The 57671-nt window shown below is 35.8% G+C and carries 45 protein-coding genes, 2 pseudogenes and 4 other annotated features (2 of these 51 cut by a window edge); of the genes and pseudogenes, 33 read left to right on the forward strand and 14 right to left on the reverse strand.

From position 1 onward, the window contains the following. A protein-coding gene (locus ACQKNI_RS02500) for an IclR family transcriptional regulator (RefSeq protein WP_088229458.1) crosses the window boundary here: on the forward strand, positions 1 to 436 show its 3' portion. Its footprint begins 314 nt before the window's first position; the window shows 436 of its 750 coding nt (coding positions 315–750); the start codon falls outside the window, past its left edge; it ends in the stop codon at positions 434 to 436. 51 nt (positions 437 to 487) lie between these two features. Then, entirely contained in the window at positions 488 to 2152 is a 1665-nt protein-coding gene (locus ACQKNI_RS02505; RefSeq protein ID WP_098357534.1) for a M20/M25/M40 family metallo-hydrolase, read from the forward strand. A gap of 224 nt (positions 2153 to 2376) precedes the next feature. On the opposite strand, the gene proC is transcribed toward ACQKNI_RS02505, so the two are convergent. Beyond that, a complete protein-coding gene (gene proC, locus ACQKNI_RS02510; protein ID WP_098882910.1) occupies positions 2377 to 3195 on the reverse strand; it encodes a pyrroline-5-carboxylate reductase in 819 nt (272 codons plus the stop codon). A 339-nt stretch (positions 3196 to 3534) separates the two neighbouring features. Continuing rightward, positions 3535 to 3745: a binding site (T-box leader), on the forward strand. Between the two features lie 145 nt (positions 3746 to 3890). On the opposite strand from proC, the gene proB reads away from it, so the two are divergent. Next, entirely contained in the window at positions 3891 to 4994 is a 1104-nt protein-coding gene (proB, locus tag ACQKNI_RS02515; RefSeq protein ID WP_427282168.1) for a glutamate 5-kinase, read from the forward strand. A gap of 40 nt (positions 4995 to 5034) precedes the next feature. Continuing rightward, the gene (locus tag ACQKNI_RS02520) at positions 5035 to 6282 is read left to right on the forward strand and encodes a glutamate-5-semialdehyde dehydrogenase (RefSeq protein ID WP_427282169.1); all 1248 of its coding nucleotides are present in this window, start codon (positions 5035 to 5037) and stop codon (positions 6280 to 6282) included. A gap of 49 nt (positions 6283 to 6331) precedes the next feature. Here the strand turns inward: ACQKNI_RS02520 and ACQKNI_RS02525 are convergent, their stop codons facing one another. Together ACQKNI_RS02525 and ACQKNI_RS02530 are read right to left on the reverse strand one after the other, a co-directional pair. Next, the gene (locus tag ACQKNI_RS02525; protein WP_088229453.1) at positions 6332 to 7525 is read right to left on the reverse strand and encodes a NupC/NupG family nucleoside CNT transporter; all 1194 of its coding nucleotides are present in this window, start codon (positions 7523 to 7525) and stop codon (positions 6332 to 6334) included. Between the two features lie 215 nt (positions 7526 to 7740). Beyond that, positions 7741 to 8976 (reverse strand): helix-turn-helix domain-containing protein, encoded by a 1236-nt coding sequence (locus tag ACQKNI_RS02530; RefSeq protein WP_427282170.1) that lies wholly within the window; start codon positions 8974 to 8976, stop codon positions 7741 to 7743. A gap of 135 nt (positions 8977 to 9111) precedes the next feature. Between ACQKNI_RS02530 and ACQKNI_RS02535 the strand changes: the two genes are divergently transcribed. The 6 genes from ACQKNI_RS02535 to ACQKNI_RS02560 all read left to right on the forward strand — a co-directional run bounded on the left by ACQKNI_RS02535 (position 9112) and on the right by ACQKNI_RS02560 (position 15765). After that, the gene (locus tag ACQKNI_RS02535) at positions 9112 to 11403 is read left to right on the forward strand and encodes a glycoside hydrolase family 3 C-terminal domain-containing protein (RefSeq protein ID WP_088229451.1); all 2292 of its coding nucleotides are present in this window, start codon (positions 9112 to 9114) and stop codon (positions 11401 to 11403) included. 202 nt (positions 11404 to 11605) lie between these two features. Further along, positions 11606 to 12649 carry an ArsR/SmtB family transcription factor gene (locus tag ACQKNI_RS02540; RefSeq protein ID WP_098253474.1) on the forward strand — a complete coding sequence of 348 codons (1044 nt, stop codon included), beginning with the start codon at positions 11606 to 11608 and terminating at the stop codon, positions 12647 to 12649. A 57-nt stretch (positions 12650 to 12706) separates the two neighbouring features. Next, positions 12707 to 13921: an MFS transporter gene (locus tag ACQKNI_RS02545; RefSeq protein ID WP_427282171.1), complete on the forward strand. Its 1215-nt coding sequence runs from the start codon at positions 12707 to 12709 to the stop codon at positions 13919 to 13921. Positions 13922 to 14019: 98 nt separating this feature from the next. Then, complete coding sequence (hmoA, locus tag ACQKNI_RS02550) at positions 14020 to 14346, forward strand: heme-degrading monooxygenase HmoA (RefSeq protein WP_071711829.1); 327 nt, start codon at positions 14020 to 14022, stop codon at positions 14344 to 14346. A 59-nt stretch (positions 14347 to 14405) separates the two neighbouring features. Continuing rightward, complete coding sequence (locus ACQKNI_RS02555; protein WP_098253476.1) at positions 14406 to 15110, forward strand: nucleotidyltransferase domain-containing protein; 705 nt, start codon at positions 14406 to 14408, stop codon at positions 15108 to 15110. A gap of 235 nt (positions 15111 to 15345) precedes the next feature. Next, positions 15346 to 15765: a VOC family protein gene (locus ACQKNI_RS02560; RefSeq protein WP_088229447.1), complete on the forward strand. Its 420-nt coding sequence runs from the start codon at positions 15346 to 15348 to the stop codon at positions 15763 to 15765. 104 nt (positions 15766 to 15869) lie between these two features. On the opposite strand, the gene ACQKNI_RS02565 is transcribed toward ACQKNI_RS02560, so the two are convergent. From ACQKNI_RS02565 to ACQKNI_RS02585, 5 genes are all read right to left on the reverse strand, one after another. Continuing rightward, entirely contained in the window at positions 15870 to 16475 is a 606-nt protein-coding gene (locus ACQKNI_RS02565) for a hypothetical protein (protein WP_140417271.1), read from the reverse strand. A gap of 65 nt (positions 16476 to 16540) precedes the next feature. Then, positions 16541 to 17323, reverse strand: coding sequence for a 3-hydroxy-5-phosphonooxypentane-2,4-dione thiolase (gene lsrF, locus ACQKNI_RS02570; RefSeq protein WP_088229445.1), 783 nt, complete (start codon positions 17321 to 17323; stop codon positions 16541 to 16543). A 6-nt stretch (positions 17324 to 17329) separates the two neighbouring features. Beyond that, complete coding sequence (locus ACQKNI_RS02575) at positions 17330 to 17692, reverse strand: cupin domain-containing protein (protein WP_000909986.1); 363 nt, start codon at positions 17690 to 17692, stop codon at positions 17330 to 17332. A 25-nt stretch (positions 17693 to 17717) separates the two neighbouring features. After that, entirely contained in the window at positions 17718 to 19280 is a 1563-nt protein-coding gene (gene lsrK, locus ACQKNI_RS02580; RefSeq protein ID WP_098253477.1) for an autoinducer-2 kinase, read from the reverse strand. Continuing rightward, the gene (locus tag ACQKNI_RS02585; protein WP_098253500.1) at positions 19280 to 20230 is read right to left on the reverse strand and encodes a sugar-binding transcriptional regulator; all 951 of its coding nucleotides are present in this window, start codon (positions 20228 to 20230) and stop codon (positions 19280 to 19282) included. The genes lsrK and ACQKNI_RS02585 overlap by 1 nt, the downstream gene beginning before the upstream one ends. 179 nt (positions 20231 to 20409) lie before the next feature. On the opposite strand from ACQKNI_RS02585, the gene ACQKNI_RS02590 reads away from it, so the two are divergent. From ACQKNI_RS02590 to lsrB, 4 genes are read left to right on the forward strand one after another with little or no spacing between them, the layout of a single operon-like run. After that, entirely contained in the window at positions 20410 to 21891 is a 1482-nt protein-coding gene (locus tag ACQKNI_RS02590; RefSeq protein WP_098357492.1) for a sugar ABC transporter ATP-binding protein, read from the forward strand. Continuing rightward, entirely contained in the window at positions 21888 to 22841 is a 954-nt protein-coding gene (locus tag ACQKNI_RS02595) for an ABC transporter permease subunit (RefSeq protein WP_088229441.1), read from the forward strand. The genes ACQKNI_RS02590 and ACQKNI_RS02595 overlap by 4 nt, the downstream gene beginning before the upstream one ends. Further along, the gene (locus tag ACQKNI_RS02600) at positions 22838 to 23827 is read left to right on the forward strand and encodes an ABC transporter permease (protein ID WP_140417268.1); all 990 of its coding nucleotides are present in this window, start codon (positions 22838 to 22840) and stop codon (positions 23825 to 23827) included. The genes ACQKNI_RS02595 and ACQKNI_RS02600 overlap by 4 nt, the downstream gene beginning before the upstream one ends. Next, positions 23824 to 24867 (forward strand): autoinducer 2 ABC transporter substrate-binding protein LsrB, encoded by a 1044-nt coding sequence (gene lsrB, locus ACQKNI_RS02605; protein ID WP_088229439.1) that lies wholly within the window; start codon positions 23824 to 23826, stop codon positions 24865 to 24867. Before ACQKNI_RS02600 ends, lsrB begins: the two co-directional genes overlap by 4 nt. 46 nt (positions 24868 to 24913) lie before the next feature. Here lsrB and ACQKNI_RS02610 read toward each other — a convergent pair whose 3' ends face one another. After that, positions 24914 to 26416 (reverse strand): malate:quinone oxidoreductase, encoded by a 1503-nt coding sequence (locus tag ACQKNI_RS02610; RefSeq protein ID WP_088229438.1) that lies wholly within the window; start codon positions 26414 to 26416, stop codon positions 24914 to 24916. Positions 26417 to 26797: 381 nt separating this feature from the next. Between ACQKNI_RS02610 and ACQKNI_RS02615 the strand changes: the two genes are divergently transcribed. The 5 genes from ACQKNI_RS02615 to ACQKNI_RS02635 all read left to right on the forward strand — a co-directional run bounded on the left by ACQKNI_RS02615 (position 26798) and on the right by ACQKNI_RS02635 (position 34150). After that, positions 26798 to 27844: a DUF2332 domain-containing protein gene (locus ACQKNI_RS02615; RefSeq protein WP_427282172.1), complete on the forward strand. Its 1047-nt coding sequence runs from the start codon at positions 26798 to 26800 to the stop codon at positions 27842 to 27844. A 311-nt stretch (positions 27845 to 28155) separates the two neighbouring features. Beyond that, positions 28156 to 29895 (forward strand): sigma 54-interacting transcriptional regulator, encoded by a 1740-nt coding sequence (locus ACQKNI_RS02620; protein WP_088229436.1) that lies wholly within the window; start codon positions 28156 to 28158, stop codon positions 29893 to 29895. Positions 29896 to 30148: 253 nt separating this feature from the next. Continuing rightward, a complete protein-coding gene (locus ACQKNI_RS02625) occupies positions 30149 to 31753 on the forward strand; it encodes an ATP-dependent acyl-CoA ligase (protein ID WP_088229435.1) in 1605 nt (534 codons plus the stop codon). Positions 31754 to 31806: 53 nt separating this feature from the next. Further along, the gene (locus tag ACQKNI_RS02630; protein ID WP_088229434.1) at positions 31807 to 32598 is read left to right on the forward strand and encodes an enoyl-CoA hydratase; all 792 of its coding nucleotides are present in this window, start codon (positions 31807 to 31809) and stop codon (positions 32596 to 32598) included. Between the two features lie 115 nt (positions 32599 to 32713). After that, a complete protein-coding gene (locus ACQKNI_RS02635) occupies positions 32714 to 34150 on the forward strand; it encodes a GntP family permease (protein ID WP_088229433.1) in 1437 nt (478 codons plus the stop codon). 153 nt (positions 34151 to 34303) lie between these two features. Here the strand turns inward: ACQKNI_RS02635 and ACQKNI_RS02640 are convergent, their stop codons facing one another. Next, positions 34304 to 34789 (reverse strand): GNAT family N-acetyltransferase, encoded by a 486-nt coding sequence (locus ACQKNI_RS02640; RefSeq protein ID WP_088229432.1) that lies wholly within the window; start codon positions 34787 to 34789, stop codon positions 34304 to 34306. Between the two features lie 166 nt (positions 34790 to 34955). On the opposite strand from ACQKNI_RS02640, the gene ACQKNI_RS02645 reads away from it, so the two are divergent. Then, positions 34956 to 35717, forward strand: coding sequence for a glycosyltransferase (locus ACQKNI_RS02645; RefSeq protein ID WP_088229431.1), 762 nt, complete (start codon positions 34956 to 34958; stop codon positions 35715 to 35717). A gap of 61 nt (positions 35718 to 35778) precedes the next feature. Continuing rightward, positions 35779 to 36453 (forward strand): hypothetical protein, encoded by a 675-nt coding sequence (locus tag ACQKNI_RS02650; protein ID WP_098357490.1) that lies wholly within the window; start codon positions 35779 to 35781, stop codon positions 36451 to 36453. A 30-nt stretch (positions 36454 to 36483) separates the two neighbouring features. Here the strand turns inward: ACQKNI_RS02650 and ACQKNI_RS02655 are convergent, their stop codons facing one another. After that, complete coding sequence (locus ACQKNI_RS02655; RefSeq protein ID WP_088229430.1) at positions 36484 to 37002, reverse strand: kinase; 519 nt, start codon at positions 37000 to 37002, stop codon at positions 36484 to 36486. A 70-nt stretch (positions 37003 to 37072) separates the two neighbouring features. Between ACQKNI_RS02655 and ACQKNI_RS02660 the strand changes: the two are divergent. After that, a pseudogene (locus tag ACQKNI_RS02660) lies at positions 37073 to 37216 on the forward strand (cysteine hydrolase); the annotation flags it as partial. 392 nt (positions 37217 to 37608) lie between these two features. On the opposite strand, the gene ACQKNI_RS02665 reads toward ACQKNI_RS02660, so the two are convergent. Continuing rightward, positions 37609 to 38832, reverse strand: a complete 1224-nt coding sequence (locus ACQKNI_RS02665; RefSeq protein WP_098253484.1) for an ATP-grasp domain-containing protein — start codon at positions 38830 to 38832, stop codon at positions 37609 to 37611. Between the two features lie 130 nt (positions 38833 to 38962). Here ACQKNI_RS02665 and ACQKNI_RS02670 point away from each other — a divergent pair, with 130 nt between their 5' ends. Both ACQKNI_RS02670 and ACQKNI_RS02675 read left to right on the forward strand, forming a co-directional pair. Next, positions 38963 to 40060 carry a YheC/YheD family protein gene (locus tag ACQKNI_RS02670; protein ID WP_098253485.1) on the forward strand — a complete coding sequence of 366 codons (1098 nt, stop codon included), beginning with the start codon at positions 38963 to 38965 and terminating at the stop codon, positions 40058 to 40060. 255 nt (positions 40061 to 40315) lie between these two features. Further along, a complete protein-coding gene (locus tag ACQKNI_RS02675; protein ID WP_088229426.1) occupies positions 40316 to 40846 on the forward strand; it encodes a hypothetical protein in 531 nt (176 codons plus the stop codon). 251 nt (positions 40847 to 41097) lie between these two features. Here the strand turns inward: ACQKNI_RS02675 and ACQKNI_RS02680 are convergent, their stop codons facing one another. Beyond that, positions 41098 to 41535: a YndM family protein gene (locus ACQKNI_RS02680; RefSeq protein WP_088229425.1), complete on the reverse strand. Its 438-nt coding sequence runs from the start codon at positions 41533 to 41535 to the stop codon at positions 41098 to 41100. A 181-nt stretch (positions 41536 to 41716) separates the two neighbouring features. On the opposite strand from ACQKNI_RS02680, the gene ACQKNI_RS02685 reads away from it, so the two are divergent. The 9 genes from ACQKNI_RS02685 to ACQKNI_RS02725 all read left to right on the forward strand — a co-directional run bounded on the left by ACQKNI_RS02685 (position 41717) and on the right by ACQKNI_RS02725 (position 57464). Continuing rightward, entirely contained in the window at positions 41717 to 45199 is a 3483-nt protein-coding gene (locus tag ACQKNI_RS02685; protein WP_098253486.1) for a DUF4020 domain-containing protein, read from the forward strand. A gap of 108 nt (positions 45200 to 45307) precedes the next feature. Further along, positions 45308 to 45544, forward strand: a binding site (T-box leader). 54 nt (positions 45545 to 45598) lie between these two features. Next, positions 45599 to 45832, forward strand: a binding site (T-box leader). A 194-nt stretch (positions 45833 to 46026) separates the two neighbouring features. Continuing rightward, positions 46027 to 47103, forward strand: a complete 1077-nt coding sequence (locus tag ACQKNI_RS02690) for a bifunctional 3-deoxy-7-phosphoheptulonate synthase/chorismate mutase (RefSeq protein WP_088229423.1) — start codon at positions 46027 to 46029, stop codon at positions 47101 to 47103. 9 nt (positions 47104 to 47112) lie between these two features. Then, positions 47113 to 47331: a binding site (T-box leader), on the forward strand. 53 nt (positions 47332 to 47384) lie between these two features. After that, positions 47385 to 48557 (forward strand): chorismate synthase, encoded by a 1173-nt coding sequence (aroC, locus tag ACQKNI_RS02695; protein ID WP_088229422.1) that lies wholly within the window; start codon positions 47385 to 47387, stop codon positions 48555 to 48557. Positions 48558 to 48575: 18 nt separating this feature from the next. Beyond that, positions 48576 to 49676 carry a histidinol-phosphate transaminase gene (gene hisC, locus ACQKNI_RS02700; protein WP_098253488.1) on the forward strand — a complete coding sequence of 367 codons (1101 nt, stop codon included), beginning with the start codon at positions 48576 to 48578 and terminating at the stop codon, positions 49674 to 49676. Further along, positions 49669 to 50769 (forward strand): prephenate dehydrogenase, encoded by a 1101-nt coding sequence (gene tyrA / locus ACQKNI_RS02705; RefSeq protein ID WP_098840986.1) that lies wholly within the window; start codon positions 49669 to 49671, stop codon positions 50767 to 50769. The genes hisC and tyrA overlap by 8 nt, the downstream gene beginning before the upstream one ends. A 16-nt stretch (positions 50770 to 50785) precedes the next feature. Further along, positions 50786 to 52075, forward strand: a complete 1290-nt coding sequence (gene aroA, locus ACQKNI_RS02710; RefSeq protein WP_098945746.1) for a 3-phosphoshikimate 1-carboxyvinyltransferase — start codon at positions 50786 to 50788, stop codon at positions 52073 to 52075. A 153-nt stretch (positions 52076 to 52228) separates the two neighbouring features. Then, positions 52229 to 53386, forward strand: coding sequence for a GNAT family N-acetyltransferase (locus tag ACQKNI_RS02715; RefSeq protein WP_088229418.1), 1158 nt, complete (start codon positions 52229 to 52231; stop codon positions 53384 to 53386). A gap of 183 nt (positions 53387 to 53569) precedes the next feature. After that, complete coding sequence (locus ACQKNI_RS02720; protein WP_098882907.1) at positions 53570 to 54136, forward strand: TetR/AcrR family transcriptional regulator; 567 nt, start codon at positions 53570 to 53572, stop codon at positions 54134 to 54136. 211 nt (positions 54137 to 54347) lie between these two features. Next, on the forward strand, positions 54348 to 57464 hold the full coding sequence (locus tag ACQKNI_RS02725; RefSeq protein WP_098357485.1) for an MMPL family transporter: 3117 nt from the start codon (positions 54348 to 54350) through the stop codon (positions 57462 to 57464). Positions 57465 to 57495: 31 nt separating this feature from the next. Here ACQKNI_RS02725 and ACQKNI_RS02730 read toward each other — a convergent pair. Continuing rightward, positions 57496 to 57671, reverse strand: a pseudogene (locus tag ACQKNI_RS02730) (stress protein); it runs 263 nt beyond the window's last position.

Genomic DNA, 57671 nt, shown 5'->3' on the forward strand with positions numbered 1-57671 from the left:
AAACGGAACACATTCTATTATCATTGAAAGAATTGATAGTCCTTTAAAAATTCGAGTTATCGATAACTTAGGGGAACAAATTCCTCTTTCGGTTGGTGCCGCAAATAAAACGATGCTTGCCAATTTGAAACAGAATGAAATGGAATACATTGTAGAACAGCTACTTTCTTCTTTACCAGAACAAAAGCAAATTCTTGTTGATCAAATAGAGCAAATAAGAAGTGAAGGATATGCTGTGAGTTATGGTGAAAAAACAGAAGGGACAGCTTCAGTAGCTGCACCTATTATAGGTTTTAATCATAAAGTAGTAGGAGCATTAAGTATTGGGTTAATTAGTCATCGCATCAATGATGATCGATTATCTTTTCTTATTCGTAAGGTGAAGCAAGCTGCTTATGAAATATCAATAAAAATCGGCAGTACATCAGAACTATAATTTTGATAGCTGTCGTCATTTTTTATTCATATACTGGAATTCATTTTCATAATGTGGAAAAATAGGGGGATTTATATGTCAAAGTGGCAATCAAAAGAACAATTAGTGCAATTATTAAGTAATCTTGTTGAAATTCCTAGTATTACAGGTTCAGAAGCTGAAGTTATATTGCCGGACTTTGTTGTAGAACAATTATCTGATTTACATTACTTCAAAGAAAATCCGCATCATTTGCAGAAAAATCCGACGGGTGATGGACGATATTTTGTTACAGCTCTAGTAAAGAAAAGTGATAGTACGAAAAATACCGTAATTCTTGTTAGTCATTTTGACGTTGTAGATGTACAAGATTACGGTGTGTGGAAAGAAGATGCATTTAACCCTAAAAAGTTAACGTCTATGTTCTATGCTCATAAAGATGAGCTACCAGATCATGTACGTGAAGATATAGAACAAGGAGATTGGTTATTTGGTAGAGGAACAATGGATATGAAATGCGGCCTAGCATTACAAATGGCGATGGTTGAGCAAGCTTGTGAAGGAAGATTTGATGGGAATGTTCTTTTATTAGCTGTTCCAGATGAAGAAGTGAACTCTGTAGGAATGAGGGCTGCTGTTCCAAGATTATTAGATTTAGCAAGAGAACATGACTTAGATTATAAAACAGTCCTAAATTCAGAGCCTATGTTTTCACGACATCCTGGTGACCAAAATAAGTATATTTATACTGGTTCTATTGGTAAAGTGTTACCTGGTTTTCTTTGCTACGGAAAAGAGACACATGTAGGCGAACCATTTGCAGGATTAAATGGGAGTTATATGGCTGCATTATTAACCGCAGAATTAGAATTAAACACAGATCTTTGTGATATTGTAGAAGGAGAAGCGAGTCCTCCGCCAACTAACTTGCTTCAAAGGGATTTAAAGGAGGATTATTCTGTACAAATTCCGCATCGTGCAGTCACATTATTTAACTTGTTTTTACTAGAACAATCGATGACGGACGTAGTTTCGTTATTACGTCAAAAAGTAAAGAAAGTAGCAGAGAAAATCGAAGAGTCGTATGAGAAGCATGCATATCGCTTTTCTAAATATAATCCATTCATACCACCTAACCTTAAAGTAAATGTATTAACGTATGAAGAGCTTATCACATACGCAATTGAACAACATGGGAAAGAGAAAATAGATGAAATTCAATCTAGTATTATAAAAAATAGAGAAGATAAAGATGACCGTGCGGTAACGATTGATTTAGTAGATAAATTAGCTATTTTATGTAAAGAAAAGGCACCGATGATCGTGCAATTCTTTGCACCGCCGTACTACCCAGCTGTAAGTTCGCGTAACAATCCTTTAATTAAAGAAGTAGTTGAAGAAATGGAAAAGTATGCTCACTATAATCATAGCATTACATTTGAAAATCAAAATTATTTTGGCGGAATTTCAGATTTAAGCTATGTCGGTCTGCAGTACCCACTAGATTCAATGAGTTCTCTTGTAGACAATATGCCATTATGGGATAAAGGCTATTCGATTCCACTAAAGGAACTAGAAGAGTTTGACGTTCCAGTATTAAATATGGGACCAGTAGGAAAAGATGCACACCAATGGACAGAGCGTCTCGACGTGAATTACGCATTTGAAACACTATTAGATATGTTGCCGATATGTATTGAAAAATTGCTTGTTCCTAATAAAATTACACAGTCATAGTAAGGCCTGTATAGGAAGAGAAGAATCGAAACTGTAAGATTCGGTTGTGTAGTTTCTTAACTCAGAATAAGATTTAAATAGAAACGAATAGAGTTATTTTAATATAATAAAAAACAAAACGGACAAACGTAGTTACTTATGAGTTTGTCCGTTTACCTTTTAGTAACAACGGGGAGTATGTAAACTACATGTGTATTTAGTCAAAAAAGATTTGAGATTCGTTTTTATTTTTTAGTTTGATTAGATAGTTCAACAGACTTTTGTGTACAACGCTGCATAGCTGAAATGATGGCTGTTCGTAAACCTTTTTCCTCTAATACTGCTACAGCTTCTATCGTTGTTCCGCCTGGAGAACAAACCATATCTTTCAATTCACCTGGATGTATACCTGTTTCCAGTACCATTTTTGCAGAGCCTAACACAGCTTGAGCAGCGAATTTATATGCTTGATTTCTTGGCATACCATCTAGCACAGCAGCATCTGCCATCGCTTCGATAATCATATATACATATGCTGGTGAAGAACCACTTACAGATGTTACAACATCCATTAATTTTTCGCTTACGATTTCTGTTTGACCAAAACTATTAAAAATGTTTAGTACATCTTCTAAATCTTTTTCTGCCACCATTTCATTAGGACATAACGCAGACATTCCTTCACCAACAAGAGCAGGTGTATTAGGCATGACTCGTATAACCTTTACCTTTTTACCAAAGGCATCCTCCGTACTTTTTATGCTTTTTCCGGCAGCAATCGTTACGACTATAGCATCGTCTTTTATTTGCTCTTTCACTTCGTTAATTACTAATGAATACAGGTCAGGTTTGATTGATAAAATTAAAATATCGGCTTTTTTAGCTACTTCATTGTTGTCAGTAGTTATAGTTATCCCATATTGTTCACTAGTAGTTTTTAAATTCGTAGTGTTTAAATCTGAACAAATAATGTTACTTGAAGACACTATATTTTTGTTTAGCATCCCGCCGATGATAGCCATCCCCATATTTCCGCATCCGATGAATCCAATTTGTTTATCCATAATAATTCAATTTTTCTCCTTTTATAATAAATTATATCATTTTGAAATTGTTATTTTAGAATAATAATAACATCTCTGTGCAATATAAAGAAACATTCTAAGAGAATATATTCCTTTTTGCAACACCAAAAAATAAAAAACAATTATATTCGATATTATGCAAATATATACACTATAATTTCAGGTATTATATTTATGAATCTGAGTTAAACTTATATCAATTTGTATTTTCATTCAGTAGGGCAATAATTTCATACAAGTAACTTGTCGCTCTAGTTATTTTTAAAATACCTCTTGACACCAAATCGAACTATATCGCATAATATAAAAAAATTAAACCGAAAATCGTTGAAGGGAAATAGTACATATGTCTTCTTGCGAAAGAGAGTGGAATTCACCGGCTGAAAGATTCCTCGTATAGAATGTATCGAACCTATCCCTGAGTCTTAAATGAAAGTTTAGGCGTTCGCCTGCGTTATAGGCGCCAAGTGGATATCTATGTATATCAATTAAGGTGGTACCGCGGAACAATGACCGTTTCGTCCTTTTTATTTTATTAAGGGCGAAGCGGTCATTTTTATTTTGCCCTTTCATACGATAGGTGCAGCATGGAAGAGGATAGACATAGCTGCAAACTGTATAAATAAAAGTGTAATGTATAAAAAACTTTGATTTTAGACTTGGGGGATACAAAAATGAAAAAACAACGAATTGTTGTAAAGATTGGGAGCAGTTCCTTGGCAGATAGTCATGGAGGAATTTCTAAAGAACAGCTTTCAGATCACGTTGCCGCATTGGCTCGATTGAAAGAAGAAGGGCATGAAGTTTTGTTAATTACATCTGGGGCCGTCGCTGCAGGTTTTTCTGCTCTAGGCTATCCTAGTAGACCTGTAACAATTAAAGGGAAACAGGCTGCAGCAGCTGTCGGACAAAGTTTATTAATGCAGGCGTACACGGAGGAATTCCGTAAATATGGTATCGTTACTGCTCAACTATTGCTGACGAGAAGTGATTTTTCTAGAAAAGAACAATATAGTAACGCTTACGCTACTTTAGGAGAGTTACTAAACCGTTCTGCGCTTCCTATCATCAATGAAAATGATTCTATTTCTTTAGAGGAGCTAACGTTCGGGGATAATGATATGCTGTCAGCTTTAGTAAGCGGACTTGTGTCAGCGGATATGCTTATGATTTTTACGGATGTGAACGGTTTATATGACAAAAATCCTCAGAAACATGAAGATGCGAAGAAATATTATTTCCTTCCAGAAGTTACGGAAGAAATCGCTTCTCTTGCAGGAGATGCCGGATCAAAACTTGGGACTGGCGGTATGAAATCAAAAATTGATGCGGCAAAAACGGCACTATCTCTTGGTGTGAGTGTATTTATCGGAACTGGACGTGGACAAGAGAAGTTTGTAGATGTTTTGAAGGGCAAAGGTGATGGAACGTATGTCGGAAATGCTCCTCAAAAAGAAATGAAGATGAATAAGCAATGGATTGCTTTGCATTCGGTTGTGAGCGGACAAATTGAAATAGACGCCGGAGCAGCTACAGCTATCATTCAGCACGGAAAGAGTTTACTTCCAGCTGGTGTAACAAATGTCTCAGGATTTTTCCAAGTGGGAGAAGTCGTAGAAGTAATGACGCAACAAGGGCGCGTGATTGGAAAAGGACAATGCACATATAGCGTAGAGGAACTAAGAGATGTAAAAGGTATGCAAAGCCAAGATATTCAAGCGAGAGGCGAAAGGCATAGTTATGAAGTCATCCATAGGGACCATTGGGTTTCATTTTAAGATTAGAGATTAATTTGAACTTAAAGAGGAGGAAACAAAAATGAATGAAGTGTTGGCAAAAGGGAAGAGAGCGAAAGAAATTGCTAGAGAACTTGTGCTTAAATCTACAGATCAAAAAAATGAAGCACTCGCTATGGTTGCTGATCAGTTAATTGCAGAAACAGCTTATATTTTAGAGGAAAACAAACGGGATATTGAAGAAGGGAAGGCAAAAGGATTTTCTGACTCTCTCCTTGATCGCCTTATGCTAAATGAACAGCGTATTGTTGATACGACAGAGGGAATTAAGCAGCTAATTGAATTACGTGATCCTGTAGGAGAATGTGTAAGTGCATGGGAAAGGCCAAATGGATTATCTATTCAGGAGATGCGCGTACCACTTGGTGTTGTCGGGATGATTTACGAGGCAAGACCGAATGTAACTGTGGATGCTGCTACAATTTGTTTGAAAACAGGAAACGCAGTAATACTACGTGGTAGTTCTTCTGCTATTCATTCTAACAAAGCCATCGTTGCTGTTATTCACCGAGCACTCAAACAAACGAGCTTGCCTCAAGAAAGCGTACAGCTTATAGAAGATACAATGCGAGATAGCGCGAAGCAGTTATTTACATTAAATGAGTATTTGGATGTTCTTATCCCAAGAGGTGGCAAGCAGTTAATAGATACTGTTGTGAGAGAAGCGTCTGTTCCAGTACTTGAAACAGGTGCGGGAAATTGTCATATTTTCATTGATGAAACAGCGGATAAACAAATGGCATTTGATATAATAGTAAACGCAAAAACGCAGCGTCCATCTGTATGTAATGCAATTGAAACGATTATACTTCATGAGAAGTGGGCGCAGCAATTTGGAAGCGAGCTGTTTTCTTCATTAAAAGAAAGATGCGTGGAGCTACGAGGGGATAACAAAGCATTAGCAATTGATTCTTCTATCATACTTGCTACAGAAGAAGACTGGGAAACAGAGTTTTTATCTCTCACACTAGCGGTGAAAGTTGTTTCCTCTGTTGAAGAGGCGATTCATCACATCAATACGTATGGATCGATGCATTCTGAAGCGATTATTACAGAGAACGAGGAAAATATCAGCAAATTTTTCACATCTGTAGATGCGGCGGCACTGTATCATAATGCATCAACTCGTTTTACAGATGGGTCTGAATTCGGATTCGGAGCAGAAATTGGCATTAGTACACAAAAGCTACACGTAAGGGGACCGATGGGGCTTCCTGCATTAACTTCTACAAAATATGTGATTCGTGGAAATGGGCAAATTCGAAAATAATAATAAAAGACACTCAATTGGCTTGGGTGTCTTTTATTTTAAAAATTATTTACCATATAAATAGCCCAACGAGCATAGCGCTTAATAGGGAAACTGCCATTCCGCTCACAAGAAGCTTCCAAACATTTTTCCCGATGACTGATGATTTTTCGCCGCCAAATAATGAATTGTAAGTTCCATAAATCATTCCTACTGTACTAAAGTTAGCAAAAGAGGCTAGAAATGTTGTTGCAACCGCAACTGTATGTGGTTGTAAAGACTTTAAGTTTGATTTTAAATCCATCATTGCAACAAATTCATTTGTTGTTATTTTGATCCCCATTAATTCAGCTACATACATCGCATCACTACCTGATAAACCGAGTAAAAAAGCGAAAGGACTAAAGATAATCGAGAAGATTTTTTGAATTGTTAAACCTGTTACAAAAAATCCTAAAATTCCATTTAAACATGCTGTTAAAGCTACATATCCAATTACCATGGCTAAAATAACGATAACCATATTCATCCCAACTAACATACTGTTTGAAATAGTAGAAAAGAAATCTTTTTTTTCACTTTTTGAAGGTTTATAAACAACATCTTCTTCTTTCGTAACTTCTACAGGATTTAAAACATTAGCTAAAATTAATGCGTTAATACAGTTTAAAGGAATGGCGCTAAAAATATATGTTGCGGGAACCATTGATAAATAAGCGCCAAGAATGGATCCGCTAACGCTGCTCATACTCATAATTCCGAAAGTCAACAAACGATTTTCTTTTAACACAGATAGTTGATCACGAACAACGGCAAGTGCTTCTGTATTTCCTAAAAACATCATTTGAATCGAAAAGAAGCTTTCTAACTTTGGTAAACGAGAAATCTTTGAAATAACTGCACCTACTTTATCAATAATCCAAGTCAAGATTCCGAAATACGAAAGAATATCGAAAAAAGTAATAACGAAAATGATAGGAAGTAATGCGCTAAAGAAGAAATCAATGTGTGGACTGTCCATAGCTGAAGGAAACGCAAAACGAATACCTTCATTCGCACATGCTAGTAGCCAACTGAAAAATGAAGCGATTTTATTAATGATAATACTGCCGAGCTTCGTGCCTAACATAAACCACGTAATAAAAAGCTCCAATATGATTAGAATAACGATTGGTCTCCATTTTATTTGCTTTTTATTAGGCGAACATAGGAAAACGATTAATATGACAACGAAAATCCCTAACATATTTAATATAAAATGCATGTCAACAACTCCTTGAGGCTTATTATTTGTATATAAAAAAGCCTCTATTCTTCCAAATTTGGATTGTTATCAGAAGTTATGAAGAATGTAAATTATGCTTGGGATCAATTTATTTCAATTAATGTACTAAAAATTAATGTTTATTCGCTCTATAAAGTATATTTAGTTAGTAATGTAGAGCAACAAAATAAATCTATTGGCGGAATGAAGGACAACTAATACCTGAATCCAGTTTTAAATTGTTTAGGTGAAATACCAGTATGTTTTTTAAAGACCTTTGTAAAATGACTTTGGTCGTGAAAATTTAGTAATGTAGAAATTTCGGATATAGAATGTCTCGTATAAGTCATTAACTTTTTTGACTCATCCACTTTAGCGCGCTGAATATAGTCATTTAAAGAAATTCCAACTTCTTTTTTGAAAAGGGAAGATAGATAACTGGGGTTTAATGTGACTATTTCTGCAAGGATATTTAGTGTAATATCACCATAAAGATGAGTGAATATATAATTTTGACATACGTTTATAGGTTTTGAATGTTGCTGCATTGTACCATTTTTGACACGTTCTGCAAACTCGAGTAAAGCATTCTCCAAAAAAGGGGGAATAGCTTCATTTTTATGTATTTCTTCAAGTTTTTGTATAAATAAATCACTAAGAGTATATGCGATTTCAGGGAAAAGTCCTCCTTCTATAGCAGATCTAGTTGCAAGTGTAATGGCTGCAATGGCAGAATTTTTTTGGCTTCGCAGGTGACTTGTCTTTGATAACACGCCAAGCTCTCCTGATTCAGGTAATCTCCTTAGATTATTAATTAAATCCTCCTTTTTCCCTTGCTTTATACACTCAAATATTTTCCTCTCAGCTAGTGGATCGATATGAGTTAATGTACTTTGTCGTTGTTCCGAAATATGTATATCAGGCTGTTCAATTTCAAAATCATTCTTTTTTAACAGTATATTTTTTTGCAAAATATCAGCAACATCTAATTTTTGTTGATACAGCATGTAATAAAGTACTAAACTTATATTTAAAAAACTCAAATTATTTAATACAGGTAGAGAACGATAATATCGAATCATTTCTTCTTTATCTATTTTTAGTTGAAGATCATTAACAATTCCTTTAATAGATGTTTCTGTTAGCCTGGAATAAAGGACTGGTCCAGCAATGATATTCCCACTAATTTGGTCGTTCAAACGCAGATTAATTGCGAAAAAATTTTCGAGAAAGGCAGTCTCTTCTAGTGATGGAAAAGTATAGGGAGGCTGGTCCTTAAATAGTTCATTAAGTATCGCCTCTTTTGAAGAATACATAGGGTTATGCTGAATATTGGACGAGATTTCAAATACTAAATCTCCTTTGTTATTAAGAAAATAGATAGGTGTTTTATGTATGTCAAAGACTAGTTTACAAATATAATATAAATCCTCTAGTTTGGAGCAATTCATTATTTTAACCTCTATCCTTTAAAAATTAACTAAATTTTTTACAAGTATTCTAAAAAATATACCATAATATATAAAAAATAATAACTATAATAACTTTAAGAAAGCGTTTACTTCATTATTTTTAGGAGGGCTACCATGAAAAGGGATATTAAGAAAATCATTTCACAAATGACATTAGAAGAAAAGGCAAGCCTATGTTCTGGATTAGACTTTTGGAATACAAAGGGGATTGAGCGATTAGGAATTCCTTCTATTATGGTAACTGATGGGCCACATGGGCTTAGAAAACAGGCAGAAGGAGCAGATCACTTAGGGATTTATAATAGTATTCCATCGACTTGTTTCCCATCAGCAGTAGGATTAGCGAGTACATGGAATAAAGACTTAATAAATGAAGTAGGAGTTGCGCTAGGAGAAGAATGTCAGGCGGAAAATGTAGGTGTTCTCCTTGGACCAGGTGCAAATATTAAACGTTCGCCGCTATGCGGAAGAAACTTTGAATATTTTTCAGAGGATCCGTATTTATCATCACAAATGGCTGTAAATCATGTTAAAGGCGTACAAAGCCAAGGAATTGGAACATCATTAAAACATTTCGCTGCTAATAATCAAGAGCATCGCAGAATGTCTGTAGATGCAATTGTTGATGAAAGAACATTGCGTGAAATCTATCTTGCTAGTTTTGAAGATGTTATTAAGGAAGCACAGCCTTGGACAGTAATGTGTGCTTACAACAAAGTAAATGGTGAATATGCTTCGGAAAATAACTATCTGTTAAATGATATTTTAAAAGATGAATGGGGATTTGAGGGCTTTGTCGTATCTGATTGGGGCGCAGTAAATGAGCGTGTCGCAAGTTTAGCGAACGGTTTGGAGTTAGAAATGCCTTCAAGCTTTGGAATTGGTGAGAAGAAAATTATTGAAGCAATTAATTGTGGTGAGCTATGTGTAGAAAAGCTTGATCAAGCAGTTGAGCGCCTTCTTTACATTATTTTTAAAGCCGCTGATAACCAATTAGAAAACGCTATGTATAGTAAGGACGAGCATCATCAGCTTGCAAGAGAAGTTGCAAGTGAAAGTATGGTTATGTTAAAAAATGAAGATTCCATCCTTCCATTGAAAAAAGAGGGAGCGGTAGCGATAATTGGAGGATTTGCAAAACAACCACGTTATCAAGGAGGTGGAAGCTCTCATATTAATCCAACAAAGCTTGAAAGTATTCTCGAAGAAATTGAAACGGTATCAGGTGAAAAAACGAACATATTGTTTGCACAAGGTTATGATATTGCCAGTGATGATGTAAATGAAATCATGGTTAATGAAGCGAAAAAAATAGCAGAGCGAGCAGATACAGCGGTCCTTTTCGTTGGACTTCCAGATCGTTATGAATCTGAAGGTTTTGATCGAAAACATTTACAGATGCCAGAAAATCACGTGCAATTAATTGAGGCTATTGCTGAAGTTCAAAGTAATATCGTTGTAGTTTTAAGTAACGGTGCACCAATTGAAATGCCTTGGATAGGTAAAGTAAAAGGAATACTTGAAGGCTATTTAGGTGGTCAAGCATTAGGCGGAGCGATTGCTGATTTATTATTTGGTGATGCGAATCCAAGCGGAAAATTAGCGGAAACATTCCCGAAAGTTTTAAGCGATAACCCTTCTTACTTAAACTTCCCTGGTGAAGGTGACAAAGTGGAATACAAAGAAGGCGTGTTCGTAGGATACCGTTATTACGATACGAAAAATATTGAACCATTGTTCCCATTTGGTTTTGGGTTAAGCTATACAAACTTTGAGTATAGTAATCTTTCAATTAATAAGAAAGAAATAAAGGATATAGAGACTGTTTCTGTAAGTGTAAACGTGAAAAATATTGGTAGTACAGCAGGTAAAGAAATTGTTCAGCTTTATATAAAAGATGTTGAAAGCACAATGATTCGTCCTGAAAAAGAACTAAAAGGATTTGAAAAAGTGGAATTGCAGCCGGGAGAAGAAAAAACGGTTAACTTTACCTTAAATAAAAGATCATTTGCTTATTATAATGTTGAATTGAAAGATTGGCATGTTGAAACAGGTGAATTCGAAATTTTAGTAGGAAAGTCTTCAAGAGAGATAATTTTACATGATAGCATATATGTTCAATCAACGACTATAATTCGAAAATCAGTACATCGTAATACTTTACTAGGGGACATATTTGCGGACCAAGTTTTAGCACCAATTGCAAAAGAGCTTATAGAAAAGGCATTAAAAGACAGCCCGTTTGGTAGTATGGCTGAAGGGGATAGTGATACTTCTGAAATGATGGGTGCTATGCTAAACTACATGCCGTTACGAGCGTTAGTGAACTTTAGCGCAGGTGCTTTTACAGAAGAAATGTTAAGTGGAATAATTGTGCTATTAAATGATGCGCAGATGAATCGATAAGCGGTGAATGAATTTTAATTACGATCAAAAAATTTATAATCAATAAAAAACGTAGTTTACAACTAAACTGCGTTTTTTTTACGTTCAATGAATTATTAAATTTAAAGGATTGTAAATATAAAAAAATTTAAATTCTAAAAAAATAGAAGGTATAGTTCGAAAAAAATAGAATTCAATACATAGCAAACAAGGAGGGGATAAAATGGAAGTCTTTCACGTAACGAGTAGAAAAAGGGAAACATACAACATTCAAATGAAGTATTCGATACTTTTCGAATGTGCACTTGGCATTGCGGCAATTACTCATAAGAGGTTAATAGACACGCTCGAAAAATCTCAAAGCGAATGGGAAGAAATTAGGGAATCATTAACAAAAGAGATGAGAGAACATTTACAGTTTGTCGAAGAGCATAATACGTGGAAAGCGTTGCTACAGTTATTGTATGAAGGGGATTTTCAAGACTTATCGCAGTTTAATGCTAAAATTGATTCGCTTTCAGAAAAAGGGTTGAAGTATATATGTTTACCGTTTTTAGGAGAGAAGTATCAAGAGAAAAGAACTTTAGCGGCAAGTGGAAACGTAGCTGCAATACAGGAACTAATGGAACTAACACATGACCATCAGTTTTTCGCTACGTATATTGGCTTTATATGTGATGTAGATGTACAAGAACTAAAAAATCACTTAATCGCTGTAATGACAGGATGGTATGAGATTGTTATTAAAAAAGAGGAGGAAGAAATTCTTTCTATATTAGAGCGAGACTATGAGGCAAAGAATGAAATGAATAAAAAAATGAAACCAGAAGAGTTTGTCGAGTGGGCCACTGGTGGAGTGAACTATATGCCAGAACCAAGTGTTCATCACGTACTTCTTATTCCGCAAATGACGTATAGACCGTGGAATATTGAAGCGGATATTGAAGATACGAAAGTGCTTCATTATCCAGTTGCGAATGAAAGCATCCATCCTGAAGATCCATATGAACCGAATTATTTTTTAGTTCAAAAGCATAAAGCACTTGGGGATGAAGCAAGGTTACGCATTGTAAAAATGTTGTTTGAAAAAGAACGTACATTGCAGGAAATGACAGAAAGATTGCAACTTGGTAAATCGACAGTACATCATCATTTGAAACTGTTACGTGCAGCTAAGCTAGTTGATATACACGATGGAAAATATGTATTGAGGAAGAAAGCAGTGCAGTCGTTAGCGAAAGAGTTAGAAGCGTTTTTGAATAGATAATATACAACGAGAATGTACATAAAGGGAGGAATTTAAGAGGAAAGTTGGCGAGCTATAGTGAAGAGTGTATTGAAAAACCGCTCCTTCTTTTATATGGGGATTGGTAGTGCAATTTCAGAATTAGGCGGGGCTTTCGGCACGTTATGTAATTCAATTTTAGTATATGAGTTAACAGGGTCGAAAACAGCATTAAGTAGTATGTGGCTATTATATTTTATTCCGTCTCTCATACTGCAGCTAATATGCGGACCATTTATTGATAAATGGAGCCGGAAGTGGATAATGATTTTTTCTCAATGGGCGCGGGCAACAGTTTTCTTACTTCCTTTAATCATGCTAGTTACAAGCAGTATAGAAGTTTGGCACGTGTATGTCGTTCAAATCGTAATCGGGCTCATTACTCCGCTTTATACACCTGCAAGTCAAGCAATTACACCGAGCATTGTAAGTAAAGAGCACCTTCAAGATGCAAATGGCTATATTGATGGAATGAATCGTCTTATGATGTTTCTTGCGCCAGTACTAGGTGGAATCGTTATTAAATTTATTGGGCTCAAATTAACGATATTTTTTGTTTGCACTTGTTTATTTATAAGTGGAGGTTTGTTATTTTTTATAAAAGAAACAAGAGTAAAACAAGAACTAAGAAAAACTTGGCTGGAACAGTTTCTTCACGGTTTTACATATTTTTTCACAAAACCAATTATCGTTTGGCTCGGTGTCTTTCTTACTTTCGTGCAATTTGGAGTAGGAGTAACGATGGTTACAAACCTTCCTTATATAAAAGATGAACTGTCAGCGGGATATGCGGAGTTTGGGTATTTTATGGCCGGTTTCCCGCTTGGCTATGTAGTTGGATCGATACTAGTCGGAAAAGTAACATATAAAAGCAGGCGTATACTTATGCTTGGAGGATTGTTTGTAGGAGGGCTCACATACATTTCACTAGGGATTAATCAAAGCATTATCATTGCGATATTAATCGAAGTCATAGCAGGTATTTGCATTGCATTTTTCAATATTCATAACACGACAATATGTCAACAATCAGTCCCAAACAATATGATAGGAAAAGTATTTTCAGTACGATTATTTTTCATACGATCCGCTATGCCGTTAGGTGTGTTATTAGGGGGCATACTGAGTGAAATGTGGGGAGTGAGAGTACTATACTTTATTATAGGATCGATTATATGTGTCACTTCTTTCATAGGAATATTACTTCCATATTTTAAATTTCTGGATGAGTCGATCGAAGAGAAATCTGCATAATTCTAAAAATTTAAAACTTTATAATTGAAAATAATTATCATAATCAACTATAATGGGAGAATAGTAGTATTCGTATTATAAAGAGGGAGTGGGATTATATGTTTATTGAAACGAAAACATTTACAGTAAAAGAAGGTACTTCAAATATAGTTGTAGAACATTTCACTGGAGAAGGAATCATTGAAAAATTTGAAGGCTTCATCGATTTAAGTGTTCTCGTGAAAAAAGTAAGACGCGGTGATGAAGAAGTAGTCGTTATGATTCGCTGGGAATCTGAAGAAGCATGGAAAAACTGGGAAACGAGTGAAGAACATTTAGCTGGACATAGAGCGAGCCGTGGTAAACCAAAACCTGATCATATTATTAACGTTGAACATGGTGTTTATTATGTGAAATCATCTAAAGCGGCTTATCAGCAGTCGTAAAATACAAGTAGAGGATACAGCAAACATGTATCCTCTTTTTTAGTACTGAGGAGATGGAAATGATAGAAAACCTTGCATTCATTACATATAAAAAACATAAAAAATTAGTGCAAACAATAGTAGCTGAAATCGTATCTAAAGATAAGGTAAATGGATTCATGCTAATTGGATCTGTCGCAAGAGGCGATGCATATCCTGAATCTGATTTAGACTTCTATATTCTTTTAGAAGACGGACAAAAGAAGAAATTTCATTCTGAAACGAGAGAAGATATTTTAGTTGAATATAAGAGTGCAGATGTTAATCAAATACAAGTAAACTTTAAAAACAATCCGATGGAACTATACTCATTTTTAGAAGGGGGAATTTTGTTTGATAAAAGCGGCGAGTTAAAAAAGTTAAAGGAAATAGCTACATATGAATTTGAAAACTATCGTGTTTCTAACGACAAAGTGAAAAGCATTTCTCATTGGTTACATAGTTCGCTCATTAAAATTCAGTCTGCTCTGAAAGCAAATGATGAGTTAAAAGCTTCATACATAGTTCATACGTCAACTTGGACATTGTTAGAAGGGATATGGGTTATTAATAATAAGCCAGTACCTCCAGCTGGATCTGTTTTGAAGTATATACAAACGCTACCTAATAGACCGAATCGTTTTGATGAGTTGATAAGTAAAGTGTTTTTAGGGGATACACGAGAGCGTATCTCTTCAGCAATTTTCTTGATGGAGTGGGTGTTAATGAATTTGGAGAGTAAATAATAAAACGAACATGATTGCCAATTTTAATCGGTAAATACATACTCCGTTTCAAGACGTTCACATAATTTCATTCACTGTATTTTAAATGTTTCATTGAAAAAATGTTCTAGACGATAAAAAAAGGTATTAGACTATTACAAAATGAACACTTGAATACAACCCCTTTACTATTGGGGTGCTATTAATATGGGGCAATATACTATCGTATAACCCTTGTTTAAAAGGAGATGAGTGAATGAAGTTGAATCATTTAAATTTATGCGTTGATGATTTATCAAAAGCGAGACATTTCTTTGAAACATTTTTTGATTTTCAATTTTTGGAACAAAAGGGAAAAGCGCTTGTAGTGATGAGTGATGAGAGTGGATTTATACTTGTGTTAAGTGATCCGAAAGCATTTAAGGGGAGTAAGGAAGTTACGTATCCGGAAGCTTTTCATATCGGTTTTTTAGTGGAAACTACAAGTGAAGTTGATCAAGCATATAATCGTTTAGTAGCTGGGGGCATTGAAATAGACAAGGAGCCGTATGCAATGAGAGGTAGTAGTTATGGTTTTTATTTTTCAGTATTCAATGGCTTATTAATTGAAGTTTCTTGTCTTGATTATAGAGAAGGTAAGAAAGTTTCAAAAATTAATAGCGATCAACAAGAGTAATCATTTGAAGGTGTATATATAGCCCCTTATCCAGTTTGGAAAGGGGCTTGCTTATTTTATTACCTTATTTATCTTACTATTTGTGGATTGATTAAAGTCTCACCTTATTTGTCTATCTGAATTTTAAATTCAAGCACAGCTTGATCTTTCCTAAACGGCATACTGAGTTCTTTAAATCGTAAGCTTATTCCAGACAAATTATCAGGAAGGACAGGAGATACAACGAATTGATGATTCATATGTCCATCGGTGCCGCCACCACCTTCTGACCAGCAATCGTATGTATCATCTATTGATAATTGGAAGAAACTATGAGGCTTATTTTCAATAAAAGCTTCATCCGTGGAATCCCAATCGCTATATAAATAAACTACACTAGCATTTGCATATTGCCGAATAAAAGTTACAGTATACATGACGCCATTATGTTCATAAGTTTTAAAAACAGGTACATGTTTTTTAAACTCAGTTGGTTCAACGCGAGGTTTAAATTCTTCTTCATCCATTATGGAAGAGAATAATGAGTTTAGATAGTCTGGATAAAATTCGTATTGCTTTGCCCATTTATAAATCGCTTCATCATGTGGAAAACCTGGGTCACCACCTGAAAGTTCTTTTCGTTCTTTTAATAGGGCGCAAATTTTTTCATCAATAGAGTATAAGCGTTCATCGTAATGATCGGTAGGACGTTCGAACGTCATTCTTCGCATAATCATTCCTCCTTTACTTTATTTTAACAAAAAAGACAGACTAATAAATAGTCTGTCTTTTTACATTAATTCTTCACATCATCATAAAGTTCAAGCGCCTCTTTCACATTCAATCTATTCTTCACAATACCATGTATTGCTTGAATCATCGCAGCTGGGTGCTCGGATTGCCATATGTTTCGGCCCATGTCTACTCCGATCGCGCCTTCCTGTAGTGCATTGTACGTAATGTTTAATGCGTCTTCAATTGAATCTAGTTTTGGGCCACCCGCGATGACAACTGGGGCAGGGCATGTGCTCGTTATTTTTTCGAATCCTTCGCAGTAGTACGTTTTAATAATGTCAGCACCCATTTCAACGCATACGCGGGAAGCGAGTGCGAGAAAGCGAGCTTCACGTTTTTGTAGTTCTTTTGCGACTGCGGTAATGCCGAGAACTGGTAGGCCGTAATCGTGAGCTTCTGAAACTACGTTTGCGAGATTCGTAACCGTTTGTGTTTCATAGTCTGATCCGACGAAAACAGAAACACCAACACCAATTGCGTTTTGTTTCACTGCTTCTTTTACAGGTGTAACGATTGTTTCATTCGCTAAGTCTTTCCCAATGATAGTAGCTCCGCCAGATACACGCATAACCATCGGTGTGCTGCAGTTTTCAGGAATACAAGAGCTAAGTACCCCTCGCGTTAAAAAGAGGGAATCTGTGTAAGGAAGCAAGTTTTTCACTGCCTCAAGTGGTTGTTCTAGTCCGTGAATCGGTCCTAAGAAATAGCCATGATCTATCGCAAGCATAACCGCTCTGCCATCAGGTAAAATTGTATTTAATCGATTTTTAAATCCCCAAGTCATTAGGAATCACTCCTTTGTTAATGTTGGATTTTCCGTTTGCACAGTATCTTTATTTGGTAAATGTGGTGACTTTATGAAAACAGCTTTAAAAGGTTTGTCAGAATGGTTAATTAGATAGTGAGATTCGTGAGGACGAACTTGCAGGACATCACCTTGTTTAATTGGGACTCTTTCGTTATTTACATAGAAGTCTATTTCGCCTTCTAATGCATAGAAGACTTCTTCGCACGTTGTATGATAATGGTTTTGAAACTCTTGCCCAGGCTGAATGACAACAAGGCCTAAATCAATATTCGGACCTTGTATTAAATATTTCGGCCCGTTATCACCGAAGCGATAGGAGAAATCATTTTCATTCGCTTTTAACATACATTCCACTCCTTTATGTAATGTGTTACAGAGCGCCGGGTGCAATCCACATATGTGAGGTGAGCCCTTTATCGGCTAAAGCGAGCTGACTGTCATACACAGTTTTCCATGTTTCATAGAACTCCTTATAAAGTTCGTGATTTTCAGTGATTGGTTCAAATGTGTGTTCCCATTGTACAAACTGTTCGGCAGTCTCTTCCATAGATTTATATATTCCAGCGCCAACTCCAGCAGCAATTGCAGTTCCTAACGCCGCTGCTTCTTTTACAACTGGTACTTTTACAGAGATGCCGAGTACGTCTGAAAGAATTTGTGGCCATAGTTTTCCTTTAGCAGCTCCGCCAGCAAAAACAACTTCAGAAGGGAATGTACCAGTGAGATTTTCTATTAATTTTAAGTTTCCGAGTGTAACGAAAGCAGCATTTTCTTCAATAGCGCGGAACATTTCTTTCTTACCGCATTTATCTGCGTCTAAACTTAAATTTAAAAAAGAAGGTGCGGCATGACGCCAAGAAATGTAGTTCATAACGTTTGAAAAAGTAGGGATAATGCCATGTGACCCGGTCGGCACGTCTTTTGCTTGTTCTTCTAATAATTCATAAGCATCTATACCGAGTTTTTCAGCGAGCTTCTTTTCTTCTTGGCAAAAAGCATCTCGAAACCAGCGCATAACAAGACCAGGGAAAAAGGCAATCGTTTCATATTGCCATAAGTTCGGAACGACATGACAATTTACGCGAATCGCAGCTTGTGGATCCGTTATTGGCTCAGTAATATTCACTTCTTGTTGCCAAAAACTGCCTCCGCATATTAGTGTTTGATTTGGCTTAACAACTCCAGTTCCGAGTGAGGCCATTTGCGCATCACCGCCGCCAGCGACGACAGGAATTCCTTCGCGTAAACCAGTTAATGCTGCACACTCTTTTGTAACAGTACCAATCACTGTACCAGCTTCATTTACTTTTGGTGAAAATGGCAAAGCTAGACCGCATTCTTTAGCGACGCTGTTATCCCAACCTCTATTTTGTAAGTCGAAAATACCAGACGTACATCCGTTGGAAGGATCAATTTGTAGTACGCCACTTAATTTATATAAAATCCAATCATTTAACATCGTAAAAGAATGAATATCGCTATAGACGTTTGGCTCATGTTTTTTTATCCAAAGTAGGCGAGGTAAAGCACCTAATGAAAAAGTTTGTCCAGACGTTGTATATAGATCTTCTTCGAGATGTGCCCGGATTTCTTTTAGTTCACTAACTTCAGCAGATGCACGCCCATCAACATTTGCGCAGGCCCATATTTCTTGCCCACTTTTATCGTATAATACGAAACCTTCACGCATACTTGTAGCGCTTATAGCTTGAATAGAAGAGGGAGATATATTACTTTTTTGCATAACTTCTTTCGTGCACTCTTGTACAAGCTGCCAATTTTCTTTCACATCAAAATTCATAGAGCCTGGGTAACGAGGATCAGATTTATGAATCCATTCTTTTTGACTTACTGCAATTTGATTGCCATGTAAATCAAAAAGAACTGCTCGAATGCTTCCTGTACCAGCATCGAAAGCTAATAAAGTAGACATTAAGAATCACCGTCCTTTCGTAATAAAGAGAGCGCTGTTTCTTCATCAGTAATTAATGTATGAATAAACTTTCCTTTTAAAGCCCCATAAATGGCATCTATCTTTTGAATGCCTCCAGCAACACCAACGACATGATTCATGTTGCGCAAAATAGAGAGAGGCGTGCCAATTAGGCGATTGTGATGCGGAAGCTCTAATAAATTGCCATTCGTATTATAAAACTGTCCTAAAATATCGCCAACGCCGTTTTGGCTACGAATATATGTCATTTCACGTAGCGTTAATTTTTCTTCTTTCACAATAGTGGCATCTTGCGATAAACCGCCAATACCGACAACTGCTGTTTGAGCAAGTGAAGCGACATGCAGCATATCTTTTACACTCGGTTCTGATAGAATACTTTGTGCCATTTCGGTTGTAGATGCTAGAAACGGCGTAGGGATAATGTGAAGATCGCCTTGCATGTAATGTAAAAAGTTTTGTTTTCTTGGGAGATAGTGGTTTACTCCGCCTGTTAACGTTACGATTGAAAGGTTAATAGAACTTTCAAAATGAATGTTTTCTAGCATTTTACTTATCGTTTCGCCCCAGCCAATGCCGAGTAAATCGCCTTGTTGGAGCTGGGTTTCTAAATATTGTGCAGCAGCTTTGCCGAGAGAAGTAACATAATCGTCTATTGGAGTAGGGATAATGAAAGCATCTTTTAAGTGGAACTTTTTTATTAGGTCACGTTCAATACTTAAACAGTGTAAACCAGTTCCTTTTATATGAAATGTTACGATTCCTTCACTGCGTGCCTTATCTAATAACCGAACCACTTTATTTCTTGAAATGTGGAGAAGTGAAGCGATCTCCTGTTGGGTTAATTGATCTTTATAATAGTACCAAGCTACTTTAGTTAATAAATTTTCTTCAAAGTTCAGCTGTGACATACTCTTCATCCCTTTCAACAATTGACCAATGCTTAAACATATGTGCCGTATATTTTGTTTATTCCAGTTGAAACGATAAATAGTCTGGTGAAAAAAGTGTTCTAGATATGAAAAAAGGAATATACAATGCTACAAAACAAGTAGAACAAATAATCATTTTCTCAAAAAATGTTCTGGATAAAGGCAGGTGACATCATGTGGAAAGCGTACCCTTATTACAAATAAAGAAAATGAGTAAGGCGTTTTCAAATCAACTTGTACTTAAAGAAGTGAATTTACAAGTAGAGCGTGGTGATATATACGCTTTAGTTGGGGGAAATGGTGCTGGAAAATCAACATTAATGAAAATATTAACGGGGTTATATTCGTATGATAGTGGAGAAATGTATGTAAAAGGCATGAGGCAACAGTTTGTAAATCCAAAAGAAGCACATCGAGAAGGGATTTATTTAATACCACAAGAACCTCTCATTTTTTCGCATATGACCATTGAAGAAAATATATGTATCGGACTAAAGGGGCATAGAAAGAAACTAAAGGTAAAAGTTCAGCAATTAATTGACAGTTTAGGTTGGGATATTGATCTTAATGAGCTAGGAGGATCGTTATCCATTGCGCAGCAACAATTAGTAGAAATCGTTAGAGGATTAATACGAGAAGCCGAGATTCTTATTTTAGATGAGCCAACATCGACATTAACAACTCACGAAATGAAGAGTCTTTTTGTGTTGCTGAAAAGTTTACAAGAAAAAGGAATTGGAATGATATACATTACGCATCGCTTTCCAGAAATCTTTGAAATTGCCAATAAAGTAGCGATATTACGTGATGGCATGATTACAAACCAAGGGGATGTATGTAATTATACCTATGACATATTGATGGAGGGACTATTACCAAAAGGGTATAAGCAGAAAGAGAAAAAAGAAGTAGTTCAAGAGACAGAAAGGATGAAAAAGATATTAGAAGTGATTGATGTGAATGGTCACGCATTCGAAAATATATCACTAACTGTACATGCTGGAGAAATTGTAGGTATTGCTGGCATTGTTGGATCAGGTAGAACAGAACTAGCAGAAGCGATATTCGGATTGAAATCTATACAATCAGGTTCCATTTTATTAGAAGGAAAATCAATTGATACATGCTCTTTACATAAAAGGCTAAGCGAAGGACTCGTTTACGTTCCAGAGGATCGGGCGAGAAATGGAATTTTTTCAATTGCATCTGTGACAGAAAATATGACAGCAGCCAGTTTACAGCAAAATAATCGCTATTTTATTAATCGAGAAAAAGAAAGCGCTTTAGTAAAATCGTTTATAGAACAGTTTCGAATTGTTGTACCGAATATGAATGTAGAACTTGCATCTTTATCAGGAGGTAATCAGCAAAAAGTCGTGCTTGCGAAATATCTCGCATGTAATCCGAAAATCATTATTCTAGATGAACCAACGCGTGGAATTGATGCGAAAGCAAGGCTTGAAGTGTATGAGACGATAGAAGAAATGAAGAGGGAAGGACTTGCCATATTATTAATCTCTTCAGATGTAGAGGAAATTGTCCAATTAGCAAACCGTGTATATGTAATGCGAAATGGGCAATTTGTTTCTAGTTTGGAGAAAGAACAAATAAGTGCGGATGAAGTTACACGCCTTGCATACGGAGGTGTAACAGAATGAAGCGTTTGTTTAAAATGCATGAGACGTCTATCGTATTGTTACTATTCATTTATATAGTTATTGTTGGAATAATAAATCCTAGTTTTGTTCAATTTAACTCGTTATCTTTAGTAATGAAATCAAGTGTTATTTTAGTCGTTCTAGCAATTGGCCAATCTTTCGTCTTATTTACGAAAAATATAGACGTATCAGTTGGCTCGATTATGGGAATAAGCGCAGCGGTTTGCGGAATGATGTTAACGAATGGTTATAGTGCATTTTTGTCTATACTTACTGCTATTTTGCTAGGAGCTGTTATCGGTTTCGTAAACGGGATTGGCGTTGCGAAGTTTCGGGTACCAGCCATCATTATGACATTAGGCATGCTAGGCATCATTAGAGGTTCGATGCTAATTTTCACAGGCGGAAAGTGGATTGAAGATATTCCAAATGATTTCAAACAACTGTCATCAATCGTTATACTTGGCTTACCAATCACAGTATGGAGTGTTTTTATTATTTTATTATTACTGTATTTCTTTTTAATGAAAGTACCATACGGAAGGTACTTCTATGCGGTTGGTGATAATGAAGACGGTGCGAGACTTGTTGGAATATGTGTCAATAATGTAAAGACATACGCTTTTATGATTTCAGGCACAAGTGCTGGGCTTGCTGGTTGCATATTTGTTATGAATATCGGGTTCGTTCCAAATCAAACAGGTACAGGATTAGAATTGCAAGTAATCGCCGCCGCTGTACTAGGAGGAATTCATTTAAAAGGAGGAACAGGATCTATATATGGAGCGGCATTAGGAGCATTATTTTTAGAAGCAATAAGTAGCTCACTCGTATTTTTAAAAATCCCAGCATTTTGGAATAATGCTATTTCAGGTTTTTTATTATTACTTATCATCATATTGGATAGTGTTATGAAAAAGTGGAAAGCAGAAAGGAGGATGAATCTATGAAATATTTTTACAGATGGGAAGGTGTTTTAATCGTATTGCTTCTTATAGAATTCGTCCTCTTTAGTTTTCTAAATAGTGATTTCTTAAATGTTAGTAATCTCCTTTTTAGTACAAATGATTTCCTATTCATCGCAATCGCGGCGATACCAATGACTTTCGTTATTGTAACAGGAGGAATTGACGTATCGGTTGGCTCAATAATGGGGCTCACTTCGATCTTGATCGGTGTACTTTGGATGAAGGGTATCCCTATTTTACTAGCAGTCATAATCGCCTTAATAATTAGTTGCTTAGCAGGTGCTTTAAACGGACTCATTATAAAAATGACAGATGTAGAACCACTCGTCGTTACACTAGGAACGATGTTTTTATACGGAGGGATTGCGCTCGTTATTTCAGGAGGAGCGGGTGCTTCTGGATACGAAGGAATCAGTGGTTTACCTGACGCATTTGTACAACTGGCAAATATGAGTTTTATAGGAATACCTAACTTATTATGGTTACTTATCGTATTAACAATCATATGTACTACATTGTTTCACAGAACGATATATGGGCGTCACGTTAAACTAACAGGGGCGAATGAAAATGCAGCGAAATACACGGGGATCAAAACGAAAAAAGTAGTTATCATTGCTTACATACTTTCTGGGTTAGGAGGTGGATTAGGGGGAACTTTCTTAACTGCATATTTCGGTTCCGCCCGTGCTGATATTGGAAGTGAAACGATTTTACCAATTATTACGGCAGTCGTATTAGGCGGAACACTTATTACAGGTGGAAAAGGTAGCATTTTTGGTACGGTACTTGCTAGTATTTTCATTGGACTTATGCAGTATGGTCTACAAATGACAGGTTTAACAAATGAACAATCCAATGTAGTAATAGGTATTATCCTTATTCTTTCAGTTATTATGAGACATTTCAAATTACATCAATTCTTAGCGGAAAAAAGAAGGAATTTGCATAAGGGGGAAATGTCATGAAGAGAAAACTGGGGATTGTATTGATTGTATGTATTTGTTTAATCGGTTTAATTGCGTGTTCTAGCCAAACGGCAGATAAGAAAAAGGCTGATGATGTGAAATTTGCATTTATTCCGAAATTAACAGGAGTTGGTTTCTTCACATCGGGTGGTGAAGGGGCAAAAGAGATGGGAGATAAGTTAGGCGTGCAAGTGAAGTATGATGGACCGTCTGAAGCGAGTGTTTCAGGGCAAGTTAAATATATAAACAATTTCATTAATCAAAACTATGATGCGATTATGGTTTCATCTACGTCAGTGGATGGGCTATCGCAATCACTGCAACGTGCTAAGAAAAAAGGGATGACGGTGTTAACATGGGATTCTGATGTGAATCCGAAAGATCGTTCTTTTTATATAAGCCAAGGAACACCAGATCAACTTGCTAATTTATTAATAGAAATGACTTCAAAGCAAATTGGAGATAAAGGAAAAGTAGCATTCTTTTATTCTAGCCCGACAGTAACAGATCAAAACCAATGGGTAACGAAAGCGAAAGAAATTATTAAAAAGAAATATCCGAATTGGGAAATTGTAACAACGCAATATGGTGAAAATAATGCTCAAAAATCATTATCAGTAGGAGAGAACATATTAAAAACGTATCCCGATATTAATGCAGTCATTTGTCCAGATGCAACGGCGCTTCCGGCAATGGCGCAAGCAGCTGAAAATTTGAAAATGGATAAAAAAGTAGCCGTAACCGGATTCTCTACACCAAACGTCATGCGTGATTATGTAAAAAGAGGTACAGTACAGCAATTTGGACTATGGGATGTAAAACAACAAGGTGCCCTCGCTACGTATGTCGCAAATGAAATTGTTGTAAAAGGGAAGAAGTTAAAAGTAGGCGATAGCTTCGAAGTAAAAGGAATTGGCAGAGTGAAAGTAGAGCCAAACTCGATTCAAGGATATGACTATGAGGCAGAAGGAAATGGAATTATCGTATTACCAGAGCGAGTTGTATTCACGAAGGATAATATTGATAAGTATAATTTCTAGTAATGAAAAAACGTCCGAATATATCGGACGTTTTTTGATCTCATCATTAATTATGAACAGTTTCTTTTTCGTTTAATCCAAGTGTGCGTCCTGTGGAAGCGTGTAAATCTTGGAATAGCTTTGGATTTTCAGTTAGTGAAATGCCGTAAGAAGGAATCATTTCTTTAATTTTTGGTTCCCATTCAAGGATACGACCTGGGAAGCATTTTTCTAATACTTCAAGCATGACGTGAACGGCAGTAGAAGCACCTGGAGAAGCGCCAAGTAACGCAGCAATTGATCCGTCAGCCGCACTAACAACTTCTGTACCGAATTGAAGTGTTCCTTTACCGCCAGCATCAGTGTCTTTAATTACTTGCACACGTTGTCCAGCAACTACAATGTCCCAATCTTCACTTTTCGCATTCGGAATGAATTCACGTAATTCTTCCATACGTTTTTCGTGTGACAACATAACTTGTTGGATTAAGTATTTTGTTAATCCCATTTCTTTTACACCAGCTGCTAACATCGTTAAGACGTTATTTGGTTTTACAGAGCCGATTAAATCAAGATTTGAACCAGTTTTTAAGAATTTAGGTGAGAACCCTGCAAATGGTCCAAACAGTAAAGCTTTTTTATTGTCTATATATCTTGTATCCAGATGAGGAACAGACATTGGCGGAGCGCCAACTTTAGCTTTACCGTATACTTTTGCATGATGTTGCTCAACAACCTTTTGATTTTTACATACCATAAATAGTCCACTTACTGGGAATCCACCGATATGTTTTGATTCAGGAATACCAGTCTTTTGTAGTAGAGGTAGACTACCGCCACCACCGCCAATAAAGACGAATTTTGCAGTGTGATGCTCGATTTTTCCACTGTTCATATCATGTACTTTCACATCCCACAAACCGTTCTTTGTGCGTTTAATATTTTCAACACTATGTTTGTAGTTTAGTTCGACATTTTTAGTTTTTAAGTAATCAAACAACATGCGCGTTAACGCACCGAAGTTAACATCTGTTCCAGAATCAATTTTCGTTGCAGCCATTGCTTCATTAGATGCACGGCCATCCATAATGAGTGGAAGCCATTTTTTTAATGTTTCAGGAGCATCAGAAAATTCCATCCCTTGAAATAGAGGATTTTTTGTAAGCGCTTCAAAACGATTTTTTAGAAACTCTACATTTTTTTCCCCTTGTACTAAACTCATGTGGGGTAGTGGCATAATAAAATCTTGTGGATTACGAATTAAATTTCGTTTTACAAGATACGCCCAAAATTGTCTTGAAAGCTGAAATTGCTCATTCACTTTTACAGCCTTACTAATATCTATAGATCCGTCAGATTTTTCGGAAGTATAGTTAAGCTCGCATAGCGCAGAATGCCCAGTACCTGCATTATTCCATTCGTTAGAGCTTTCTTCCCCGGCACTTGCGAGTTTTTCAAAAACTTTAATTTCCCATTCTGGTGCTAATTCTTTTAGCAATGAGCCTAACGTTGCACTCATAATTCCTGCACCGATTAAGATAACGTCTGTTTTTTGCTGCATGTTGCTCATGATAATCTCTCCATCCCCTATATTGGCAAAAAAGTGTAGGTGTTTACTATATCTAAGCCGTAAAATTGAAAACACCGCCTAGGCCCCACCTAGGTGTATACCTTTTTTGTCTCAATTATATAACCATCTCATACTCTATTATAATAATTAATAGACTAAAATATCTAGTGTTATCTGATAATTTTAAACTAATTCCTGCTATATTTGCTAAAATTCTTATTTAACAAGCACTTTTCAGTGAATGAATAGAAAAAAATCACGGTTTGAAATTATCCCGAAAAAGCTTACATACCCCTAAGTGGTTAGGGAGGATACCTTTTTATAGAAATTTATCCCTATAAATGGTAAGATTATTCAGAAAAATGAAAAGGAGGGATACCAATGCGTACACAAGAACAAATCGCAAATTTATTTCGAAACTTTTCAATAAAGGAATGTAAAGGATCAAGTGATTTATACGAATATTTATCAATAAACATTGCTGAAGATGAGGAAGTACTTACACTATCTTCTTATGCTCAAACAGGCCAACCAATCCCGAATTTATTATTAGGCGCAGTACATTATTTATTGTTAGTCGGTAAAGAGCATGATTTAAAAATGTATTATAGTAGCTTAGTTGAGAATGTCACTACAAATTTAGATAAAGCTTTTGAACACTTTAAAGATTTTTGTAAGGAGTACCGAGAAGAAATCATTACTTTATTACAAACGAAACTCGTTCAAACGAATGAAGTAAGACGATGTGCGTACTTATACCCAAGTTTCTGCTACATATTTAACAAAGTGAAGAAACCGTTAGCGTTAATTGAAATTGGGACAAGCTCTGGATTACAACTGTTCTGGGACAAATATAGCTATTCGTACGGTACAGATGAAACATACGGAAATATAAATTCGAATGTACATGTAACTTCTGAAATAAGAGGGGAGAACGTACCTCATTTATTAAAAGAAAGTCCACCTGTCGTAGAAAGAGTTGGGCTTGATTTACATGTGAATGATTTACATAATGAGGAAGATTATTTATGGTTACGTGCACTAATTTGGCCGGAACATAAAGAAAGGCTTGAAATGTTTGATCAAGCAGCATCTTTAGTAAAAAAGGAATCTGTCCAATTAATAGAAGGAGATGGTGTGGAGCTATTGCCATCTATCATTAATCAAATAAGCGAAGATGCTGTTATTTGCATTTTTCATACACACGTTGCAAATCAAATACCTGAACAAGTAAAACGTAAGCTAGAAAATCAAATTCAAGAAATCGGTGCAAAACGTGATGTATGCCACCTTTATAACAACATGTGGGACCGGGAACTTCATATGGATTATTATATTAACGGAAACGAATATCGTGAAACGGTTGGAGAAACAGAAGGGCATGGTAGATGGTTTAGCTGGAAGCTTTCGGATAAGACTTTACGCTAAAGGAAACCTACTAATTATGGGTTTCATCACCAATATTCGTAATAAAAAACAGCTGATGGAAGATACTCCATCAACTGTTTTTTACTTTTTACTAAACGCATTAGATATTAAAGATAAAAGGAAAACATTCCTTTGCTGTAAGTAGCAAATAGCCGATTTGCCCAGTGTCAATACAGACCTTTCCGGCTAATCAGCTATATTTCTAGTCCAAGAAATTATTACTTCAAACGGAAGATCCGAAGGAAAGTAAATGTTTAAAATGAATATATAATACATGTGAGAAAGAGCATAATTTGATAGGGGGGCTTCAAATGCATAAGGTTGAAAGAGTGAATTTGCAGTTAACTAGTCAGGCTCTTCAGGTAATGAATAATGGAATTGCTGTTATAAGTCATGATGGAATCATAACATTTGGCAGCCAACTATTCTGTAGCATGTTACATAAAATAGAAAATGAAATAATAGGTAAGCACATATCAACGATTATTCCTGATCGGAAAAAGCTAGTAGTGAATCAAAATGATAGTTTGTACAAGTACGAGTGTAAGATTGGCAACCAAGAGTTTATTGTGAATGAATCCAGTGTATATCAGAGTGGGAAAGAAGACGGATCAATTATCATTCTGGAACGTAAGGGAAGAAGTATACAGTTCTTAGAAAGTGTCATCAGTCGGTATGAAAATTCCTTAAATTTACTGTCGGAGTGTATTCTAGGGGTAAATGAACAAGGCGTAGTCAATTTTTTAAGTGGTTCTTATGCACAATTTTTAGGGATTGATGATCCGAAGGAAGCGATTGGTAAGCATTGTACGGAAGTTGTTGAGAATACGAGGATGCATATTATTGTAAAGACGGGACAGGTAGAAATTGGGCATATCCAGCGTATAAGTAATCGGGATATTATCGCAACTCGCATACCGATTGTTAAGGACGGTAAGATTATGGGTGCGATTGGTAAAATTATGTTTCACGATATACAGCACTTTAAAGCTTTAGGGGATCAGATTAGTGCAATGGAATCAAAGTTATCTTACTATCAAACTGAATTACAACGTCTACAAGAAGGGAGACTGTCTTTTCAAAGTATTATAGGAGAGAGTGCGAAAATGAAAGAAGTCAAAACGATGGCTTTGAAGGTTTCTAAAAGTCGGTCTACCGTTTTGATAAGAGGAGAGAGCGGTACAGGGAAGGAGCTCTTTGCGCATGCGGTACATCGTGCAAGTCCACGTGCTAGTGGTTCATTTATTCGTTTGAATTGTGCTGCGATTCCAAAGGATCTTTTGGAGGCTGAATTGTTTGGATACGAAGAAGGGGCTTTTACAGGAGCGAAAAAAGGCGGTAAGCCTGGAAAGATTGAGTTAGCTCATAAGGGAACATTGTTTTTAGATGAAATCGGTGATATGTCTTTGGACATGCAGGTGAAGTTACTTCGTGTGTTGCAAGAAAAAGAGATTGAAAGAATCGGTGGTACGAAAATTCAAAAGATTGATGTCCGTTTCATTGCGGCGACACATCGAAATCTCCATGATATGGTGCAAAGAGGAGATTTCAGGGAGGATTTATATTATAGGTTAAATGTGTTTGCGATTGATATTCCTCCGTTACGAGAAAGAAAGGAAGATATGATACATATAACGGAATTTTTAATTCGAAAATTGAATGGAGAGCTAGGTAGTAACGTTCTTTCATTGGATAAGAGAGTAAGGGATATATTCATGGAGCATAATTGGCCAGGTAATATTAGGGAGCTAGAGAATGTGTTAGAACGAGCGATGAATGTTATAGAAGGGATGATTATTCAGGTGCATCATCTTCCTGTCTATTTGCGAAAAAAAGACTTGGAAGAAGAAATATATCATGAAATGTATGCAGCGGATCAAGAGAAGAATGAGGTGAGCTATTCACTGCAGGAGGAAGTGGAAGCTGCTGAAAAACGAGCGATTATGAGGGCGTTAGAAAAAACAGTTGGAAATATAAAAGAGGCAGCCAATCTTTTAGGAATTCATCGGGCCAGCCTGTATCGGAAAATAGAAAGATATGGCATATCATGAAAGAAAGAAAAGGGCAAATAGGCCCTTTTTTTATTTTGCAGTAATAAATACTGTCTCTATTTTGCGACATTTTCTTATAGATGCGACACGATTGTTAATATTTGTAGCGCAAATGCGACATATGATAGCAACCATGTAAGGGGGACGCAGAGTATGTCCCTTATGAAATAAGTGAATAGGAAATGAGTCGATTTTTGGCATGTTTCTTGCTATATAAATAAAAAAGAATTTAGCAGGAAGGGGATGGAATTTAATGCTGGAAAATCATAGTTTACCGTATTTTATTATGGAAAGTATCGAAAAAACACCAAGTAAGGTGTATTTACAATTTGAAGAACAAAGAGTTACGTATGAGGAGCTCTATCATCGGATTGCAAGAGCCGCAGCGGGATTTTGTGAGCTCGGTATTCAAAAAGGTGACAAAGTTTGTATTATGCTTCATAACACTCCTGAATATCTAGATGTATGGTTTGCTTTATCTTTTATGGGAGCAATTGCGGTGCCTCTGAATGTGCATTTAAAAGGGGAAGGTTTGCAGTATATTTTATCTCACTCCGATTGCAAGCTAATTGTCGTTGATAAGGAATTTGCTCCTCAAATTGATTCTTGTTTGCCATTCATACAAAGGGACATTCAAATTGTCGTTCGTGGAATGAACGACAGCGCAATCATATCGGAAGCCGGTAAAGAGCGGCTTGTAATCGAATTGAAAGATGTACTGAATACAAATAATCATCATCTACCCACTGAATTTGTTTCCTCCGCTTCTATTAACAGTATCCTGTATACCTCTGGAACCACAGGGTTACCTAAAGGGGTCATGTTAAGTCATTCTGCCTATGTAAATTCTGCACAGTCATTTGCCACCTATATGGTTGGCGCGAGTTCGAGGGATATCTTATTTACAGCTCTACCGTTATTTCATATTAACGCCCAAGCTCATACAGTACTTGGTGCTATTTCTTCCAATGCGACGATTGCTCTTGGTAAGCGGTTTAGTGCTTCTGGATTTTGGGATGAAATTCGCGGTCATGGCGCAACCATTTTTAATTCTTTAGGATCTATGATTCCTATTCTCTGTAAGCAACCAGAAAAGGAAAACGATAATGAAAATTGTGTAAGGGTGACAGCTTGTGCTGCTACACCTAAGGAATTTTGGAAGCCATTTGAGGAGAGATTTGGCGTCCGGATTGTGGAAGGCTACGGATTAACGGAAACGACGGGTTTTTGTGTAACGAATCCACTCTATGCCAATAAACCGCCTTCTATTGGAAAACCGTATTCTTACGTAGAGGCGAAGATTGTTAATGAGGATGGTAATGAAGCGCGGACTGGTGAAGTTGGAGAGATTTTTATACGTTCGTTACAGAGACAAACATTCATGGAAGGTTACTATAAAATGCCGGATAAAACAGAGGAAGCGATGAAGGAGGGATGGTTCCACACAGGGGATCGCGGTTATCTAGATGAGGAAGGTTACTTATATTTTTGCGATCGAATTAAACAGTGTATCCGGAGGCGTGGAGAAAATATTTCCTCCTGGGAAATCGAAAAAGTTGCGAATAATCACCCGAAAGTACTTGAATCAGCGGCCATTGGTGTTCCATCGGAAGTGGGAGAAGAGGATGTCAAATTATATGTGATTGTAAAGAAAGGAGAAACGATATCCCATGAAGAGATTATAGATTGGTGTCAAGAACGTATGGCTTACTTTATGGTGCCAAGATATGTTCAGTTCAGTGAAACTTTCCCAAAAACTGCTACGGAACGGATTCAGAAATTCAAGTTGAAGGAGGAAGGAATTGGAAGTGCTTGGGATCGTGAAAAGGTTGGCTATGTAATTAAAAGAACAAGTTGATGCGCTGACGGTAGTAAGGGTATCTCATTACATAATAGAAAGAAGGGATTGAATTGGAAAAAAAACGGGTTGTTACATGGTCCAAAGAAAATGGAATCGCGACGATTCTTATTGATAATCCTCCTGTGAATGTACTGAGCTGTGCTGTGGTCGAGCAACTGACGGCGGTAGTCGATGAAATTGAACTGGATGATGAAGTAATTGCTGTAATTCTAACAGGCGCTGGAGAAAAGGCTTTCGTTGCAGGAGGGGACATCAAGTCATTTCCAGACTGGATTGGGAAAGGGATTGAATATGCAGAGGAAAAATCATTGTGGCTTCAGAACCCATTAAATAAAATAGAAAGGTTGCCGAAGCCTGTAATCGCTGCTATTAACGGATTAGCACTCGGGGGTGGATGTGAATTAGCCTTATCATGTGATTTACGGATTATAGAAGAACATGCCCAAATCGGGCTTCCCGAAGTGAAATTAGGCTTGTTTCCAGGTGCAGGGGGAACGCAACGTTTGCCAAGATTAATAGGAACTGCAAGTGCGAAAGAAATGATGTTCACTGGCGAATCGCTCACTGCTGAATTAGCTTGGCGAGTTGGTTTAGTGAATCATGTTGTTCCGCGTGGCGAATCGCTGAATAAGGCGAAGGAACTAGCCACGAAGATGGCTCGATTTTCCCTTCCTGCTTTATCTTTGATGAAGCAATCTATTAATAATGGGCTATCTTTTTCGCTTGAGGAAGGGTTAAAAATAGAAGCTGAGAATTTTGGGCATGTATTTCAAACGAGTGATGTAAGAGAGGGGGTAGAGGCCTTTATAGAAAAGAGGGTGCCAATCTTTCATCATAAATAAAAAGCTATAATATGCAAAAAGTAATGCCTGCCTCTGGCAGGCATTACAACAATATATATAAACAGAAAAGGATAAGGAGATAAAAAAATCCATATTATTGAGGGGGATTGTGGTTATGGATTTATTGATCGTATTGTTAGCGCTTGGCTTGCTTATATTTGTCGCTTACCGCGGGTTTTCAGTCATTTTATTTGCTCCATTATGTGCTTTGCTGGCTGTATTTTTAACAGAACCGGCGAATGTTTTACCATTCTTTTCTAATGTTTTTATGGCGAAGATGGTCGGATTCATAAAATTATATTTTCCTGTGTTTTTGCTTGGCGCGATATTCGGTAAAGTGGTAGAAATCACTGGAATAGCAGAAAAAATCGCGAAAATTATCATCCGTTTTATAGGTGTGAAAAGAGCGATTCTTTCCATTGTGTTAATGGGAGCGATTCTTACATATAGTGGTGTCAGTTTATTTGTCGCAGTATTTGCGATTTATCCATTTGCAGCGCAATTATTTCGCGAGGCGGATATTCCGAAACGTCTCATTCCAGCGACAATCGCATTCAGCGCATTCACGTTCTCGATGGATTCGCTTCCAGGATCGCCTCAAATCCAAAATGTTATTCCAACTACGTTCTTTAAAACAGATATTTATGCAGCTCCTACATTAGGAATTATCGGAGCATTGTTTATCTTTATATGTGGCATGCTGTATTTGGAAAGATGTAGGAAAAAGGCTGCTGCTAAGGGAGAAGGATACTTTGGAAAAGGCGGTGCCACTTCTGAACTGGCTGCCACAACTAGCGCACAACTGGTGCCTACGCCGATTGCTTCCAGTGATGTTATTCCAGCTAGTTACTGGATAGCTTTTCTTCCGCTTGTACTGGTTGGCGTGATGAATAAGGTCTTTACAGAGTTCATCCCGGCTTGGTATACAAAAGGATTTGATTTTGCATCCATAGGTTTGAAGGAGTACGGAACAATTGATATGGGACAAGTTGTAGGTATTTGGTCAGTAGAAATAGCACTACTTATCGGAATAATGTCTGCTATATTATTAAACTTCCAAGCGGTAAAAGAACATTTTCAATCTATTACAAGCGTGGGTGTAAGTGGTTCAATTTTAGCTGCCATGAACACGGCAGCTGAGTATGGATTTGGTGCTGTTATAGCAGCTTTACCTGGATTTGTCATGATTCAAAATTATTTGACGGGGACATTTTCAAATCCTTTAATTAGCGGAGCGGTCATGACGAATATATTGTGCGGGCTGACTGGATCAGGTTCGGGTGGAATGAGTATTACATTAGGTTTAATGTCAGATAAATATATTGAAGCGGCAGCGAACTTTGATATTCCGTTAGATGTACTGCATCGTGTCATTGCAATGGCAGCGGGAGGGATGGATACTCTCCCTCATAACGGAGCAGTTATAACCTTACTTGCAGTTACAGGATTAACACACCGGGAAGCTTATAAAGAGATTTTTGGTATTACGATAATTAAGACATTAGCCGTATTCTTCGTTGTTGGAGTGTATATGATGTTTTCTATCGTATAGTAGGGAGGTTGATCGGCTGTTATAAATAACGCAGCCACCAATTTAAGATTATGAATAATGATAAATAGAAACAGCCATCATTCCATGAGATGATGGCTAAGAGAAAAGGGCAATACTACTTGTGGTTGAAAAGTAGTATCGCCTTTTATTTAGTTAAATATATGTACTTAAAATCTCTCCAGGCAAGCCATCAATCTCACAAACTATTTCAGATGTAAAACCGGCGTTTAGTAATATTTTTTGAGAGGGGATATTGTTCGGATCAATAATTGCTTTTAGTACGCTTACATCTGTCTGTTTCGCAATATTCATTAATTCCTTGGCAATTGCACTTCCGTATCTTTTCCCCCAGTGTTCCGGCAAGAGCATATATCCAATTTCAGCCTCTTTTGCATTTTCCTCATTTACCGTGACATGTCCAAGACCAATGTATTCATTTGTAATAGAATCACACACTTTATAAGAGCCGAATAGTTGATGTTTTTCATTGCGCTTTAACAATTTTTTAAAGTTAGCTTGCGCCTCTTCTAACGGAATGGAACGCTCTGTAATTTGGGCCATTACTTCTTCGTTTGAAACGAGCAGGAAATATAAGTTGAAATCTGTTGGTTCAAATTTATTGAAATATAGCCTCATCATAATATTCCTCCAAACTAATTTTTAATTGTTCTTCAGAAAAGATATATCATAATTTCAATTATAAAAGATTAACAAAGACAATTGTTAATCTTTGGTGGATAGAGTACATACAATTGGTAATCAAGTGGATGTATTATGGTGTAATTACAGAAAAGGGGGAAATAGTATGCCTGAAACAAATGAGTCTTCAAGAGTCGATTTAAAGAAAGATGTAAAGTTTTCTATAATAATCCCTGCGCACAATGAAGAGAAGTATATTAGGAAATGTTTAGATTCAATTTCAAAGGCAGCGGAGGCATATAAAGATCAAACTGAAGTTATAGTTGTTTTAAATCGTTGTACAGATAAAACAGAGGAAATAGCAAAATCGTATAACTGTATTACATTAAAAAATAACGATAAAAACTTATCCAAAATCCGAAATGAAGGGGCAAAAATAGCTAGTGGAGAAATCATCATTACTATAGATGCTGATACCCAAATGGCAGAGTCTATGTTGTCTAATGTAGACAAAAATTTAATTTCAGGTAAATACATTGGCGGTGGGGCAACTGGGAAGTTTGAAAGGATATCTTTAGGAATATTCCTTTCCGCAATGTTAATAATAATTCCTTTATTTTTTAAGTATGGGGCTATATCTGTAGGGATTTTTTGGTGTTATAGAAAAGACTTTATGGAGATTAATGGATTTAATGAAAAGATGCTTATGGCAGAAGATGCAGATTTTGCAAAACGGTTAAAAGAATGGGGCAAGCAAAACAATAAGAAATTCGGTACAATAAAAAATGGAATGATAACTTCATGCAGAAGGTTTGATACATATGGAGACTGGGCTTTACTTAAAAATCCAAAAGTAATTTTAGCCTATCTAAAAGGGAACGATAAAAAATACGCAGATCAAACATATTATGATAACCAAGAAAGATAATGACTTCTAGTGTTAATGATCTTATAATACAGATCAGATTTTTATAAAGCGAGGATGGAATGTGACAACAAAATTGTATGGCGCACGTTGTAATGAATTGAAAGGCTATAGATTAATGGAAGGAAGAGATTCATATAATCATTACTTCGGCGGCCAAGATTGTAATTTACCAATATGTAAGCTATGTGGTGAGAAGATGCATCAAATCATTTGCTTTGATTTGAAAGATAAGAGGCTTGAAGAACTTAAGAATGGTGCACTGGACATTTTACCATTCGTTTCATGCTTGAACTGTGCGATGGTGTGGGAGCCGCAATATTTTCAGTTAAGTGATGGAGGTAAAACAGTTCAAATTATAAAGCAAGATAATGTAGAAGAGTGGGTAATGGAAGAGGAATATAAGCTACCGGTGCCCCTCCCAAAAACAAATGTAAATCTTATAAATATGAAAAATAAAGATATACCCACTGATGAAGACAGCTACTGGGAAGCTTTTGACTTGTTCGGTTCAGAATATGTATGTAGGTTATTAGGATCACCTTTATATAGTGATCTTCCAGAAGATTTGGCATGTCCAAGTTGCTCTAAAGAGATGCAGTATGTTGCTACTATTGCACAAGATATTGGGGAACGGAAACGTATTTCAGTAGTTGATTTCCAGTTTGGGGAAATGCACATTTATTTTTATTTGTGCAAAGATTGCTCTGTAATAAAAACTGAAATACAAAGTACATAATAAAAATAAGACTGACTCATTCTGTCAGTCTTATTTTTGCATCGTAACATCATTAAGAATCGCATCAAATATATCTTTTTGAGTAAAGTTATCAGTAAAAATAATTTCGCCAGCAACTTCAATTGTATCGTGCGGACTATACCATTTTTGTAGGGAATCTTCACCAAATTCATGCCGTTTATCCCTTGTATTATGGCGTCTAATTGTTTCCTCTAATGATAAATCGAAGTAATATGTAAATGCATTTTCATCAAAATAATGTATTAATTCTTTCAACATATCACCATACCTACGACTGTTCAGTATACCTTCTAAAATAACAAACTCACATTTTCCTTTCCCGTACTTCGTAATTTCAAATAATAAATCATGTGATAAATTACCCATCGTGTCGTGTACTCTAAGCATATCTCTACGCACGACATCTTGTGAGACTAAAAGTGTACCTTGTCCGAAATGTTCTTGCAGTTCTTTTGCGATTGTTGTTTTTCCACTTGCGGAGTTTCCTCTAAGGATGATTAAAGTTGATTTTTGTATAGGATTAGACATAATATATTTCCCCCAACGCTTTTGATTATATAGGAAATTTTAACAAATGAAGCGAGGGAAGTGTATAATCAAAGGGTACAAAGTAACGTTAGTTAGTGATGCGCATAGTACGTTTGATACTGATGTATTACGTGCTGAAGATATTGTTAAGCATCATAACGTAGTGTTTGGAGCGTTTGCTGATGTTGTTGTATTTAAAGATTTGAAAGTGTAAGTGGGAAAGCGGCTGTCTCTAAAAGAATGGCCGCTTTTTTGATTTGAAATCAAGTTTTCGAAATGAATCAATAAATCGATTTGATTGATCCTAATGATTGAATGAAAATTACACATATTGTACCAGCCACACAAATATTTATTAAATTGCTTGGAATTTTTGCTTTACCGAATTTCAAATTAAATTTTTCACTAATTGCATAAGTTAACGCAATGTACGGCATTAAGGGGAGTTTTGCTAGTGTATAGCCCATATAAAAAAGCTCACTTCTCATATAAAAATAGATGAGGAGTGAGCCTTTTTGTTATGAATAATGACAGAGGATAATAATTAGAGTTATAAGAGATATGATGTTTTGTATATTTTTATCTGTTGGTGTATATATGTTGTATTTATTCTTTTTGGATTTCAAATGAAATTTCTTTAGCTGCTTCTAAAGAAATTTTTTTAGCTTCTGCTTTAACATAGGACGCTGCTATAACGTATCCATATCGATGTCCCATTGATGTAGGTGGTTTTAGAAAAGTTCCTTTTTTAGGTTTTATATAAACTTTCTCTACACCAGGATATCTAGAACTACGATTTTTCCCTGTAACTCGAATTAGTTTTCCCATAGATTTAACTGTTAGGTAATGAGCATACACATATTTATGATGTTTTTTATTTAGTGAAGGTTTATTTCCTAACATTAATTTAATAGTTTCTTGTACTAAGTTGATTCCATGCCCAATTTCAATTATGTCATTCATTGCTCCACCTGATATTCTCGGGTTTATCTCAATTAATTTCCAAACATCTTTTATTCTCCGGAGTTCTAGATGACAAGCCCCATTTTTCATATTAAAAGCCTGAATAACAGAATTAACTGCATTGAAAAGACTATTGTATAGTCTTTTGTCTACCTGTCCTAGTAAAGAATAACCAGTAACGATAAAGCGTTCAAAAAGTGTGATTTCTTGTTCAATTATTGCTATAATATGGACTTTTCCATTTTGAACTAAAATTTCGACTAAGTACTGAGGTCCATCTATATATTCTTCAAGTAGAATTTCTTCATTAGGTAATTTTTTTAAAAGACTTTGTATAGATAAAATTAATTGATCTTTATTTTTTACTAATAATACATCTTTTGATCCTGTTGATTTAGGGGATTTCACAATAAGAGGGAAATTTATCTTATTAGTTTTTTTTAAAAAAGATGATAATGATTCTGTCGGTTTATAAATTAAATAGTTGAGTGAGATTGGTAAATCTTTAAGTACATGACGAGTTAATATTTTGTTTTCCATATGATGGATAGCTTTAGTAGATACAATATTTGAGCAAAATTTTTCTGATAAACGTGCAGCCATATAAACATAAGGGTCAATAAAACTAAAAATCCCTTTTATGTTTTTTCCTGATTTATTTAATTTTTCAATTGTTGTAATTATATTATCATAATCATTTATATCAGTGAAAATCATCTGATGTACATCAGGGAATATAGTACGTTCAATAATAAATTTTGTTTTTTTAGTTAATAAAACAGTAAAGAAATTAAGTTTTTCAGCTGCTTTGATTGCTTCTCTACTTGATCCAGATTTATTTGTTTCAATGAAAACGATAGTATCCATTTTATGTCACCTTAACCTTTATCATTTATCATTTTATAAAACCTCAGGTTTATTATTTCTATAGGTAGAGTATTAAAATGAGCTTAAGCTTGTTCCGGATTTTTCGAAAAATGGTTGAATGAGGGAGAACATGAATATATATATAATGAATTTGATATTTGTTTTGAAAAAGACCTTTAGAAAGAAGGGAAGAAGAACTGACATGACTATAATTGGTATGCTTCATCATCGGAAAGATCCGAATGACGTAAAGAAAGCATATACTTACGCTGCTGTAGCTAAAGCTGAAGGTGTGGACTTTTTTTATTTTACTTTAGGGAAGGTAAATATAGAAACGGAGAAGATTTTAGGTAAAACTTATGAACATGGTAATTGGGTTGAACAAGAATTTTCTTTTCCAGATGTTATTTATAATGCAAGTGTTCATATTAGTGATAAAAATCAGCAAATCTATGATTATCTACATGAAAAAGTTCCTTTTACAAGTCATTCAATTGGAAATAAATTAAGTGTATATAATAGAATAAATAGAGCAAAAAAATTTAAGCAATATCTTATTCCTTTTTATGAATTAAATGATGTTAATACGTTTTTTGACATGATTAATCGTTATGAAAAACTTATTATTAAACCAATTTCTGGACATCAAGGTAGTGGTATTGTTTTCATTGAAAAAAATGGGATGAATTACAGTATGAATGAGTCAGAACAAATTTCATCTATTAATAAAAAACAATTACGGAGCTTTATATCTGATAAGATTCAACAGCAAGGATACATAGTTCAGCAGTTTATTTCATGTCGAATGAAATCTGGTCATGTTTATGATTTTCGATTGCATGTTCAAAGAAATGGAGAAGGCAGGTGGGTTGTTACCTCTATATTCCCGAGAATAGGTCCATTAGGAAGTATTGTATCAAATATGGCTAAGGGTGGTTATAGTACTTATTTAGATGTTTTTTTAAAAGCGGAGTTTGATGACGATTGGTATAATATGAAAAGGTATTTAGAACGATTTGCAGTAACTTTTTCTAACCATTTTAATTCTTTATTTAAGGATGTATTATTTGATGAGTTAGGAATTGATGTAGGGATTGATAAAGATCAAAAATTGTGGTTATTTGAGGTGAATTGGAGACCAGGGGTACCTAATATATTTAATCTTGAATTAGATGTAGCTAGAAATTTAATTCACTATGCTAGATATTTGGCTGATAAATCTAAATAAGAAAAGGAAAGTAGAAAAAATGAAACCTTTATATACAAATGTTTCTACTAATCTCTCTTACTATATCTCCTATAAGATTATTCTCCATGCGTCCCATGCTGGGCTACCGTCAAGTCGAAGTACCTAATACGAGCAAAATACCGGAACCTGATCATACATCCTTCATTGTGGGCGAGGGCACATATTTATAAAAAAATACGCTTGTCCAATCCATTAGCATTCTCCAGTCATTTAATATTACAAAGGGGGGAGAACATGGAAAACAATGAAGAAATCACGTTTCGATTTGTAAAAAAAGATGGAGAAGAAATTAATTTGGGAAATATTGCTAATAAACGAAAAATTGTCATTGTCATTAATAATCAGATTACATTTGCACCGAATACAACACAAATTGCCAGTGGGGCCGGACAAAACAGTGCAGCAGGAAGTAATGCAGCAATTGATTCATCGAATACTAGACAGCAACAAACGGTGGGCGCTGGAGGCGAAGCCATAAATAAGGGAATTAGTGGGGACCAGATTGAACCGCATAAAATGAAAAAAGAAACTTCGGATGAAGAGACAGAATTTGTAATTGTCATCAATAATCAAATTAATAAAACACGTAAGGAACAGGCTAGTGCTACTCAAGTGGCAAGTGGTGGTGGCGATGACAGTGCTGCTGGAACCAACGCTGCTATCGAAAGTTCTAATACTAAACAGCAACATGCAGTGGGAGGCGGAACGGATAGTTCGGCAGAAAATGCAGGTGAAGAAGGCGACCAAATAGAAAAATGCGATTAAAGAAAAGGGCAGAATCTGGATCTTCGGATACAGATTCTGCCCTTTTCTTTAATAGGTTATTACAGTTAAGATAGTTTACTCTCGATAAACACTTTTTTTAGACGAGGTAGCACAACATACGAATCAACTTAAGCGTTTTATTGCACCCAAAAACAAAAAAATGTACATTTTCTCTTGGAGATGTCAATTTATTCATTTTGAGGTATTTGCTTTTTTTAGCTTGATGGCGATGGAGCTCCTGCATCAAAATATTATTTCTTCTTATCTTTATCCAACACATTTTGTTCTTCCGCAAACTCTGTACCATATGCAAAGCGGCGATTAATATGAATGTTATCGTTGTTGTGCCTTGTGTGTGAATTAGAAAAGCGATGCACGATTACTTCAGATAATGTAAAGACAATTGCAGATAGGATACTGCCCCATGCAATTTGCATATAGTTGTCTAATAAAATATTACCGAAAATCCATACGCTTAAATATGTTAGTAAGAAATCTGACATAATGGCACCATTATTGCCAATTCGTTCTAAAATAATTTTATCAACGAACATATAAGATACGATTGTAACGAAGAGACTAAACGAAATGATTTGAACAAACGTTGCAGGGAAAAACAAAGCGAGTCCAATGCTAAAAGCGATGATGCACGATATAAATTTGATAAGTACTACAGTAAAACCATTCAATAATTACACCTCCGATTTATACATAGTTTTGCAATAAATTCAGGAGTTCATACATTGTATCGGATTTATTTAAATAAAACTTTTTCACGTTATTGTTTTTATCTAAATATTATAAAAACAATAAAAAAATGTTATAGTAAAATGAGAGTATATGACATTTTTAGGTAAGGGGGAATCCGGAATGTGGATTACTTCAGAAGTAGAAATTCCAGATGAGTTAATCGATCATCTTGAACAAGGGAAGTTAGTGTTATTTGTTGGAGCAGGAGTTTCTATGCAAGGGAAATCAAACTTACCCAATTTTGATGATCTAGTTGATGAAATTTCCAAAAAATTATACGTCGAAAAACGTGAAATAACGGAACCGCATGATTATTATCTTGGTAAAATTGCAAAAACGAAAGACGTACATCAAGTAGCGAAAGATGTTGTTCATATAGAAAAATCAAAACCGAATCCACTCCATTATGCAATTCCAAGGTTGTTTCCTTTAGATACAGATGTCCGTATTGTGACGACAAACTTTGATCAACATTTTACAACTGTAAGTAAAGAAATGAATAGGGAGATAAATGTTTATTACGCACCAGCGTTACCGACAGGGAGAGCGTTTAAAGGTCTGGCTTATATACATGGCAATGTAGAACAGGAGAAAGAAGCTTTAATTTTAACAGACGGTGATTTTGGAAGGGCTTACTTAACGGAAGGTTGGGCGAGAAGATTTTTAGTTGATTTATTCTCAAATTATACCGTTTTATTCGTTGGATATAGTCATAATGACCCAGTAATGAAATATTTAGCAACTGGTTTACCACCAAGTACAAGGCGTTATGCATTTGTCGCCCAAGGGGAAAACACATATCATTGGGAGCACTTAGGAATAAGACCGATTGTGTATCCAAACAAAGCAAATAATCATCAGTCCCTTGTCAAAGCGGTGAAGCGATGGGCGGAATTAATGGGCGATAATTATATTACAAAAAGAATGCGAATTCGGGATATTGTAACGGTCCCACCATCAGTAGAACAGGAACAATTGTCATACATAAAGCAGTCAATAAAGAAAATTGAAACAGTCCGTTATTTTGTTGAATTTGCCCGAGATTATGAATGGGTGGAATGGCTTGAAGCAGAAGGGAAATTACGAAATTTATTCTTGCTCACGCCAAACTATAACGAGGTAGACGAATTACTTGCAGAATGGTTAGTTGAACAATTTCTTTTTAGTCATCAAAAGGAACTATTTCAACTTATTTATAAAAATCATTCAAAAATATCCCCATTATTATGGCGAACAATTTGTCACTATTTAAACGAATTGAAAATAAAGATGGATCCGTTGTTGTTTGCAAGGTGGACACTCCTTTTGTTAGAAACAGCTGAAAAAGATAGTAGCTCTATTGAAAACATTTCATATTTACTGCAAAAATGTTCTTTTCCAGAGCATAAAGAAATTGCACTATTGTTACTAGCGTTTATTTTAGATGGGAAACTGAAATTAAAGCGTGTAAGAAAGTGGGGAAATGATACGCAAGAATCAATAGAACTTGAGGAATCGAGTCGTATACCAGTGTCTACGTTTTCTCATGTGGAGAAAATTTGGGATGAGAAGATGCGACCGCATATTTCTTATTACGCTGTTCCAATAATGATTATGGGATTAGAGAAGATGCGACTGTTGTCATTAAGACAAACAGCTCTGAAAAAAAGAGATAAGGAAAATGAAGAGAAAGAATTTCATCAAAATGACCTTGCATTTTTAATTCAAATTGTAAAAGAGTGTTTAACTTATTTATGTGAAAACAATGAGAAAAAAGCGAATTATTATATTACAGAAATGATAGAAGCAAATAGTGTACTTCAAAAGCAAATTGCCATTGATGCGATGAATAAAAATATATTCATTAGTGTAGATGACAAAATAAAATGGTTGTTACATGAAGGACTTCTTTTAGATTTAACGTATAAACACGAAGTTTTTCAACTTTTAAAAAGGCAGTATACACATTCTTTAGAAGAAACAAAGGAAGAAGTCATTCAAACTGTAGTGAAACACCTTACAGAGGAAAGGGCATTTGATGTATGTCTCGTCTTAGACCTATTATTTATGTGTGATTCGAATAGCCCATCTACAGCAAAAGGGTATGAGTTCATGAAGAAAAAGCATCCTCACTTTCATTCTGATCGATACAGTGTACAAAAGAAAGAGACTGCAGAACAAAGCATTACTTGTAATGTAACTGCGGATGGCTTGCTGCAATTAAAAGATGATGAAATTATGAAGCAAGTTCGGCAATTTTCTCAAGATGGTGTTTTTGAGCAACGCCATTTTTTAGAGATGTTATCTAAAGCATGTAAATTGAATACGGAGTGGAGTATTTCATTTGCATATCAATTAGTAGGCGTGCACGAAATAAGTAATGAAGTATGGTTTGTTTGTATTAGAGAGTGGCGAAATAACCGGGAACTGACAAATGAGCAAATCCAAAAAATCATTCCGCTATTGCAGAAATTTGTTAGAAATACAGCATTTCATTGGTTAATTAGTAGTTTTCTATATGAAATTAGCAATCGATTAGAAGAGTTAGAGGAGAATAGTATACGAGTTGTAAAACGTTTTGCTTTTTCAGTTTTCCCTCAAGTTATGAAAAGTAATACGGACTTTAAGCTTGGAAAACAAGACTTTTACAATGAATCGATTCAGCATCCTGTTGGAAAGATGACAGCGGTATTATTAAAACTGTTATCATATGATCATTTATACGATCGTAACGTGTATGAATATTTATTTTTATTTGAAGAACAAGTAAGGAATAGTTCAGAACGGACGAACTTTATGTTTGCGCGTTTAATAGCAGATATTACATTTTTATATCATATCGAGAAGCAGTGGTGCCGAAAATATTTGTTACCATACTTAGATTTAAAGAAAGAAAACGAGATTACAAAATATGCATGGGCAGGCTTATGTTACACGCAAATTAATTTACCTTTATTTACAGAGATGAAGCGATTTATTAAGTATGCGGTAGAACATTTGGAAGTGTTGCATCCGCATACACGGGAAGCATTCTTGAAGTGGCTTAGCTTTGTATTTATTAAATGTGTATTGTATTGGGAGCAAAAAACAGATTGGTTATACCCGCTACTCATACAAGGAAACGAAGAGAATAAAATTAAGTTTATGCAGCATGTATGCTATTACGTCAAAACATTAAGCGCAAAAGAGCAGCAAAAATTTTGGACGACTTGGCTCAGTGTATTTTTGCGAGAAAGACCAAAAATGGGCGAGATAACAACGAGAGAATATGTAATGCTTTTACGCATTATTTTATACATGGATGAGATTGTAGAAAAAGGATTATGTATTATATCTCGTACATTTTTAGATGTGAATGGAAAATGTACGGGGGAGGAAATGAAGCAGTTATTTAGTGAAATATTAGATAAGAAGGAAAGTATAAAAGCGCATAAGGAAATGTATGCAAATGTATTTTTTATTTTATTACAAACATGTCAGGAAGCCGATTTACTTGAAAGTGAAATCATACAAATAAAAAAACAATTAATCGAGTATGAAGTAGATAAACATGTATTAAATGTAATAGAAAATGAGATAATTCGCATCGGAATTGTAATGGGGAATTTACAAAAGGAATTATAGGTTGAAAGTGGAATTTGAAAAAATATATAAAAAGTTGTTGACAGTGTTTTGAAAAGCGTTCTATAATACGAATCATACTTATTCAATTTCAAAAAACAATTGAATAAACAAAGTGCAATGAAGAGATCACAGTAGTGATTAGTCTTACTGTAACAGAGAGCTGGTGGTTGGTGTGAACCAGTACAGGGATAATCATGAATTACAGTCTTGGAGCATCTTTTTCTTAGTAAAGATAGTATTGTCTTTATGAAGGAAAAGCGGTCAATTGATCGTTAACAGTGAAGAGAGGTAGACGGAAAGTTAGTCTACAACTAGGGTGGTACCGCGATAAATATCGTCCCTACTGATTTATTCAGTAGGGACTTTTTGTATTTTAGTGGTCCAACTTGAAAATAAAATAGTCATGCATTGAAAGGAAAAGCAGTAGTTGTTGTTTCCCTGTAACAGAGAGCTGGTGGTTGGTGCGAACCAGTACAAAAACAAGAGCGAATTACAGTCCTGGAGCATCTTTTTCGTAGTAAAGATATGTATCTTTATGAAGGGGAAGACGGTCAGATGATCGTTAACAATGAAGAGAGGTAGACGAAAGAAGTCTACAACTAGGGTGGTACCGCGATAAATATCGTCCCTACTGATTTATTCAGTAGGGATTTTTTGTACAAAAAAGTGGGTTTTATCTAGTAGATAGTGTCTTTATGGTAATTATTAGTTTAAAATAAGAAGAGGTATCGATTCCACTTTAAATTTTGTATAATTCATCAGTTCAGAAAATAGAGAATTTTCCATTCTCTTACTATACTTTTAAAACATTAGAGGAGGATTTCCAAATGGCAAATCATGAATTAGATCAATTACGTAAACAGGTAGATGAAATTAACTTACAACTATTACACCTATTAAATAAACGTGGTGAAATCGTTCAAAAAATTGGGGAACAAAAGCAAGTACAAGGTACGAAACGCTTTGATCCAGTACGTGAGCGTGAAGTGCTTGATATGATTGCAGAGCATAACGAAGGACCATTCGAAACGTCAACGGTTCAACATATTTTCAAAACAATCTTCAAAGCGAGCTTAGAATTGCAAGAAGATGATAACCGTAAAGCATTACTAGTATCACGTAAAAAGAAACAAGAAAATACAATCGTTAATATAAAAGGTGAATTGATTGGTAACGGCACACAAACATTCATCATGGGACCTTGTGCAGTTGAAAGCTTAGAGCAAGTTCGTCAAGTAGGGCAAGCGATGAAAGATCAAGGCTTAAAATTAATGCGCGGTGGTGCTTTCAAACCGAGAACATCTCCATACGATTTCCAAGGTTTAGGAGTAGAAGGATTACAAATTTTACGCCAAGTAGCAGATGAGTTTGATTTAGCGATTATTAGTGAAATTTTAAATCCGAACGATGTGGAAATGGCATTAGACTACGTTGATGTAATTCAAGTTGGCGCACGTAACATGCAAAACTTCGACTTACTACGAGCTGTAGGTAAAGTTAACAAGCCAGTATTACTAAAACGTGGTTTAGCAGCAACAATTGATGAGTTCATTAACGCAGCTGAATACATCATTGCACAAGGTAACGACCAAATTATTCTATGTGAGCGCGGTATCCGCACATACGAAAGAGCGACACGTAACACATTAGACATTTCAGCAGTACCGATTTTAAAGAAAGAAACACATTTACCAGTTATCGTTGACGTAACGCACTCAACTGGACGTAGAGATTTATTATTACCAACAGCGAAAGCAGCACTTGCAATTGGCGCAGATGCAGTAATGGCTGAAGTACATCCAGACCCAGCAGTTGCATTATCAGATTCTGCACAACAAATGGATATTCCAGAATTCCATAAATTCATGGAAGAGTTAAAAGGATTCAAAAATAAATTATCTTAATTCCATATCATATATGCGCTGAAGAGGAAACAGTAGTGCTTATCTCCCTGTTATAGAGAGCTGATGGTCGGTGTGAATCAGTACAAAGGTAAGCATGAATTACAGCCTTGGAGCATCTTTCTCCCAACTTTTGGAGGGAAAGACGGTCAAACGATCGTTAAAGAAGAAGAGAGGTAGACGAAAGAAGTCTACAACTAGGGTGGTACCGCGATAAATATCGTCCCTACTGAGCGCTCAGTAGGGACTTTTTTGTACAAAAAAATAGTAAAGGGGCAAGAGAAATGAGATACATTACAGCTGGAGAATCACATGGGCCACAGTTAACAGTTATTTTAGAAGGTGTACCAGCAGGTTTAACACTCACGGCGGAACATATTAATAAAGAATTATTAAGAAGACAAAAGGGGCATGGTCGCGGAAGACGCATGCAAATTGAAACAGATACAGTTGAAATTGTAAGTGGTGTACGTCATGGGACGACACTTGGCTCGCCGATAACGTTAATTGTCAAAAATGATGATTTCAAACATTGGACGAAAGTAATGGGTGCAGAGCCAATTTCGGAGCAAGAAAGTAAAGAAATGAAACGTACAATTACGAAACCACGTCCAGGACATGCAGATTTAAACGGAGCAATTAAATACGGTCACCGTGATATAAGAAACGTACTAGAGCGCTCATCTGCAAGAGAAACGACAGTTCGTGTAGCTGCTGGAGCAGTTGCGAAACAAATTTTGAAAGAATTAGGCATAGAAATTGCAGGGCATGTGCTTGAAATTGGTGGTGTAAAAGCAAAACATATTTCAAACTTACCAATTGAAGAAATTCAAACAATTACTGAAAGCTCACCAGTTCGATGCTTAGATAAAGAAGTAGAACAAGAGATGATGGATGCGATTGATAATGCAAAAAGTAGCGGAGATTCCATAGGTGGAATTGTGGAAGTTATTGCAGAAGGTATGCCAATTGGCGTTGGTAGTTACGTTCATTACGATCGTAAATTAGATGCAAAACTTGCTGGTGCGATTATGAGTATTAATGCATTTAAAGGTGCTGAAATTGGCGTTGGTTTTGAAGCAGCGAGACAGCCAGGAAGTAAAGTGCATGATGAAATTTTGTGGGATGAAGAAAAAGGATACACGAGAAAAACGAATAATGCTGGCGGGTTAGAAGGCGGTATGACAACAGGTATGCCAATTGTCGTAAGAGGCGTTATGAAGCCAATTCCTACATTATATAAACCGTTAGCAAGTGTTGATATTGATACGAAAGAAGCATTCCAAGCGAGTATTGAAAGATCTGATAGTTGCGCAGTACCAGCAGCCGGTGTTGTAGCTGAATCTGTTGTAGCATGGGAACTTGCAGTTGCACTAGTCGAACAATTCGGAAAAGATCGTATGGAGTTAATTCAGCAAAACATTACGCAACATAATAAATACGCAAAAGAATTTTAATAAAAAGGTGGTTTTAACATGCAAGTAAAAGATCAACTATCATCATTACAACCATATAAACCAGGTAAATCACCTGAACAAATGAAAGAAGTGTACGGAGATCATTCATTTGTGAAATTAGCATCGAATGAAAATCCATTCGGCTGTTCGCCACGTGTTTTAGATGAGTTGCAAAAATCATGGTTGGAACATGCTTTATATCCTGACGGAGGTGCTACAACGCTCCGTCAAACAATTGCAGATAAGTTACATGTACAAATGGAACAAGTACTTTGCGGTAGTGGTTTAGATGAAGTCATTCAAATGATAAGCCGTGCAGTACTAAGAGCTGGAGATAACATCGTAACAGCTGGTGCAACATTCCCGCAGTACCGCCACCATGCGATTATTGAAGGCTGTGAAGTGAAAGAAGTTGCGTTAAATAACGGTGTATACGACTTAGATGAAATTTCTTCAGCAGTGGATCATAATACAAAAATCGTGTGGATTTGTAATCCGAACAACCCTACAGGAACATATGTGAATGAACAGAAATTAACTCAATTCATTAAAGAGATTAGTGAGAATACGTTAATTGTCATTGATGAAGCGTACTATGAGTATGTAATAGCGGAAGATTTCCCAAAGGCATTACCGCTTTTAGAAAAACATAAAAATATTCTTGTGCTTAGAACGTTTTCTAAAGCATACGGGTTAGCTTCTTTCCGAGTGGGATATGCAATTGGACAGGAAGAGTTAATCGAGAAATTAAATGTCGTACGTTTACCATTTAACGTATCTTCATTAGCGCAAAAAGCAGCAACGATTGCTTTTAACGACGAAGCATTTATCGAAGAAATTGTACGTGTGAATGCAGAGGGATTACAACAATACGAAAGCTTCTGTAAGGAAAATGAAATTCCATTTTACCCGTCACAAACAAATTTCATCTTCTTGCCAGTTGAGGATGCTGGAGAGATTTATGAAGCTTGTGCACACGCAGGATTTATTATTCGTCCGTTCCCGAATGGGGTCCGTATTACAGTCGGAACTAGGGAACAAAATGAAGGAGTGATTTCAGTGTTAAAACAACACTTTGAAAATAAAAAAAGTAAGTCTCGAGATGAGGCAAATGTGTAAAAAAGTAGTATTAATTGGAACTGGTTTAATAGGAGGCTCTCTCGCATTAGCAATTAAGAATGAGCACGATGTAACGATAACTGGTTATGATATTTTTCCAGAACAAGTAGAACGCGCGAAAGAATTACACGTAGTAGATGAAGTAGCAATAGATTTACAGCATGCATGTGAAGAGGCACATTTAATCGTTTTTGCTTCTCCTGTTGAAGAAACGAAGAAGTTATTGCATAAACTAGCGTCATTCCGTTTACGAGAAGATGTTATTGTGACCGATGTTGGTAGTACAAAAGGAACGATTATGAACGAAGCAGAAGCTTTATTTTCAAAAGAAGTCTCTTTCATTGGTGGACATCCAATGGCAGGTTCTCATAAAACGGGAGTTGAAAGTGCAAAAGCACATTTATTTGAAAATGCATTTTACATTTTAACACCGATGAAGCATGTACCAAATGAACAAGTGGAAGAGCTTAAGCGTTGGTTAAAAGGAACAGGGTCACATTTTCTCGTTTTAAATACAGAAGAGCATGATTATGTAACAGGAATTGTGAGTCATTTTCCGCACCTAATTGCGGCAGGGTTAGTAAAGCAAGTTGAAAAACATGCAGGGGATAATCCGCTCATCCATCAACTAGCTGCCGGAGGGTTTAAAGACATTACACGTATCGCATCTAGTAGCCCGAAAATGTGGAGTGATATTGTAAAGCAAAATCGTGAGCATTTAATGGTATTATTAAAAGAGTGGATCTCTGAAATGGAAGGTTTATATCATACAGTTTCTACCGGAGATGCAGGCGAGATTCAAAACTATTTTGCAGACGCGAAAGAATACCGTGATTCGTTACCAGTCCGAAAAAGCGGTGCAATTCCTGCTTATCACGACTTATACGTCGATGTTTTAGATAAAGTGGGGGCTTTAGCTCATATTACGAGTATTTTGGCGCGTGAGGAAATTAGTATTACGAACTTGCAAATATTAGAAGCGCGTGAAGGATTACTTGGGGTATTACGTATTAGCTTCCAAAGAGAAGAAGATCGAATGAAAGCAAAGCTAGCGCTTGGAGAAGAAGAATATCAAACATATGAAACAATTTAAATGAGAAGGTGAAAACGTGAAGAAAAAAACGATACAACCTGTTAATAACGGATTAAATGGCAACATTACAATTCCAGGTGATAAGTCCATTTCACACCGCGCTGTTATGTTCGGCGCGATCGCAGAAGGAAAAACGACAATTAAAGGTTTCTTGCCCGGTGCAGACTGTTTAAGTACAATTTCTTGCTTTAAAGAAATGGGAGTAGACATTACGCAAAATGGTGATGAAGTTACTGTAGTTGGTAAAGGATTAGAAGGTTTACAAGAGCCGAAAGCTGTATTAGATGTTGGTAATTCTGGTACAACGATACGATTAATGTCAGGAATTTTGGCAAATACACCATTTTTCTCTTGCGTACAAGGTGATGCGTCTATCGCAAAAAGACCGATGAAACGTGTAACAAATCCATTAAAACAAATGGGCGCAAACATTGATGGCCGGGAAGAAGGAACGTTTACACCGCTAACAATACGCGGCGGTGATTTAAAAGCAATCGAATATACGTCTCCAGTTGCAAGTGCGCAAGTAAAATCAGCTATTTTACTCGCAGGTCTTCGCGCAGAAGGTGTAACTGCTGTTACAGAACCACATATTTCACGCGACCATACGGAAAGAATGCTAGAAGCATTTGGCGTTAAAGTAACCCGCGTGGGAAAAACTGTGAAACTTGCAGGTGGACAGAAGTTAACAGCAACAGACGTTCAAGTGCCGGGCGACGTATCATCAGCAGCATTTTTCTTAGTAGCAGGCGCAATCATTCCAAATAGTAAATTAGTATTAGAAAATGTAGGGATGAATCCAACTCGTACAGGTATTATTGATGTTTTAGAGAAAATGGGTGCTACGTTTACTGTAGAGCCAATTAACGAAGGAGCATCAGAACCAGCTGCAAATATAACAATCGAAACATCTTCATTAAAAGGAATCGAAATCGGCGGAGATATTATCCCAAGATTAATCGATGAAATTCCAGTAATCGCATTAGCAGCAACACAAGCAGAAGGAATTACAGTTATTAAAGATGCACACGAATTAAAAGTAAAAGAAACGAACCGTATTGATACAGTCGTTGCAGAGTTAACGAAACTAGGAGCTCGCATAGAAGCTACTGACGACGGCATGATTATTTACGGAAAATCAGCTCTAAAAGGCGATACAGTAAATAGTTACGGTGATCACCGCATCGGAATGATGCTTGCGATTGCTGGATGTATTGCAGAAGGAAAAACAACAATTGAAGATGCAGAAGCAGTAGGCGTATCATATCCTACATTCTTCGAAGAACTTCAAACGTTAGCTAAATAAAGTGATGAGAAGCAGATGCGGAATGTATCTGCTTTTTTATGTTGCATTATTGCGAAATCGATAGCATTTGTTGAGCGTCTATAAAATTTCACTTACCGAATTGTAATAATGAGAATTATGGTACAATTCAAATAGGGAATGGAGGAGAGATAAATGAATGTCATACAATTAAAAGAAGATAAATTTAGAGAAGCATTACGTTTATCAGAGTACGCTTTTCAATATAAAGTAGATGAGGAACGATTAAAGCAACAACTTATAAAGATGAAGGAAAGTCATGAAGTATACGGTATTATGGAAGGTGAAGATTTAGCAGCAAAACTGCATCTTATTCCGTTTCATATCTACATGGGAAAAGAAAAATTTAAAATGGGAGGCGTTGCAGGGGTAGCGACGTATCCGGAATATAGAAGGAGTGGCTATGTAAAAGAGTTACTTCAGCATTCACTTCAAACGATGAAAAAAGATGGGTATACCGTATCGATGCTACATCCGTTTGCTGTTTCATTCTACCGTAAATACGGCTGGGAACTTTGTGCGAATCGCTTAGTATGTCATATGACAAAGAGCGATTTAGTTATGAAAAAACAAGTGAATGGTACTGTGAAACGTTTCAATAAAGAAAATCATCCGGAAGAAGTAGAAAAGATTTATGAAACATTTGCAGAACGCTTTTCAGGGATGCTAGTTCGCAGTGGAAAATGGTGGTTACAAGCAGTCTATCATGATTTTACATTAGCGATTTACTATGATGAAAATAAAACGGCAGCAGGTTACATGTTATATAAAATAGAAAACTATAAAATGACAGTAGAAGAATTTGTTCCGTTGCATAATGAAGCTAGAAATGGCCTATGGAACTTCATATGTCAGCATGATTCTATGATAAAAGAACTAGAAATGACTATAAGTGAAAAAGAACCATTGTTATATACATTGCAAGAGCCAAGAGTGAAGACAGAATTGAAACCATATTTTATGGGCAGAATTGTAGATATAGAGCAGTTCTTAAAACAATATGAGTTGAATTGGAACAATGTACAGCAAGAAGTGATCTTACATATTACAGATTCATTTGCTCCGTGGAATAACGTTACAGTGAGACTTGCAAATCATGAAGTAGCAATTATAGAAGAAGCAAAGGATAAAGGAATCAAACTGGATATAAATGCATTATCTACAATTATGTTTGGTTACAAACGTCCGTTAGAACTAAAAGAACTTGAATTAATTAGCGGAAGTGAAGAGGAAATACGAGCATTTGAGAATGTAGTACCAGTTCGTAAGCCATTTATTTATGATTTCTTTTAATTTGAAAATAGGGGCGAGCTGTACTAAAGGAAACGTCGGTACAGCTTCCTTTTAGAATTTCACTCTTTACGCACGATCAATGAGAAAAATCGATTTTACTTTGTCGCACTCTTGACTTTTAATCCATCTAATTTATAATTAAAAACGGAATGAATTTTCATTCCTGAAAAGCGAGGTGAAAAAATGGCTAAAAACAAACAAGAAGACATTTTTGATGCTGCAATACAACTTTTTGCAGAGCGGGGGTATGATGGTACAACAATTCCGATGATTGCTGAAAAAGCAAAAGTAGGTGCAGGTACTATTTACCGTTATTTTGAAAATAAAGAGGCACTTGTTAATTCTTTATTTACGAAAAGTGTTTTACAACTATCGGAATTAATAAAAACCGATTTTCCAGTCGATGCAAATATTCGTGAACAGTTTAGCCATACGTACAACCGTTTATTTGAATTTGCGAGACAAAATGCAGATGCTTTTCTTTTTACAAATTCTCACTGTGATAGTTATTTTCTCGATGAACATAGTAATGAAATATTCGAGGACTTTATGGGCTTCTTCAGGGACTTGATTGAAGATGGAATCGAAAAAGGTTTTCTTCGTCCATTACCACCCATTGCTTTAATTATTATTGTATATCAACCAATTGAAAAATTAATTAAAGTAATGGAAACAGGTCAATTAGAATATACAGAAAAATTGGTAAAAGAACTGGAAGAAAGTTGTTGGAATGCTATTAGAATCATTTGATTCTATAGCTTTATAAGAACAGGAATGAACATTCATTCCGAGAAAGGTATAAAAACAATAACAGGAGATGATAAATCTTTACAAATAAAGGAATGAATATTCATTCCGGAATTCACAGTTTAATAGAGTTAAAAAGTAATTCGATAGAATGATAGGAATGAACGTTCATTCCTATAGCAACATGAAATTCTAATAGCGGGAGATGATTCAAATGAGCAAGCTAAAAAGTTGGAGAAGTTTATCTTTTCTATTATGGATAGTTATTACTATTACAATGGTCGTAACGATGCCGAATATGGATAAGTTAGTGAAAGAAAAAGGGCAAATTACGATTCCTCATACAGAACAAAGCAGTATGGCTGACAAGATGATAAAAGAGATGGATAAAGAAGGAAGCGAAAAGTATGAAATAATAGCGGTTTTTAATAGTGGAGATAAAAATGCTTTAACGAATGAACAAAAAGAGGAAATAGCGAAAACAATCAATGCGTTACAAAATGACAAAGAGAACTTAGGAATAAAGGAAGTTGTTTCACATTTAGATAATAAAGATTTGGAAGAACAATTAATTTCTAAAGATAATACAACGATTTTAACGCAAATATCGGTAGATAAAAAACATGGTAACATATCAAAAGTTGCAGATGAGCTTCATAAAAAAGTAAAACCGAAAGGGGTAAAAACATACTTAACAGGAAGCGACTTAATCGGAGATGATTTTCTTAAATCTTCTCAAGAGGGAGTGAAAAAGACAGAAATTATTTCAATTATTTTCATTCTTGTAGTATTAATCATTGTATTTCGTTCACCGATCGTTCCGATTATTTCTCTACTTACAGTTGGGGTATCGTATTTAGTTTCAATGGGGGTAATTGCTCATCTTGTAGATCAATTTAATTTCCCATTTTCGAATTTTACGCAAGTATTTGTCGTAGTTGTACTATTTGGAGTAGGAACAGATTATAACATTTTACTATATACGAGATTTAAAGAAGAATTAAGTAAACAAGAAAATGCATTTTTGGCCACGAAAGAGACATTTAAATCGGCAGGGAAAACAGTTATATATAGTGGGATAGCAGTGCTAATTGGTTTTGCATCACTTAGTTTAGCTAATTTTAACTTATATCAATCAACTTCAGCAGTATCAATTGGTGTCGCAGTATTACTACTCGTATTAACCACTTTAAATCCATTTTTTATGGTGCTTTTAGGAAAAGGAATGTTTTATCCAGTTAAAACATTTAAAGGTCATGAGGATAGTCGCTTATGGGGATTCTTTGCGAAAAATTCAGTTGCAAGACCATTTATCGCATTAATCATTGTAATGGTGATATCGATTCCTTTCGTATTAAAATATTCTAACACATTGAATTACAATGACTTATTTGAAGTAGACAATAAATACGAATCAAAGATGGGGATTAACGTAATTGAGGAGCATTTTCCGCCAGGGTTTTCTTCACCAAGTACGTTAGTCATTCAATCTAATAAAAAGTTAGATGGGGCGACTTCATTACAGACTTTAGATGAACTAACTGATAAAATTTCGAAAGTTAAGGGAGTTTCAGAAGTATATTCACCGACGCGTCCAACCGGTGATAAGATAAAAGAATTATATATAAATAAACAAGCGGGAGAACTTAATACAGGATTAGGAGATGCTAATGGTGGCTTAAAAGAAATCAATGATGGATTAACGGATGCGAAAAATAAAATGGGCGGTAATGAATCAAACGGTCTCGCAAATGTTCAAAAGTTAATTGATGGAACGAACGATGCAAAAAATGGAGTAACAGCATTAGGAACAGCGTTAAATCAATTATCAAGTGGCATAAACGATGGAGCACAAGGAGCACAGCAAATTGAGAGCGGGTTAACCTCACTAAACGAAAATATAAATATTTTATCAAATGCAACGTCGCAGTTGCATGCGGGTTACGCACAGCTAGAGAAAGGTTTAAGTTCTTACGATCAATACTTCGAGAGTATTTCGCAAGCAATTGATGGTGCGAAAAAAGGTTATGAGCAAATTGAAATGTTAATGACCAATTTTGTTCAAACAAAACCAGAATTAGCAAATGATCCTAATGTGAAGCAAACGATAGGAATTGCGAAGGAAGCCCAAAAGCAATTAAATGTACTGTCAAACGAATTAAATCAATTAGCAACGCAGCATAAAGCAGCGATGAGTTCATTTAAAGAAGCGAATCAGTCGTTATTGAAAGTAGATAACGGTTTAAAAGAAATGAATAATGGCGTTACAGAGTTACAAAAAGGAGCTACTGAGCTGAAAAATGGCTTGAATGAAGGTGCTACAGGTTCAAAACAAATTGCGAACAAATCAACTGAGCTACAATCTGGATTAACGAAAATAAATGATGGCCAAGGGCAGTTATTAACTGGATTAAAAGACTTGCAAGAACAGATGGGGCAATTGCAATCTGGTTTGTCTAAAAGTACAGAAGGGCTTGAAAAGGTAAGTAACGGTCTAGGGGATGCTCAGAAATATTTAGGAGAACTGAATGAATCGAAAAGCTCTGAGAAGTTTTACATTCCAAAAGAAATTTTGGAGGGAGAAGACTTCCAAAAAGCATTAAATACGTATATGTCACATGATAGAAAAACTGCTAAAATGACAATTATTTTAGATGTAAATCCATATTCGAAAGAAGCGATGCCTATTATTCATGAAATAAATAAAGCAATAGTTGGCACGTTAAAGGGGACGGAATTAAATGATGCGAAAACAGCAATTGGAGGGACAACAGCTAGAAATGTTGATTTAAAAGAAGTAACGGGGCAAGATTTCTTGCGTACTGCTACGATTATGTTGATTGGAATTGGGATTGTACTAATTGTAATTACCCGTTCATTCTTAAATTCAATTTTTATTATCGGATCTTTACTTTTAACGTACTTTGCATCACTTGGCATAAGTGAATTAATTAGTACACATGTATTAAACGTTGATTCATTAAGCTGGAATGTTCCATTCTTTAGTTTCATAATGCTTGTCGCTTTAGGAGTGGATTATAGTATCTTCTTGATGATGCGCTATAACGAGCTTGAAGGGGATTCGGTAACGAAAATTGTAACTGCATCTCGTCACATAGGCGGAGTTGTATTATCAGCAGCACTTATTTTAGGTGGGACATTTGCAGCGTTAATACCTTCAGGTGTATTAACTCTTATACAAGTTGCTTCCGTTGCTGTTATTGGGCTTCTAATATTAGCTCTTATTATTATGCCAGTATTATTTCCCGCTTTAATTGGTTTAACAAGTAAAATGAAGGGCTATACAAAGAAAATGAATAATAAAAAATAATTGAATCCCCCTTTAAAGGGGGATTTTTTTGTTACTTAATAAACTTGTCCATCACATCTTTATATTTTGCAAACTCTTCGTCTTTCATATCTCCATTCATTTGTAAGAGGAAATTTCCTTTTGCATATGTATGGGAAAATAACATGGGAGAGGAGTTTCCTAATTCGTCGTAATATTTCTTCACTTTTTCCAGGTCTTCTTTTTTAG

The organism is Bacillus sp. NPDC094064 (assembly GCF_050279585.1).
Lineage (GTDB): Bacteria > Bacillota > Bacilli > Bacillales > Bacillaceae_G > Bacillus_A.

Coding starts and splice junctions, on each gene's coding strand:
- ACQKNI_RS02615 (WP_427282172.1), top strand. CDS start 26,798: ATGCGTACACAAGAACAAATCGCAAATTTATTTCGAAACTTTTCAATA.
- aroC (WP_088229422.1), top strand. CDS start 47,385: ATGAGATACATTACAGCTGGAGAATCACATGGGCCACAGTTAACAGTT.
- ACQKNI_RS02675 (WP_088229426.1), top strand. CDS start 40,316: ATGGAAAACAATGAAGAAATCACGTTTCGATTTGTAAAAAAAGATGGA.
- lsrK (WP_098253477.1), bottom strand. CDS start 19,280: ATGTCTACTTTATTAGCTTTCGATGCTGGTACAGGAAGCATTCGAGCA.
- proC (WP_098882910.1), bottom strand. CDS start 3,195: ATGGATAAACAAATTGGATTCATCGGATGCGGAAATATGGGGATGGCT.
- ACQKNI_RS02645 (WP_088229431.1), top strand. CDS start 34,956: ATGCCTGAAACAAATGAGTCTTCAAGAGTCGATTTAAAGAAAGATGTA.
- ACQKNI_RS02690 (WP_088229423.1), top strand. CDS start 46,027: ATGGCAAATCATGAATTAGATCAATTACGTAAACAGGTAGATGAAATT.
- ACQKNI_RS02555 (WP_098253476.1), top strand. CDS start 14,406: ATGATAGAAAACCTTGCATTCATTACATATAAAAAACATAAAAAATTA.
- ACQKNI_RS02560 (WP_088229447.1), top strand. CDS start 15,346: ATGAAGTTGAATCATTTAAATTTATGCGTTGATGATTTATCAAAAGCG.
- ACQKNI_RS02535 (WP_088229451.1), top strand. CDS start 9,112: ATGAAAAGGGATATTAAGAAAATCATTTCACAAATGACATTAGAAGAA.
- ACQKNI_RS02640 (WP_088229432.1), bottom strand. CDS start 34,789: ATGATGAGGCTATATTTCAATAAATTTGAACCAACAGATTTCAACTTA.
- lsrF (WP_088229445.1), bottom strand. CDS start 17,323: ATGACTTGGGGATTTAAAAATCGATTAAATACAATTTTACCTGATGGC.
- ACQKNI_RS02670 (WP_098253485.1), top strand. CDS start 38,963: ATGAATATATATATAATGAATTTGATATTTGTTTTGAAAAAGACCTTT.
- lsrB (WP_088229439.1), top strand. CDS start 23,824: ATGAAGAGAAAACTGGGGATTGTATTGATTGTATGTATTTGTTTAATC.
- ACQKNI_RS02525 (WP_088229453.1), bottom strand. CDS start 7,525: ATGCATTTTATATTAAATATGTTAGGGATTTTCGTTGTCATATTAATC.
- ACQKNI_RS02625 (WP_088229435.1), top strand. CDS start 30,149: ATGCTGGAAAATCATAGTTTACCGTATTTTATTATGGAAAGTATCGAA.
- hisC (WP_098253488.1), top strand. CDS start 48,576: ATGCAAGTAAAAGATCAACTATCATCATTACAACCATATAAACCAGGT.
- ACQKNI_RS02565 (WP_140417271.1), bottom strand. CDS start 16,475: ATGCGAAGAATGACGTTCGAACGTCCTACCGATCATTACGATGAACGC.
- ACQKNI_RS02720 (WP_098882907.1), top strand. CDS start 53,570: ATGGCTAAAAACAAACAAGAAGACATTTTTGATGCTGCAATACAACTT.
- ACQKNI_RS02715 (WP_088229418.1), top strand. CDS start 52,229: ATGAATGTCATACAATTAAAAGAAGATAAATTTAGAGAAGCATTACGT.
- tyrA (WP_098840986.1), top strand. CDS start 49,669: ATGTGTAAAAAAGTAGTATTAATTGGAACTGGTTTAATAGGAGGCTCT.
- ACQKNI_RS02540 (WP_098253474.1), top strand. CDS start 11,606: ATGGAAGTCTTTCACGTAACGAGTAGAAAAAGGGAAACATACAACATT.
- proB (WP_427282168.1), top strand. CDS start 3,891: ATGAAAAAACAACGAATTGTTGTAAAGATTGGGAGCAGTTCCTTGGCA.
- ACQKNI_RS02665 (WP_098253484.1), bottom strand. CDS start 38,832: ATGGATACTATCGTTTTCATTGAAACAAATAAATCTGGATCAAGTAGA.
- ACQKNI_RS02505 (WP_098357534.1), top strand. CDS start 488: ATGTGGAAAAATAGGGGGATTTATATGTCAAAGTGGCAATCAAAAGAA.
- ACQKNI_RS02620 (WP_088229436.1), top strand. CDS start 28,156: ATGCATAAGGTTGAAAGAGTGAATTTGCAGTTAACTAGTCAGGCTCTT.
- ACQKNI_RS02685 (WP_098253486.1), top strand. CDS start 41,717: ATGTGGATTACTTCAGAAGTAGAAATTCCAGATGAGTTAATCGATCAT.
- ACQKNI_RS02655 (WP_088229430.1), bottom strand. CDS start 37,002: ATGTCTAATCCTATACAAAAATCAACTTTAATCATCCTTAGAGGAAAC.
- ACQKNI_RS02610 (WP_088229438.1), bottom strand. CDS start 26,416: ATGAGCAACATGCAGCAAAAAACAGACGTTATCTTAATCGGTGCAGGA.
- ACQKNI_RS02520 (WP_427282169.1), top strand. CDS start 5,035: ATGAATGAAGTGTTGGCAAAAGGGAAGAGAGCGAAAGAAATTGCTAGA.
- ACQKNI_RS02725 (WP_098357485.1), top strand. CDS start 54,348: ATGAGCAAGCTAAAAAGTTGGAGAAGTTTATCTTTTCTATTATGGATA.
- hmoA (WP_071711829.1), top strand. CDS start 14,020: ATGTTTATTGAAACGAAAACATTTACAGTAAAAGAAGGTACTTCAAAT.
- ACQKNI_RS02595 (WP_088229441.1), top strand. CDS start 21,888: ATGAAGCGTTTGTTTAAAATGCATGAGACGTCTATCGTATTGTTACTA.
- ACQKNI_RS02600 (WP_140417268.1), top strand. CDS start 22,838: ATGAAATATTTTTACAGATGGGAAGGTGTTTTAATCGTATTGCTTCTT.
- ACQKNI_RS02575 (WP_000909986.1), bottom strand. CDS start 17,692: ATGTTAAAAGCGAATGAAAATGATTTCTCCTATCGCTTCGGTGATAAC.
- ACQKNI_RS02635 (WP_088229433.1), top strand. CDS start 32,714: ATGGATTTATTGATCGTATTGTTAGCGCTTGGCTTGCTTATATTTGTC.
- ACQKNI_RS02530 (WP_427282170.1), bottom strand. CDS start 8,976: ATGAATTGCTCCAAACTAGAGGATTTATATTATATTTGTAAACTAGTC.